The organism is Zhihengliuella sp. (assembly GCF_031178195.1).
GTDB lineage: Bacteria > Actinomycetota > Actinomycetes > Actinomycetales > Micrococcaceae > Zhihengliuella.
Window position 1 is genome coordinate 1 of record NZ_JAPSJL010000010.1, and the last position, 57,671, is coordinate 57,671.

Genomic DNA, 57,671 nt, shown 5'->3' on the forward strand with positions numbered 1-57,671 from the left:
ATAGCGCCCCTAAGCTTCTCATGATCCCGCCCGCAGCGTTTCTGTCCCGGTCCGCCGCATCCGGCGGCGACTGTGCAGGCGCGGAACCCGCTCCAACGGAAGGCACTGAATGACGGCCCATTCATCCCAGGCACCCTGGCAGCGCGCCGCAGACGCAGCGGGTCTGCTGGGCCGCAGCGGCGCAGTCGCCCCCACGGTTTTCGAGGAGCTGACGGCTCTGGCGAACCGCTATGACGCCATCAATCTGGGGCAGGGCTTCCCGGATTCGGACGGCCCTGCCGAGCTGCGCTCCGCCGCGCAGGAAGCCATCGCGCTCGGCATCGATCAGGGAGGGCTGAACCAGTACGCCCCCGGCATCGGACTGCCGGAGCTCCGTACCGCCGTGGCCGAACACCAGCGGCGGTTCTACGGCCGCGAACTGGATCCACAGACCGAGGTCCTCGCCACCACCGGCGCCACCGAGGGGATCGCCGCGACGATTCTCGCCCTCGTCTCGGCCGGTGACCGGGTGGTCACGCTGTCGCCGTTCTACGATTCGTACGCGGCGATGATCGGGCTGGCCGGCGGAACCCATGCCACCATTCCCCTGCGCTGGCCCGACTTCCAGCCGCGCATCGAGGACATCGAGCAGGCCATCACACCCGGCACGCGTCTCGTCGTCGTCAACACCCCGCACAACCCGACCGGCACGATCGTCGCGACCGAGGCCCTGGAAGCGATCGTTCAACGCTGCCTCGAGGTCGGCGCCTGGATCCTGAGTGACGAGGTCTACGAGCATCTGGTGTTCGAGGGAGCCCACGTGCCCGTGGCGACCCTGCCCGACGCGGCCGACATCACCCTGACGGCGGGCTCGGCCGGCAAGTCGTTCTCGCTCACCGGATGGAAGGTCGGCTGGTTGACGGGCCCTCGAGAACTCGTGACCGCCGCGCGGGCCGTCAAGCAGTTCCTGACGTATTCCTCCGGCGGCCCCTTCCAGCGAGCCGTCGCCCGGGGCCTGGGGTTCGACAAGGCCTTCTTCCTCGCCAGAGCAACCCAGCTGCAGGAGCAGTCGCGTCTCCTCGGTGACGCGCTGACCTCGATCGGCCTCGACGTCAACTGCCCCGCGGCCGGCTACTTCCTCATCGCCGATACGCGCCCGCTCGGCGTCGTCGACGCGCGGGAGCTCGCCTATCGGCTGCCGGAGGCGCTCGGCGTCGCCGCCATCCCCGTCACTGCGTTCGTCCATCCGCAGGGGCGCGAGACCTACGCGCCCCTGCTGCGCTTCGCGTTCTGCAAGCGCCCGGAGGTGCTCGCCGAGGCGGCGGAGCGGCTGCAGCGCCTGCCGGAGATCCTGTGAGCACCCGGCGGACCAACCGCAGCCTGTCCATGGCCTCCGGGGCGGTCGCCCGGATCATTGCAGATCCACTGCAGGACGAGGCGGTCATCCTGCTGGTCGGCGAGGCGGAGCAGTCCCACGTCCACCTCGCGGACCAGCGGATCATCTTCTACGAATACCTCCAGCGCATCTCCCATGCGCTCGACGCCAGATTCCCGGCCGACGCCGGCGGAGATCTCCCGGCGCTGCGGGTCCTCCACCTCGGCGCCGGTGCCCTGACGCTGCCTCGGTCGATCGGACTCCGCCGCCCGGGCAGCCGCCAGACGGTCGTCGACATCGAGCGCGAGCTCGTCGACTTCGTCACCGGGCTCGTGCCGCTGCCGACGGAGCTGCAGCGGGGACGGGACATCGTCTCGGTGGTGGACGACGCGCGGGCGTATGTGGAGCACCTGACCGTCTCCGCCCGCGACGCTGAAGCAGGCCACGGGTTCGACGCCGTCGTGCTGGACATCTTCACGGGCCGGGACTCCCCCGGGCACCTCGCCGACCCCGATTTCTACCGGCTCCTGCGGAAGCAGCTGACGCCACGAGGCCTGCTGATCGTCAACGTAGGCGACGACGAGGGGATGCACTTCGCCCGCGAGCAGATCCGGGCGCTGCGCGGGGCGTTCGCCGATGTCCTGGCCACCGGGGCGACGGAGCTCTTCACCGGCCGGTATGCCGGGAACATCGTGGCGGTGGCCTCCGAGTCTCCGTTCGAGGCCCAGGAGCTGGAGCGGCTCTCCGCGGCCGGCCCGTTCCCGGGGACCACGCTCCACGGCGTCGAGCTGGACGGGTTCAGCCGCGGTTAGCCGGCTCTGCATACCAGATCCGGGTCTCCCCGTACTTCTTGCCGTCGATCATCTCGAGACCCGCCGGCCAGGCCGGCTCCGGCGACCGGCTGGACCGCTCGACGACCACGACGGCGGACTCCGACAGGCGCGGGAGCAGACTCTCCAGGACCTCGGCCAGCTCCTCCTCGGTCACCGGGTATGGAGGATCGAGGAAGACCAGGTCCCACACGTCGCCCAGCGTCCCGATGATGCCGGGGGCGCGCCCCTTGACCGCGCGGGCACCCGTGGTCCCCCGTTCCGTCTGCGCCGGACCCGCGCTGCCGCGGCCGCCCCGTTGCCCCGCCCCGACGGCCTTGTTCACTCGTTCCGCGTTGGCGCGGGCGGTCCTGACGGCCGCGTCCGCAGAGTCGACGAGTACCGCGCGTCGGGCGCCCCGGCTCACGGCCTCGAGACCCAGCGCGCCGCTGCCCGCGAAGAGATCGAGCACCCTCGCGTCCTGGATCGCCTCCCAGTGCTCGAGGCGTGAGAAGACGGACTCCTTCACCCGGTCGGTCGTGGGGCGCGTCCCCGTGCCCGGCACGCTGGTCAGCGCGAGGCCACCAGCGATCCCTGCGATGATGCGGCTCATTCAGTCCTCCAGTCTCCGGCGCCCCCAGGCGCGGTCAGGCCCGCTCGAGGAAGGCTTTGCTGTCCTCGTCCATGGTCGAGATGATATGGCGGAGCGTCGGGTATCCCTCCAGGCCGGGGTCGCGCCGGATGACGTCGAAAGCAGCGTCCCGCGCCCGGGCGATGACCTTCTGGTCCCGTGTCACGCGGAGGAGCTTCAGGCTCGACGCTCCACCGCTCTGGGAGGCCCCGAGGATATCCCCCTCCTTGCGCGTATCGACGTCGTACTCGCTCAGCTCGAGCCCGTCGGTGGTGCTAGCGACCTTGAACAGGCGGCCGGTCGAGGGGTGGTCCTCCGCGAGCCGGGTGACCAGGATGCACGTGCCCCCGTGCGCCCCGCGCCCCACTCGCCCGCGCAGCTGATGGAGCTGGGCGACCCCGAAGCGGTCGGCGTCCATGATGATCATGAGGGTGGCGTTCGGGACGTCGACGCCGACTTCGACGACGGTGGTCGAGACCAGCAGGTCGATCTCGCCGCGGGCGAACGCCGTCATCGTCTGGTCCTTGACGTCGCTGGGCAGCCCGCCGTGCAGGATCGAGATCACCGCCTCCCGGAGGGAGGGCTCGTTGACCAGCTGCTCCGTCAGCGCCTCGGCGGATGTCGGCTGCGGTCCCTCGTCGGCGCCAGCGGACGAGCCCGCCCGGGCTTTCCCGCCGCCGTTGCGGTCCGCGGCCCCGCCGATGAGAGGGCAGACGACGAAGACCTGCCGGCCGGCGGCGATCTCTTCCCGGGCGCGTTCCCAGAGCCGGGTCTCCCACGCCGGGTGCGCCTCGAGGGAGGAGACATGGGTGCGGATCGGCTGGCGTCCGCGCGGCAACTCCGTGAGCGTGGAGACGGCCAGATCGCCGAAACTGGTCATCGCGATGGTCCGCGGAATGGGCGTCGCCGTCATGATCAGGGTGTGGGGCGTGGTCGCGGCCCGCTGGCGGAGGACGTCGCGCTGCTCGACGCCGAAGCGATGCTGCTCGTCGACCACGACCATCCCGAGCTCGACGAAACCGACGTTCTCGGAGAGCAGCGCGTGCGTGCCCACCACGAGATCCACCTCACCGCTGGCGAGCCCGAGGAGGGTGCGCTTCTTGGAGGCCTGCGGGGTCGATCCGGTGAGCAGGTCCACGCGGATGGCGTGCTCCGCGGCGGTGAGCGTGCCGCCCTCCCCCAACGGGCCGAGCGCGGCGCGGATCGAGCGGAAGTGCTGCTCGGCGAGGACCTCGGTCGGGGCGAGGAACGCCGCCTGCGCCCCGGCGTCGACGGTCTGAAGAATCGCCCGGAGCGCGACGACGGTCTTGCCGGAGCCGACCTCGCCCTGCAGCAGGCGGTTCATCGGCGACGTGGAGGCCAGGTCCGCCGAGATCTCAGCACCCGCCGCCAGCTGACCGGCCGTGAGCGTGAAGGGCAGGGCGGCATCGAACGCCGACAGCACGCCGTCGGACCGCGGCGGCCGGGGAACCGCCGGCAGGGCCTCGTGGGCCGCCCGGCGGGTCGCCAGCACCGTCTGCAGGAGGAAGGCTTCCTGGTACTTGAACCGGTGCTGGGCCCGGTAGGCCTCCTGGAGCGTGTCCGGTCGGTGGATGGAGCGATACGCCTGGCGCAGGGGCAGGAGCCGTTCCGCCGCCTGTGACTCGGGGGGCAGGGGGTCGGCGAGGCCCTCCAGGACGCCGTCGTCGAGGAGCCGGCCGATCTGCTTGCGGATCCAGTCGCTCGCCATGGTCTTGGTGGCGCCGTAGATCGGTGTCGGCCTCAGGTCGACGCCGGGGTCATCGCTCTCGGGGGCGAGGATCTCGTAGTCGGGGTGGCTCAGCGTGAGGCCGTCCTGCCGTACGGTCGGCACACCCGAGAGCAGCAGGCGGGTGCCCGTCACGAGTCGCTCGACGGCACGGTTGTTGAAGAAGACCACGCTTACGCGCGCACCGGCAGCATCGGGGTCATCCGCGACCTTGAGCTCGTACAGCGTGCCGCGCCGCTGGTGCATGCGGCGCTTACGGAAGTCGACCACGGTGCCGATGACGCTTGCATCGACGCCGGGCACGAGCTCGGCGATGGGCGCCAAGGCGCCGCGCTCGATGTAGCGTCGGGGGTAGTAGTCGAGGAGATCGCCGAGAGTCGTGATGCCGAGCTCGCGCTCGATCCGAGTGGCGTCGGCGGCCGCCAGCAGCGCGCTCAGGGGCTGCTCGCGGACGGGTACGGCCGTCATGCGCAGTCTTGGGCGGTGCTGAGACTGGTCACCGTCACATTCTCCGGTTCGCAGAAGGTGCGGAACATCTCCAGAACTGGCGCGGCCTCGGGAACGTGGACGTGGACCCGCCAGCGAGTCGCCTCCCCGGAGCCGTCGGGCAAGGGGCTCATGATCACGGACTCGCCCATGTCGTCGAGCTGGCCGCGGAGCAGCGCGGCGTCGAGCGGGGACAGGGACATGCTGCACATGACCTCGACGCCTTCCTCCGCCTCGGCGGTTGCGTGGATGTGGGGATCCTGGATCGCGTACCCCGGGAACCCCTCGAGAACGAACTCATCGACGGGCTCTCCGACAACGGCTGCCTTGAGCGCCTCGAGGACGAGGAGGAAGCCCATGGCTCCCGCGTCGACGACCTGCGCTCTCGTCAGGAGGTCCAGTTCGCCCTCGGATGCGACCACGGCCAGTCGGGTCCCCTCGACGGCCGCGTCCAAGCCCGTGAGCAGCGCGGCCCGCGAGTGCAGGTCGACGTCGCGCAGGGAGTCCTCGAGCGCACGATTGACCGCTTCGTTGGCGGCGCTCATCGCGCTGGGCATGGTGCCTGGAACCGGGTCGGTGAGCGCGGACCAGGCGCGCAGCTGCCCCCGGTCGAGCCCTTCGGAGAGATGCTGGAGGACCAGACGGCGCTGTCCCACCAGGGGCTCGGCGAAGCCGAGGAGGAAGACCGAGAGCAGCGTCCCGGAGTTCCCCCGTGCGTTCTCCAGGGCTGCCTGGGCGGCCTCGCGCAGGAGCACGCCGATATCCTCGGTGTCCTGGAGTTCCTGCGCCCGTTCGGAGGCGATGCGTACCGTCTGGTAGAGGTTCGTGCCCGTGTCCCCGTCCGGGACGGGGAAGACATTGATCGCATCCAGCCGGTCGCTGTGGTTGCCGAGCACGGTCTCTGCCTGCTTCAACCACGCTCTGGCGCCCTGCGCTCCGGTCGCGAGTTTCTGCTGCACGTCTCTGCCCATCGGTTTCGCCTAGAACGGCTGGATAGCCGCATTTGTCCGCCTCACAGCGTATCCCATGCGTTTCCGTACCCGCCGCCGTCGGCCAGTGAACCGCCGAAATGCCGGAAGCTCCGAGCTATGGTGCGTATGATCGGGCAGGACTTTTCTCGACATGGAGGCTGGAGATGACTCGCCGCACCAGGACGGCGGCCCGCCACGCGGCCGCCGGTGCGCGCCACGCGCGGCAGGACCCCGGGGCAGCCGTGCCCGCGGGTCTGGCGGATCCTTTCCACGCCGATCCAGACCGCGTGCCCTGGCTCGGCACGCGCCGGGAGCCGGACGACGACCTGCACCCCGCCACGACGGGAATAACGCTGCTGACTTCCTTCGTGACAAGCGAGGCAAAGCTCCGACGCAAGCGGCTGATCGTCAAGACATTGCTCGTCGCGGGCGTCGTTTCCGTCCCCCTAGTAGCTTTCGCCCTTTATCTGGTCAGCTGACACACTCCGGCGTCGGCCCGGCGATCCGGACCACTAACGGGACGGCGACGTCGTCCGGACGGCGAAGGGCGGGCTCGGCATCGATTCGCTTCGATGCCGAGCCCGCCCTTTGTATTCCACCTCCCGGCAATCAGCCGAGCACTACTCGCTCGAGCTCCCCCAGGACCAGATCGGCGTGGAATCTCTGGCAGTACTCCCGGGCTCTGCGGGTGGCCTCCGTGTAGGCTGCCTCGTCACCGGTGGTCTCGAGGATCGTTTCCGCCATGGACCCGACGGTCAGGTGCAGCCAGTCTCCGGGGTAGATGTGCTCGGCGCCCGGCCACGCCAGGGACACGGGAAGCGCACCCGAGGCACCGCCGTCGGCCAGCGTGAGATGGAAGGACTCGAAGTCGCTCACGGACAGGACGACGCCGATCTTGCCGTACCATTCGGCCATGTCGTTCCCATGACCGTCGAAGTGAACGGCGCCCTTCAGCAGCGGGTCCTCCGCGATGCGGGCGTGCTGGGCGTTGTAGTACGCCATCTCGTCATCGCGTTTGAGCATCCACGGGTAGTCCTCCGGCGTCTTGCCCTTGATGAAGAGCTGGTAGCGCTGATCAGTCAGACGGAGCTGCCGGAGCACGTCGAGGGCGCGGTCGAGGTGCTTCTGCCGCGGCACGATCCCCACGAGGCCCAGATTGAACCGGCTCCCGTCCTGCTTGTCCTGGTCGAACAGTGCTGGGTCGACGGCGTTGGGGATGATGCGGGCCGAGCCCTCGGGGTATCCCAGCCGGCTGACCGCCATGTCGCGGACGAGTCGGCCGACGTAGACGGTCGCATCGAAACGCTTCGCCTCGGTCCGTTCGGGGTACGGGGTGAACAGTTCCTGGGAATGGAACCTGACGACGAGTCGTTGATCCGCCCGTACGTGACGCGAGTACCACTCGGCATTGCCCAATGACCACTCGCAGAAGACCACGTCCGCTTCCGCCAGCAGTCGGCGGCTCTGCTCCGGGTCGTGCTGGGCATGGTCCTGCCACTCGTCGATCAGCAGCGTGTGCCCGGACGATTGCAGGCGTTCGATCAACGTTCGCGCAAACTTCAGGTCGTGGCCGGCCACGAGGACCGTCTGCGGGCGGACCGCATCGGCGATCTCCTCCGGCGCTTTGCTCGGCGTGTCGGCGACGACAGCCCTCCGGACCGCGACCACCGGTTCGACTCCGGCGGAATCGCGACCAAACCACGGTGACCCAGCGACGGAGGCGCGCCGGACCAGCAGCGTCTTGCCCCGCTCGTCAACGTCCCGGGGCTGCACCTCTGCACGCTCCAGCGCCTGCTCGCCCGAGACCCGGCGCTCGAGCCAGAGCGAGCGCGCGAGGTCCTCGGCGATCTCGGGGTCGTTCAGTGCTTCACCGAACCAAGCCCGCGACAAGTCCGGGAAGTCGCCGTCCTCGGTCGAGATCTCGATCCCTGCCGCACCGAGGACATCGGCGGTCGCGGAGGAGGCGGTCTCGCGGCTCCGGACGGCGACCGGCCGGTGCGTCTGGTCGAGAATGCTGGACGCGACGGTCGGGGTGAGCGACTCGACCTCGAGAACATAGTCGGGAAGTGCCTCCACGGCGATGGCCAGCCCGGCCGTCCGGAGCATATAGGCCAGTCTGTGCGTCGCCAGGTGGGCACGGTAGACGTGCCGATGGAGGCACCATCCGTCCGCGTTTCGTCCGGCCTCGTCGTTCAGCCAATAGTCGGCCAGCAAATCTGCGGTCCCCGCCTTCGCCGCCAGCGGTAGCAGCTCCGCGAAAAGCGTGGTGACGCCCCTCCCTCGACCGGAGATGACCGGCGTACCGCAGCCCGAGAGTTCCATCACTCGCCGGGAGAACATCGTGGGAGACTTGTCCACGGAGTTGACGTTCACGTGGACCGGATGCGACTTGTAGGCAGCCACCATCTCCGAGTAATCGAGTCCCCCTCGCACGTGCGGTGCCAACTGCTCAGGGAACCGATAGGGGCTGTTCTCGTGATTGACCTGACGGTCGTAGATCGTCAGGCCATGCGGTTCCACCTCGCCGAGAATGCGCAATAGTTCTGCAGAACGGTCTGGATACCGGTCACCGTAGTACGAGCCGCCGTAGGCGACGGTGTGCTCATAAGCTCGGTCAACCGGGAACGGGTGATGCAGCGTTGCCTGCGCGAAAAAGGGAAGCGACGCTACGGTACGCACTGTGCCCGCGCCTTCGGTCGCGTAGCGGCGAATGCAGTCGGCGTCGGTGGTGAACACGTGGTCGAAGAGCACGGCGGTACGGATGAACCGCTCCGTGTGGACGGGGTCCTCCTTGTTCCAGAAGATCGTTGGGATCCCGCGGGCACGGCATGCTTCCACAAGGGCTTTGAGTGGGGCGATCTCCTCATCGCTGTAGTAACCAACTCCACGAGTCCAAGCTCCACCGTTGCCGGCCCAAGCCGATTCGACGAGCAATACGTCGAGGCCCCCCGTCTCGAGCACTTCATGCCATGTCTCAGGGTAAAGAGCAGTTGTTCGGCACTCCGGTCCGAAGGTGGCGAACGTGAATTCGTCGGCGATAAGACCCAGACGGACGCCGGCGAGCATTCGGATAGCCGGCGACCCTTGATTGGCCGAAACATGCCCAGCAGCCATTAGTTCTTTGTGAGTTGCGGTTGCACGCCGTGCGACTGCAGCCCATGACCGGTATTTGACCGCCCAGCTACGGGCCGCTCGCCCAAGATCAGCTCGCCGTTCGGGCGCTTGTCCCAGCTCGATCAGGACATCGGCGAGGGCATCGGCGTCACCCGCCGCAAACAGGTAGCCTCGCCGCTGTTCCTCACCAATCAAGTGCTTGATCGGCGCTACGTCGGACCCTACGACAGGTATCCCGGCTGCCATCGCCTCGAGCGGTTTGAGTGGAGAGACCATCTCCGTCACGACGTTGGAGCGCCGCGGACAGGGAGCGACATCGAAGAGCGAAAGGTATTTGCGAACCATGGTGGGTTTCACGCGCCCTGTAAAGGTAACAGCCTCGGCCAAATCAAGCTCATCGACGAGGCTCTCCAGTACCTTCCGCTCCTTGCCGTCCCCGACGAGAACAAGTCGGGCGTTCGGCAGCACTTCATGCACCTTTTCGAACGCTCGCACGAGAAGGTCGAGCCCTTCATATGCAACCATGCTGCCCGCGTAACCGATAACGAAGTCATCGGAGGTGATCCGCAGCGCCTTGGCCAAACCTCTGTCCCTCGGACCCGGAACAAACGTTGCCGGATCTGCGGCATTTGGTAGCGAACCGATCCGGTCGGGCTCGACTCCACGCGCCACCAACTCGGCGCGCACCTCATCCGTTATGGCCAGCACACGATCTGCATTGGCGGCCACATAGCTCTCTAGTCGCGCCGCAAGCTGGAACCGCTCCGTGTTCACCCAACCATCCCCCCTAGCGGCTACTTCAGTGACCTCCCACAGGCCGCGAACCTCATACACGAAAGGCAACCCGAGGCGACGCGCCGCAATGAGCGCGGGGAGCGCCGTGAAATAGTTGGAAGCGCTATGAATAACCGCCGGGCGGTGAAGCAACGCCTCCCGCACATAGGTGTCGGCTGCCTGTTGCACGTATACATCGAGTGGTGTGCGCGACCAATCCAGTCCAGGGTTGTAGAAGTAGTCCAGACCGCCATAGGGCCGCCTGACCCTCCGCTCGACTGGAGGTCGCTTATCGGTCGTGGTGTCCCAAGGGTAGCCAGGACGCGCAACGACTAGCACATCCTCGCCGGCAGCACCGAGCGCCGACACAAGATGACTCGTCCGGGTCGAGTAACCGTTCGATTGGTATTCAGCAGTGCTATGGGCGCAATACATGACGCGCCCATGGACAGGCTGCAACCCCGGAGTCAGACCGCGCGGCGCGAGCATTGGGAGCTGCTCAAAAAGCGTTATCTGACCGTTGAGCTTGTTTCTCCAGAACGTTTCTGCAGCGGATTCGTCCTCTCCCGGGGCGCCGAGCGCCTCCAGCGCTCCGCGAAGCCACCCCGCGTCGAACTGCTCCCGCATGGCCTCAATCGGCTTCTGACCCGGATTAAGCGGTGGCAAAGCATCTGGTACGGACCGTTCCGTCAGGTTGGCGGAAGCAATCTCCGCGGCTCCTGCATCGGCGGAAATTGCCCTCGGAGCCGCTGTCACGACTCGAGTATTGTCCGTGACCGGCCTCGTAAATCTCCGCACGATTCGTGAAGGATCGCTCAGTAGACCTGCGACTCTGACCGAACGCCTCGCGCGTAGAGAATTGTAGGCGTCTTTGAACTTGTCTACCCGTATCGTCTGCTTCTCGAGTTGACGCGCCAAATGATCACGCTTTGCTCGAGTTGCAGCAAGCTCTTCGCGCAGTCTGCCTTGTTCGCGAGAGACTGACTTGAGCTGCTCCTCCGCCCGTTTTCGAAGCTGTTTCTCCTTTGCCAGCTCGTCGACCAGACGCAGCGGATCCAAGGTGCCTCGGGCCATTTCAGTCTCAATGCGGCGTGCTCGGGCACGGGACAACGGGTTTTCGAGACCTGAGAGTGGACGATTAATTTTCGTGCCCATGACTGCCTTTCGATCCTCCACGGTTATTTGACGACCCGAATGGCCGCGGGTCCGAACTGCGCTCGGATTCGACGCAGGATTTGCCCAGCCTTGGCCTTTTCTTTGGAGCGCTCGGCTTTCGTCAACTGATTGTACCAAATTGGAATCTGTCTCGCCGGGGCGTCCATCAAGATTTCGGACTTGCGAAACCAGGCGATCCGGTCACTCGTGCGAGCCAAGAAATTCACATCACGCGATAAGAGTACAATCGATCCGCCCCGCCTGCGGAATCCATGGAGTTTGGACTCTACGCGTTCGTCGCGAAAGGCTTCAGAGATGCTTTCCGCGTCCTCGATGATCAGGAGCCGAATCCCGGTCGCCAATGCCATGAAAATTTGGCACCGTGCCACGGTCAACGAATCAATATCGTCGACTATCTCGTCAATGACTCCCCCCGCGTGTGCCTCATCAACCACTACGTCGATCAGCCCACGCAAGGATGCCCCGTTGACTTGGCGCGCTCTCGCAACCCTCTGAAGATTGACTCGAAGACTTTCATCAGCTAGGAACTCGGTGGATGGGGATAGATTAATGACCTGACCGGACTCATAGATATGACCACTCGAGGGTGACAGCGACCCGCACATGATGTCGGCCACTGTGTTAATACCATCCCTCTTCGCGCCGAGGATCCCCAGGGTCTCCCCCGACCAGACGACGAGATCGAGCCCGTCAATTTCAATCGCATACTCATTTTTGCCCCGACCATAGGTCTGCGAATGACGGATCCCTTGGAGGACCATATTCGCACGCATCTCACCGGCGACGGAACCGCCTTCATTCATCACCAACGCTCCTATGACTGCTTTCGCCGCGCCAGATCAGAACCGTGCCAGCGAGAAGAGGGACTACAGCCCACAAGATCATTATTAGCCACCCCTCGATGGACGGCAATTCGTTGTACACGAAGACTTCACGGATATGATTGAGAACCCAAGCCATTGGATTCCAATGGATAATGAAGGCGAATACCGGCCCTAGTTCCGCGAATTTGGCCACCGGGAACATGACGCCGGAGCCAAACATCCACGCCCTGGTTGATACCCTCAGAATATTGTTGAGGTCGGGGACCCGCGCGATAAAATGTGCTGCGATGAGCGAGATTCCTAGGTTGATACCGATTTGTAAGACGATGACCGGAACGACCAGAAACGCGATCGGACTAAGATTCTCGAGAGGCGGCAAAGCAAGGATCATGACAACGAGTACAAGGTAGCTCGGGAGCCCGGCGATCCACGTCCGGAGATTTTCGTTAATAGGCGCCGCGATAGCAGGGAGCGAGCTTGTGGACGAGGAGGTCCGCCACCGGTAAATCGACATCGAGGAGCCGTTGACGCAGCGGGTTGTCATCTGGAAACAGAAAACGCCCACCAATAGGAAGGCAATAAAGTTCGGAATGCCTTTATCCATCTGAAGAATGAGTCCGAACACAATATAGAATACTGCGCCATCCATGATGGGATTGATGATCAGCCAAAGATTTCCGAGCGCTTGATGCTCTCCGCGACTTGAAACATGCGTTCTGGCCTCGTGAAACATGAAGCTACGCACATCCCACACACGAAGAATATAGTCTATGAGCGAATCTTTTTCGCCTCGAAGACTTAGATGCCCTACATCGACTTCCACGGCACGCTCGCTCACTGGCATACAACCGACCGTTCCATTAATGCAAGGATATGAAAGCCTACCTTAGTCATGGGCGAACTTCCCCAATTCCATATACTTCTCTATGCACATTCGCGCGTTCCTCTCCCATGTTCGAGACCGAAGTACCATCGAACGTCCAGCGAATCCCATACGCGATCGCGCCTCTCCGTCTTCAAGCAACCTGTCTATCGCTGCAGCCAGAGCAGACGGGTTCCCGGGAGGTACGAGGGAGCCTGTGACTCCTTCACTGACCATCTCCCGGAGCGCGGGCAAGTCCGAGGCGACCACGGGTCGACACGATGCCATGGCTTCGACCGGCTTCAGCGGCGTGACTGACCTAGTGACGGCGAAGTCCTTGCGGGGCACCACGAAAACGTCGAGCGCCTGATGACGGAGGGGTGCCTGGTGAGCCGGAACGCGTCCAGTGAAGATTTCCTCCGGGTCCAGCCCGAGCTCGGCCGCGTGGAGGCGCAGACTCGGCATGGCTATGCCGTCGCCCACGATCATCAGTTCGACGTCGTCGCGTTCCCGCCGCAGCTCGGCGTACGCACTGATGAGATCATCGAGCCCCTCGTAGGCGACCAGGGAAGAGACCGTGCCGATATAGAACTTGTCTGGGTCGAGGTGCAGCGCCGTCTTGGCGGCACGGGAGGGTTTCGGGGTCTCGAGGTACGCGGTGCCGACCGCATTCGGTGATAGCAGCACGCGTGCGGGATCGACCCCGGCCGCGACGATCTTGTTCCTCATGGCGTGTCCCAATGTAAGAACGAGGTCGGCTGCCGCCATCACCTCCGCTTCGCGGGCATTGAAGTGTCGATAGCGCTCAGATTCCGTCGCCTCCGGTCCTCGCTTCGAAGCCCAAGTGTCGGATAGTTGTCCGCGGACCTCGTACACCCACGGGATGCCGACCGCCTCGGCGACCGCCCTCGCGACCAGTCCGTTCACGAAGTGGGTCGTCGTGTGGAGCGCTGTCGGCCTAAGGTCGAGCACGAGCTTGAGGAGCTTTTCCGTCTCCTCCTGCAGGCGGTCCCGAATGTTGGGTATCGGACCGTCGGAACGGAGGCGGTGGTACGTGACGTGTTCGAGTGTCTGTTTGCTGTGGTGTGGCAGGATGCCTAGCGACTCCGGATAGCCGAGCCTGGTGGCTGCGTGGACATGCCAACCGGCAGCCGCTTGGGCCTTGAGGAGAGAGTGCGAACGCTGCGTATACCCAGTAGTTGTGTAGGGCAGCGAATTCGTCAACAAGTGAAGCACCGTCTGGGCGCGCGGCTCGTAAGCGTCGACCGTTGGAACTACGGGCACCCAGTCGCCGAACACTTCCTGCTCGGCGAGGTACCGTTCGCGGAGACGAGCGAGACGGCTGTTCCCAGGATCGAGCCGCGAGATCGCCTGGGTGGTGTTCCCGTTGTAGAAGTCGAGTTTGGCGAGGGTTTGCTCTGTTCCGATCGCGTCGTCCATCCGCTCAGCGAATACCTTCGCGAGCTCGGGCTCATGTGCCACGAGCGCGAGGTCAGCGAAGTACTTTGCCTGAGTTCCCCGAGGGCCCTTGGCGAGCGCAGCTTTGAGGCGTTCGCGCACCGAGTCGGGGTTCTCTCGAAGCAGTGCCGCGGTGGCGGCCATTCGAGTACCAGGTGCGGCCCCCAGAAGCGTGTCAACGGCCGTGAGGACGCGACGGTGAGAGTTGGTGGCATTCCGACGCCAGAGCCGCAGGATGAATGAAGCCGGATCCTCCTGCCAATGCCGCTTGAGCGTGTGACGGTGCACTAGAACATTCATCGTCTACGGCTTCGCCTTCGTGGTGGGGCGGCGGAAGACTTTCAGGTAGTACAGCACCGCGCCGCCGCCGACAATGATGGCCACGCCCGCGTTAGCGACCGACTGGAGGGCAGCATCGTTTCCTGTGCGCACCGCGGAGGCGGCTGCCGAGGATTCACTGTCATCCTGCGGTGCGGTAGGGGGCGCCGCCAAGGCATGCTCGGTCTGGTCCGCAGAACTCATGTGGTCGGCCGATGCTGCCTCCGACGGTGTCTCAGCGGCGCGCGGAGACGCTGGCCCGGACGATGAAGGCGATCCCGCCTCAGGGGTTGCGTAGAGGACGCGGCCGGAAAGGAAGCTGTACCTGTAACCGGTGTCCGCCAGCGTACCGGGGGTCAGCATCTGTCCGGTCTCGGGCACCACCAAATAACCGGTGCGCGGGTGAATGTAGTAGCCCGTGCCTGGATCGACGGCGAGGCGGGTGGTCCCCGCGCGCTGCTGCTCCGATTGGTTCCCGCCGGCGGATTCCAGCTGGGATCCGGTAGTCGTGCCCGAATTCGTCGCTCCCCGGGTGCTCTGACCAGTCCTCCCGCGCTCTGACGTAACGCCCGTCTGGGGCTGCGGTTTCGGAGAGCTCGTCGGCGACGGTTCGGCCGAAGCGGCCGATGTCGCGTCCCCGACGGGGTCCGACGACGGCGCGCTGGTCGGGAAGGGGGGTTCTGGAACAGCGTCGGCCGGGTTCGCGTCCACCTCTACGGCAGGGGTCGGCGGCGTCGGGAGCGGACTAGCCGCGGCGGAGTCCGCTGCCTGCCCCGCCGCGATGATCCCACCGACCAACAGCACCGACGCGGAGACACGTGCCGGCCACGCCAAGGGCGCCGGGCTCGGCGTGTTCAACCCACGGTCCTTCCCCGACCGTGAATGCGGTGCCGTCTTCATGTCAGTTCTGAAGATTGTTCTCGGCGACATACTGGGACAGGGTGTCGTTCTTGATGGCGTCGGCAACCTCGGCCGTCGCCGCGGGGTCGTAGATCACGATCGACTGCCCGTCGGCCGAGCGGCCGACTCCTCTGTTGGGAAGCGTGAACGTCGTGATGTCCGAGCTGCGGACGTCACGCATACTCACACCCATCTTGGCCAGCGTCATCGAGTCGAGGCTCTGATCCACGGTGACGTACGGGGAGAACTCGCTCACGACGTCGGAGATCTTGCCCGGATTGGTCAAGGTGTCGGCGTTGAGGAACTCTGACATCACCGCCCTCATGTAGAGCTGCTGATTGGCGACGCGCGTGTAGTCGCCATCCTTGAACTGTTTCCGTTCGCGGACGAACTTCAAGGCGCTGTCGCCGTCCAGTTCGATGACTCCAGCCGGAAAGTGCTCTCCTGCGGACCCGCCGGACGTGAAGGCCCGCGGATTGTTCACCTCGACGCCGCCCAGCGCGTCCGTCAGCGCCTTGAAGCCTTCGAAGTCGATAATGGCGACGTGATCGATGGGCGCCTCCACGAGTCCTTCGATCGTCTGCACCAGCAACGGCACTCCGCCGAACGCGAGTGCCGCGTTGATCTTGTGCTCGCCGCGCCCGGGGATCTCGACCCACGTGTCACGCATGATGGACATCACGTTCACGGACGAGCGATCGCCGGGGATGTTGACGAGCATCATCGTGTCGGAGCGCCCGCCATTCGGCACATCTGCCAGGTTCTCGGTCTCGCCGCTGCCCCCGCGGACGTCGGAACCGATGACGAGGAAGTTCACCGCGTCCGAGCTCGCGTCCGGACGCTCCGGCCGTGGCTCATCCGTCGGGAAGACCGATTCGATGGTCTGTGCCTTCGACTGGAAGCTGTTCATGAGGCTGTAGAGGTAACCGAAGGCGATTCCGCCAGCGATCAGCACGACAGTGAGCAGAGACAGCACGACGATGAGTACTGGCCGCTTCTTGCGGCCGGGCCGCCCCTCGTCGAATTCCGACGTCGTGTCCGCCTGGCTCATACAACCCCAATCCTCTTCACGGCTCAACCGAGCGGCTGGACCAAATAGCAATTATGCCATGCCGATATTTCGGAATGTCTGCCAGCGGCGTGGGACTGCTCATGCGTGAGCCTCTGGCCGGCCGGCTGCCATTAGGCTCGAGGGGTGAGAAGGACACGAAGGGGAAACCGCGACCGTACTGACCGAGTGGAAGGGCGCGCCGGAATCCGTCGCCATCTATTCATGGCCGCCGCATCTGCCGTGACCCTGCTGGCCGCAGGATGCGCTCCAGTAGTGGACGTGGAGCCCGCGCCCAAGGCGAACGACCCCCGCTGTGCGGACGTCATGGTCTATCTGCCGGAAACCCTGTCGGGACTGGCGCGGCGGGAGACGAACAGCCAGGCCACCGCCGCTTGGGGGGAGCCATCAGCGGTCGTCGTGCGGTGCGGCGTCGACACCCCGAGTACTCTCGCGACGCAGCCGTGCGTCACGGCCAATGGTGTCGATTGGCTGGCCGTCGAGGGCGGGGACCACTGGACACTCACGTCCTATGGGCGCACGCCCGCTGTCGAGGTGCTCTTCGATCCGAACACCGTGCCGTCCAGCAATGTCCTTCCGGAATTGGCGGCTTCGGTGGAGCGAGTTCCCGCGCAGGAGGAGTGCCTCTCCACAGAGCGCGAGACCGACTTCCGCTAGCGCAGTCCCCGTCGGCGCTCCAGTGCCAAGCTGATCAGCTCGTCGATCAGCTCGGGGTAGGCCAACCCCGTCTTCGCCCACATCTGTGGGTACATGCTCGTCGGTGTGAAACCCGGCATGGTGTTGATCTCGTTGATGACCCATCGGCCGTCAGGCGTGTAGAAGAAGTCCACTCGGGCCAGCCCTTCGGCCCCGACAGCGTCGAAGGCTGCGGCCGACAGGGTCCTGATCTCTTCCACAGCCACCGCCGGGAGTTCGGCCGGGCAGCTGAGGTTCGCCGCCGAACCGTCGACATACTTGGCGTCGAAGTCGTAGAAGGCGTGAGATCCGTCGGCAACCACGATCTCCCCCGGATAGGAGGAGCGAGGTGCTCCGGCTCCGCGGCCTTCGAGCACTCCGCACTCGATCTCACGTCCCACCACCCCGGCCTCGATCACGACTTTGGGGTCGTGCAAGCGGGCCTCCTCGATGGCCGCCATGAGCTGGGACGGCTCGGTCACACGCGTGATACCCATCGAGGAACCCGCTCTGGCCGGCTTGACGAAGAGGGGGTAGTCCAGCGACTCCACGGAGCGCAGGGCGGCCTCACGATCCCGACGCCACACCTTGTCCGTGATGACGGTGTATGGCCCCACTTCGAAGCCCGCCGCAGCGAAGGCGACCTTCATGAAATGCTTGTCCATGCCGATGGCGCTCGCAGCGACGCCCGAGCCCACGTAGGAGATGTCAGCCATCTCCAGCAGCCCCTGCAGGGTGCCGTCCTCACCGAAGGGACCATGCAGCAGCGGGAAAACGACGTCGACGGTGCCGAGATTCTCGACTTCCGCGCCGCCCGCCTCTGCGACGAGCTGGCGACCTGCCGCCGTGATGCCCGCATCGTTCGAAGTTCGCGCGAGGCCGTCCGCCTCCGCCAGTCGGACGGTGCTCCTGCCGCGCGTCACCTCGGGGCGCACGCCGGACACGAGCGTCCAGTCAGCGGGGTCGGACTCCACGCGGGTCCACACGCCGTCGCGCGTGATGCCCACGGGCACCACGTCGTACTTCTCCCGGTCTATGGCGCCCATGACGCCGGCGGCGGTGACGCACGAGACCGCATGCTCCGAGGAGCGGCCGCCGAAGAGCAGCAGGACTCGGGGCTTGCGGGAGGAGCTCATTCGTCATCGCTTTCGTTGCGGTGGTCTTGTTCGGATTTGAGGTCGCGTCCCAGCAGCTGACGCGCCATATTCGTCGTGGACAGACGTCCGTCGAGCACAGCGACGACGGCTTCGGTGATCGGCATCTCCACGCCGTTGCGCCGGGCGAGGTGCAGGACGGCGTGCGCCGACTTCATACCCTCTGCCGTCTGGGTCATGCTGGACACGACCTCGTCCGGCGTCAGGTCCTCGCCGAGGAGCCGGCCCGCCGTGCGGTTCCGGGACAGCGGCGAGGAGCACGTGGCCACCAGGTCGCCGAGACCGGCGAGCCCGGCCATCGTCTCGATGCGTCCGCCGAGCGCGGACGCGAGCCGCGTCGTCTCGGCGAGGCCGCGCGTGATGACCGAGGCCTTGGTGTTGTCGCCCATCCCCATGCCGTCGCACATGCCGACGGCCAGAGCGATGACATTCTTGACGATGCCGCCCATTTCCACGCCGACGACGTCGGAGTTGGTATACGGCCGAAAGTACGGCGCGCTGGCGGCTGCCGCGATCCAGGCGGCGACCTCCTCGTCCTCGCAGGCGACGACCGAGGCCGTGGGCTCCTCCCGGGCGATCTCCATCGCCAGGTTCGGGCCGGAGACCACCGCGACGCGGGACGGGTCCAGCTCGAGCTCGCTGCAGATCACCTCGCTCATGCGGGCATCGCTTTCCCGCTCGAGTCCCTTCATGAGCGAGACGACGACGGCCGAACGCGGCAGGAACTCGGCGACCTGGCGGAGCTGGGCACGCAGCGTCTGCGCCGGCACCGCGAGCACCACGATGTCCGCCTCGGACAGTGCCTCTCGCGCGTCCGAGGTGGCGTGCACATTCTCGGGCAGCTCGATGCCGTCGAGATAGTCGGCATTGCGATGGCGTTCCTCGATCTCGGCGGCCACGGCGGGCCGACGCGCCCACACGACGACTCGGGCCGGACCGCCGTCGTCGGCGTTCGCCTGCGCAGCGTCGGCTAGGACCTTGGCGAACGTCGTGCCCCAGCTTCCCGCGCCGAGCACCGTGATCTTCCGGGGCGCACTCACTGAGAACTTCCCTGCCCGCCGGCCGGTGCGGGCCCCCCGAAGTCGCGCCCCTGCAGCGCCTGGCCGTGCTCCCGCGGATCCCACAACTGCGTCGGGGCCCGTTCGCTGCGCAGCTCCCCCACCCCGGCTGCGAGTGCGTGCATAATGCGGTCCGTGGCTTCCTCGAGGACGGTCTTCGTGATCGGTTTGCCGTAGAGGTCGGTCAAGTCGACGGGATCCCCGACCCGGACGCGGACGGTCTTGCGCGGAAGCACGTGAAGTCTCTTGCCATAGCGCGGAAGCACTTCCTGAGCGCCCCAGTGCGCAATCGGCACCACCGGCGCATGGGTCTGCAGGGCGAGACGGGCGGCGCCGGTGCGACCGCGCATAGGCCACAGGTCGGGGTCCCGGGTCAGGGTCCCCTCCGGATAGACCACCGCGACGGAGCCGGCGTCGAGCAGTGCTCTCGCCTGCTGCAGCGAGCGGTTCGCGCTGGCCGACGACCGGGTGACCGGGATCTGCTCCGTGGCCTTGAGGACCCACCCCACGAGCGGGAGATCAAAGAGGGATTCCTTGGCCAAATAGCGTGGGAGCCTGCCGTTGCTGTAGAGCGCGTGACCCACGACGACCGGATCGATCTCGGTGACGTGATTCGGACAGGCGATGAACCCACTCGTCGGCAGCTGGTCGAAACGTTCCCAGCGTTTGGCCATCAGCAAGTTCATGAGTGGACGGGCGACGCCCGCGATCAAGCCGAAGGTGACGCGCGCGCGGCGGCTCTCTTGCACGGGCATCCCCTTAGCTGTGCTCTTCGCTCAGTTCGACACGGGCGCCGAGGCCCTGCAGCTTGTCCAGGAAGTGCTCGTAGCCGCGGTTGATCAGCTCGATCCCCGTCACCCGGGAGCTGCCCTCGGCTGCAAGCGCTGCAATGAGATGGGAGAAGCCGCCGCGGAGATCCGGGATGTCGATGTCCTGCCCCATGAGCTTCGACGGGCCGGTGATGACGGCGGAGTGGAGGAAGTTCCGCTGTCCGAAGCGGCACGGAACCGAGCCGAGGCATTCTCGGTGGAGCTGGATGGTGGCCCCCATGCGGACCAGTGCCTCGGTGAATCCGAACCTGTTCTCGTACACGGTCTCGTGGACGATCGAGACGCCACGCGCCTGGGTGAGCGCCACGACGAGCGGCTGCTGCCAGTCGGTCATGAAGCCCGGGTGGACGTTGGTCTCCAGGACCAGCGGCTTCAGCTCGCCACCCGGGTGGTAGAACCTGATTCCGTTGTCGTGGACGTCGAACGCGCCGCCGACCTTGCGGAAGGTGTTCAGGAAGGCGGTGAGATTGGGCTGCTGGGCCCCCTCGACGAAGATGTCACCCTTGGTCACCAGTGCGGCCGAGGCCCACGAGGCGGCCTCGTTGCGATCCCCGACCGCGAAGTGGTTGTAGCCCGACAGTGTCGGAACGCCCTCGACCCGGATCACCCGGTCGGTCTGGACCTGGATGATCGCGCCCATCTTCTGCAGGATCGCGATGAGATCCATGATCTCCGGCTCGACGGCCGCGTTCTTCAGTTCCGTGATGCCCTCCGCGCGAACGGCGGAGAGGAGCACCTGCTCGGTCGCGCCCACCGACGGGTAGGGCAGCTCAAGCTTCGCTCCGGTGAGCCCGTGCGGGGCGCGGATGGCGATGCCGTCCGTCCGCTTGTCGACCACGGCACCGAAGGCGCGCAGGACGTTCAGGTGGAAGTCGATCGGACGGTCGCCGATCCGGCAGCCGCCCAGATCGGGGATGAAGGCCTCGCCGATGCTGTGGATGAGCGGCCCACAGAAGAGGATCGGGATCCGGGAGTCGCCGGCGTGAGCGTCGATCTCCTTGGACGAGGCTCGAACGGCCCCGCGCGGGTCAAGCGTGAGATCGCCGGATTCCGGGTCCTTCGACACGGTGACGCCGTGGATCTGCAGCAGTCCGGTGACGATTTCCACGTCGCGGATCTCCGGCACGTTGCGCAGCACGGATGGGCTGTCGCCCAGTAGCGCGGCGACCATGGCCTTCGGCACCAGGTTCTTGGCCCCCCTGACGTTGACAGTTCCGCGCAGAGGCGCACCGCCATGAATGGTCAGGACTTTGCCCATGGATCAAACCTCACGTTCGTCGATTACCGGCTCGCGCCGGAAGCACCACGTAAGCATACAACCGGGGCCTGGGGATTCCGGGGACCGGAATGCGGCTCACGAGTGTCCTTGCGCACGCGTCCCGACGCGTCGGCGATTGTTCCCTCTCGCACGAAGCGAGCAGCCGCCCTCGGAGCTTTCCGAGCGCGGCTACGGCTGATATTGAGTCAGGTGCGGGCGGGAAGGGTCTTCGGCTTGAAGCCCTGTCGGGTCCGCTCGTAGGCCTCGATGTCGCTTTCCTGCTGGAGGGTCAGCCCGATATCGTCGAGGCCCTCCATGAGGCGCCACCGCGTGTAGTCGTCGATCTCGAAGGGGACGCTGATGGCACCGCAGGAGACGAGGCGGTTCTCCAGATCGACGGTGATCTCCGTCCCGGGGTGGTTCTCGAGCTCCTTCCAGAGAAGCTCGACGTCGGGCTGGGCGACCTGTGCTGCCACGAGTCCCTGCTTGCCGGCGTTGCCACGGAAGATATCGGCGAAGCGCGAGGAGATCACTGCTTTGAAGCCGTAGTCCTTGAGCGCCCAGACTGCATGCTCGCGTGATGATCCGGTGCCGAAGTCGGGACCTGCCACCAGCACGGAGCCATTGCGGTAGGGCTCCTGGTTGAGGACGAAGTTCTCATCGCGGCGCCACGCAGCGAACAGTGCGTCCTCGAAGCCAGTGCGGGTCACCCGTTTCAGGTAGACGGCAGGGATGATCTGATCGGTGTCGATGTTGTTCTGGGGCAGCGGCACGCCGATGCCGCTGTGAGCGATGATCTTTTCCACGGGGACTCCTTAGGCTGCCTGGGCCGCAGTGGCGATGGGGGGAAGGTCGGACGGCGAACTGAGGGTGCCTCTGATCGCCGTGGCGGCCGCGACGAGCGGAGAGACGAGGTGGGTGCGCCCGCCCTTGCCCTGGCGACCCTCGAAGTTGCGGTTGGAGGTCGACGCGCACCGCTCCCCCGGCGCGAGTTGGTCCGGGTTCATACCCAGGCACATGGAGCATCCGGCGAAGCGCCACTCGGCGCCGAACTCCTTGAACACCCTGTCGAGCCCCTCGGCCTCGGCTTCGAGGCGGACCCGCGCGGAGCCGGGCACGACGATCATCCGGACGCTGTCGGCCTTCTTCCGGCCGTGGATGATCTCAGCGGCCGCCCGGAGGTCCTCCATGCGGCTGTTCGTGCAGGAGCCGAGGAAGACCGTGTCGACGGGGATCTCCTTCATCGGAGTGCCTGCCACGAGGTTCATGTACTTGAGCGCCCGCTCGCACGACTGCTGGTCGCCCTCGTCCTCGAAGTCCTCCGGCGCGGGCACACGTCCGGACAGCGAGACTCCCTGGCCCGGATTGGTGCCCCAGGTGACGAACGGCTCCAACTCGTCGGCGTCGATGTGAACTTCGGCGTCGAACGAGGCCTCGTCATCCGTCTTCAACGATTCCCAGTACTCGACCGCAGCGTCCCACTCTGCACCGGTCGGCGCATGGGGGCGGCCCTCGATGTAGTCGTAAGTCGTCTGATCGGGGGCGATCATCCCGGCGCGGGCCCCGGCCTCGATCGACATGTTGCAGATGGTCATGCGGGCATCCATGGACAGCGCACGGATAGCGGAGCCGCGGTACTCGAGGACATAGCCCTGGCCCCCGCCGGTTCCGATCTTCGCGATAACCGCAAGGATGATGTCCTTTGAGGTCACACCCGGCTTGAGGGTTCCCTCGACGTTGATCGCCATGGTCTTGAACGGCTTCAGCGACAGCGTCTGCGTCGCCATCACATGCTCCACCTCGGACGTCCCGATGCCCATTGCGAGGGCCCCGAAAGCACCATGGGTGGAGGTGTGCGAGTCACCGCACACGACGGTCATACCAGGCTGGGTCAGTCCCAGTTGCGGACCGACCACGTGAACGATGCCCTGCTCCTTGTCACCCAGAGAGTGGAGTCGGACTCCGAACTCAGCGCAGTTCCGCCGGAGCGTCTCGATCTGGGTGCGGCTGGTCGGGTCGGCAATCGGCTTATCGATCTCCAGCGTGGGAGTGTTATGGTCCTCGGTGGCAATCGTCAGGTCGGGTCGACGGAGCTTCCGATCCGCGAGACGCAGTCCCTCGAATGCCTGTGGCGACGTGACCTCGTGGAGCAGGTGAAGGTCGATGTAGAGCAGGTCGGGCTCCTGCGTCCCCCCTGTCCGCTCACCACGGCGGACGATATGATCCGCCCACACCTTCTCAGCCAGCGTCTGCGGCTTCTGCCGATCAATCATCGCGTCCTCCATGACAATAAATTTGCCGATGATTCAAGGAAAGCACCACCGCTCACCGGTGGCCAGCAGCCTAGCTCGCGTCTCACATAACGAGACGCTAATATCAACGTATGGACAATTCGAGTGGCGTAGGCGTGCTGGACAAGGCGGCGATGGTGCTGGACGCTCTGGAGGCGGGCCCAACGACACTCGCCCAGTTGGTATCGGCAACAGGGCTGTCCCGGCCGACGGTCCACCGCTTGGCTCAGGCGCTGGTCCACCACCGACTTCTCGGCAAGGACATCCACGGGCGCTTCATCCTGGGAAGCCGTCTGGTCGAACTCGCGTCGGCCGCAGGAGAGGACCGGCTCATCGCGGCCGCAGGGCCACTGCTCATCCAGCTTCGCGACCAAACCGGTGAGAGTGCCCAGGTCTTCCGGCGACAGGGCGACAGCAGGGTCTGCGTGGCCTCCGCGGAACGTCCGGTAGGTCTACGCGATACCATCCCCGTCGGCACGCAGCTCTCCATGAAGGCCGGGTCAGCGGCGCAGGTCCTCCTTGCCTGGGAGGACCATCAGAGGCTCCTCGATGGACTCGATGGGGCACGCTTCACGCCCACCATACTTTCGGGCGTGCGCAGGCGCGGCTGGGCCCAGAGCCTCGGAGAACGCGAGCCTGGCGTCTCATCCGTATCAGCCCCAGTCCGAGGCCCCAATGGTCGCGTCATTGCAGCTGTATCGATATCCGGTCCGATCGAGAGACTCACCCGCCAGCCCGGCAAAATTCACGCCGAAGCAGTCGTGCACACGGCGGTCCAGCTCAGCTCCGCCTTGCGTACTCAGGACACGACGACGCGAGAGACCTGACCAGACGACGCGAAGGGCTCGCATTCGACGAACGTCGAATGCGAGCCCTTCGCGGTTCATTCTTGTCAACCGACGCCCTGCGACGCCACGTCGCCAGCGCTGGCAATGAGCGACTCTGCCCGGGCTCGCTGCACATGCTTTGTACCAATAATTTCGAGTGAGACATTGGTTGCTCGGTCCCAAGACTTGGCCCGGAAGGCTGCAGCCTCGGCGACTACGCGGAATTTCACCTGAACAGGCTTCTGGCCATTCGTCGTGAAATTCAGTTGAACCGGTTCCGAGCTTGCCGCCAAGTCATGCCGGAACAAGTAGTCCCCGATCTCGAGTTCTATGAAGAGCTTGCCGAGCGCCCGTGGATTGGAGTACTCACTGTGCAAAACGAACTCGATCTGAGTGGGTTTCTGCTCTGTCAAAGCCAGGACGCCGACGTGCTCGACCTTCATTCCCGGTGCCGGCGACGTCATGAGCATTCCGAGGTCGAGCCGGTGGAGTCCGCTTCGTACAGGACCATCGCTCCGCACGGTTTGACCCGGAATGCCTTCGACTGTTGCACCCATCTTCGCGAAATGCGCCGCGGACTGCCGTGTGGCCACGGACTTCTTCTTGGTCGGCGCCTCTCCATCAGCGGGGACCTCGTAGACAGCAGGGACCGCTGGGGTCTTCGCGATAGCGCGCACAGAGTGGCCCAGCGAATTCGCGGCCTCGATTTCGAGCGTACGCACCTTTTGCGTGGCCGCATCTGACAGGCCCTCAGAGATAGCGACCGATACACGATCCGCGATTTCCGAGGGAGTGGCCGTCAGCTCGAGCCCGTCGATGGTCCGCCCTACCTCGTCGAAGTGCCGATACACCTTAGGGTCATAGCAGAGACCGACTGCCGGGACACCCACTCGGTGAGAGATGAGCGCTGCGTGCAATCGCATAGAGACGAGGACGGAACAACTCTCGAGCGCACCGATGTAAGCGTCGAGCGACAGTTCCCCTGCCTCGTCGATGAAGACCGAGGGTATATAACTGGGCAGGCGTCTTGTGACTTCCCCGATGGCCTTCCGATCCATGCTCTGTCCAGCTTGCATTGGAAGAGCCACCACCGCGAGCTTCTTGTCCTGCTCCCGGAGGCGACCCGCTACTTCAACTATGGCGTCCCGAACATTGAACGCCACGGCCATCATATCTTCCTTCGCCCACGGTCGCAGATTGAGCCCGACGATCGTATAACCCTGATCCTTCAAGTCCTGAAGTGCAGGCGGGACGACGGCTTGAACGTCCGTCAAGTCGACCGCGTAGACACTGTCCGGTCCTACGTGAACGAGCTCTTCCCGAACGGGCAGATTACGCAGAATCTCTCCTGATTCGGGGTCGCGCACGTATATCGAATCGGCGTGGCTGGCCAAGTATTTGACGGTCTTCCGAGCCGTTTCGTCCGTCAGTGGGCCTACGCCCAAACCGACGACATGGAAGGGCACATCAAGGACCTTGCCCATCAGGGGCAGGATCCCGAACCCAGCCATGGACACTGTTCCCCCGGTGAACATGGCGGCGAGCCCACCACCGCGCGCAAAAGTGTAGTCGTGCCAGAGCCCACCGCCACCGAGAACCACTGCGGACGCCGTCTTCACCTGGTAGGCACTGACAGTGTGATTCTTACGTTCAAAAGCCTGCAGACCATGTGCGGCCTCTACCTGCGTGGGACTCTCTGACGCCACGTACACCTGAACAGCATCGTCCGCACGCATCAGACTCGAGCTGATAGACCTGAGGATCATCTCATCGCCGAGGTTCCGCGCCCCATAGAAGCCAGAAACAATTACCTTCTTGGAACGCGGAAGGGACTGCGAAAGCGTCGTCTCGATCTGGTCTCGGCGCTCAGCACTAAGCCACGAGGCTCCCTCGGTGCCCAAACGCCGGAGGGTGTCGAAGAGGCCCATCCACCGGTGCTCGTAGAGGTGTTCGGTGATGACCTTGCGAAAGCCGTTGAGTGCAATTCGCTCGTATTCGGACGGGTCAGCCAGTATCTCGCCGATTTGACGAGCGAGATCTTCCTCATCGTCGTAGCCGATAATGTCTTCGCCGTAGGTAAAGAACCTAGACATCTCGTCAAATCGCCCCGTGGCGACGAGACGAGCCTGTCCAGCAGATTCGAAGACGCCGCATTTGATGTTAATGTAACCGGCGCGCGTCAACGGGAAGTTGACGTGAATCTTTCCCCCCTGAAGTGCCTGCACCATCTCGGTTCCCGCGACAGTCTGCGAATCTGGGATATCCCAGCCCCGACCATACGTCTTGACATCGAATTTTTTGGCCAGCGCAGACATCATTGAATTTCTGTCAGGCCTATTCGTCGCATGCCCGAGACAGATCACGTCGGCATCGAATTTATCCGTGTTGGCGATCTCCTGCGTGACGAATCCACGGTCGATGCCGAACGGGAAGTAGACCGTGTTCTCCACACCTGCCTCACGATACATTTCCAACGCGATCTCGGCATTGGTGGTATGCAGATCGAAGACGAGCTGGTGGTCGCGAATTGTGGGAAAGACGTCTGGATCACTCAGTGTGATGCCAACAAGGACGATACCGCGGTCTTTGAGTTTCTGGGCGTCTTCCTCGGTGAACGTCATGCCGCCGGCGCAGCACACGATAACCTGCGGCTGAAACCGATCTACCGTTCGTTCGATCTTGTCATACTGCACGTACACCGGTCCCATACCACCCTGCCGGCGCTGCGGATTATGCAGGATGCGATGACGCCTTGTATCAAGGTCTAGAACGTGATGCCCAAGATTTCGGAGCGACCGAGAAAGCGAAGAAACGATGTCCGTTGTTCCATTGACGGAAGTCCCAATGAAGAGAATGCGCCAATGAAATCCTTGGTCGAATATCTTACTCCGCAACTCATCTTTTAATTGCTCAATTTTCTCGTCCACTAGTGTCCTAAATTCGCGCGGGGGCAACTCCGGTGAGACTATACCAGCCAGCCCCGGAGCGGCTTCTGCCAACACGCCACTACGCAGGCACCAGGCTGGCACGACCCTTTGGGGCCCGCGTCAATTCACAAACTCCTCCAGCAGGAGTTGGATCCGCTCTTCGGCCGCGAACTCGGTGCATGCGTGTCGCACGCCGGCGGCTCGAACCGCTTCGAGCGCTTCGGGGGTTCGGGACAGCCTCGTGATCTTGCGATGGGCTTCGTCGGGCGAACCAGCCACGAGGCAGTTGACCCCCGACCTGAGGGCAGAAGGAACGGAATCATTTCGCGGCAGCACTACGAGTCCACCGCCGAACAGGGCGTGGCCCAGCAAGCGGTTCGGCATCCGGCCGGGCCTGGAAGGATCCGACAGTGCGAAGACAATCAGGCCGTTCACGGCCCGAGCCACCCGCCCGAGCCCGTGTGACTGGGTCCGCTCCTCGTCGATGATGAAGCGGTCGACCTCACCTGGAACCCACGACGCGATACCGCCCCATACTGTGATATGCGGCGCGCGTTGGGCGAGTACCGCCACTCGCTGCGGCCGATTGGACTGCATGAGGAAGAGCTTGCAGAAGTCACGGTCCATCAGGTCCGGAACATGTCGCACCGATGAGAAACCACGGGCGCGCCACTCGTCGGCCGCGGGCTCACTCGTCATGGTCGCCGCATCCGCAGCACTGATCAGACGGCCGAGCCGGTTATCGTAGCCGCCCGAGTTGATCCCATGGACGATGACGGGAAGCCGGGCCGACCCGACCGTCGGGCCTCCCTTTCGCACCGGGAGGAAGCGGTCCCCGGTGCAAATCACCACATCCACAGGGGAACCGTTCTGAGCGGTTATGCTGTCGACGTCCACCAATCCCGCGAATTCGGAAAAGGGGTCCGGTCGGAACAACTCCGGCTGAATCCGGGGACTGACCTCGAGGACGTCGTGTCCGAGGCGACCGAGCGCACGCGTCACGATCCGCGCCGTCGAAACGTGATCCCCCCAGCCGTCCCCGATGACGGCGACCGTACATCCGCGGGCCGCACGGACCTCGGACTCCAGATGTAGACGTTGCAGCTCCTCAGCCGTTCGGCCGATGCCTCGAATGGAAACCCTCGGCGCCAGCGAACCCGAACGAGCCTCGGCGACGACGGCAGCGTCCACCTGTGTTCCATCGAACGACGCGAACCATTCCGCACGCTCCCCTGCATCCAGCCTCCGCCATTCCTCGGATTCAAGGATGTTCTCGAGCGCGAGCGCCCGCGCCCCTGCCGAGTAGTCGCGAAGAAACCGCTCCCGGATGGCGAGTGATAGATCCACGGCAGATTCGGACTCAATAATTTGACGAACCCTCTCTTCTAATTGGTTCCTATCAGCCGCCTTCAGAACTTCCGGAATGCCCCCCGCGTCACACCCGGGTTCCAAGCTGACCACCGGCAGGCCCATGGCAGCATATTGGACAACCCGGCTCGGCACCTGAAAATGGCCGAGATCGCCAAGGCCATCAAACCACGTATTCTGCCCCAGATGATCGGTGAAGTACTGCGGAATATTGATTGCCACGCGGGCCCGCGATCCGGCATCCACGATCTCTTCCGTCGTATCAAGATAACCTCCGAAGAGGCGATGATAGTCGTCACCGATCTTCCCGTGTATCCGCAGACTCAGATTCAGTTGGCCGAGTTCAAAGTAGCGTTGACGGCGAATTCGGTCACTGACGTTACCGAGAAAAACGGCATCCGTCTCCGCAGGGTATCTCCCGTAGACATATGGAAAAGCAACAGAGTCGGTCCAGAAGGGGAAGTTCACGCCGGTCGGGCGACCGTGCTTCTCCTCGTAGAACTCCAAAAGCTTTCGACCCCCGCAATGAAGGATCACGTCGTAGAAGTCGAGCACCGGACCGTAGGAGAGTTTCCAGAGAACGGGATCATCGGACAACCACGCCACGAGCCGCCCAGCCGTCACCTGGGTCGCCTCACGAAGCTGTCTCAGGAGGTCAAACGGCAGGCTCGCTGGACGAAACACCAGCACAGCGTCGGGCCCGAAGTCACGGACCCGCTCAATCGCGGTGGTGACCCGTGAACGGTCGGCTTCGTCCTCGATGAACGTGTACCCGCCAGCTAGCTTGCCGGTGACACTGACCACATGGCCCCTCTGACGCAAGGCCCGTGCCAATGAAAAGACGACGTGCATCTCCATGATGCCGTCGAAGAGAACGATCCTCATGGACCCTTCCTCTCGGTCGGGACTCCCGGTGTCTCGGACCTCATCGGTCGGGACTTCAGATGGGTGCAGATTGCCTCGATATCTCGACGCGAAGCAGCTGCCACCGCTTCACCGTTCACGTAGGAAGGCCCGAGGAAGACGACTCTGGGATCGCTTCGAAGCGATGAGAGATCGTCCTCCGCACGGGATACGAAGATCAAGTCCGACGCCATCAGCACCTGTTCGACCCGAGAACGGCCGCCACAGGCACCGGTCCACAGGCAGATCAGCGGAATGCTGAGCCCGGTTGCGACGCTGTGCAGTTCTTCAAAGTAGCCGGACAAAGACGCAGGATTGATCAATTTCCCCGTCCACCCGGGATGGGCTGTCCGGGAAACAGGCTCACAAATCAGGGCGTTTGGCTTGATCTGTTCCAACGCTATTCGGATGTCTTGGGTACCGAGGCATAGCGGCCGTGTCTGTTCCGAGAGAAGACGAATCAGCTCTGTCGAGCCGACGACCGCGACCTTGTCCGCTCGCCGCTCGCTCGCCGTCCCGAACTCGGCAGGTGGCGCTCCTGAGTCGAGTAACGCGTTCAAGGACTCCTGGAAGGTCACTCTATAGTTCCTATCATTCTGCAATACGGACAGCCGCTCCTCAGAGACGGAGCGACAGGTGACCTGACCTCTCCGTCAGGCCGATCCCAATCTACCGCTGGGCACCAGGATCCGGCTGACGCCCGCTAGACGTCCCGCCGGTCCGAGCCGCGAACGGGTCCCATCCGGTTGGAGCGCTGTCCGATATCCTGGCCAACCACACGGCGGCCAGAGTCCCGTCGACTTCTACGGAAGGCGCCCCGCGCGCCACGCGTCCCACTTGATGCCATCCCTGGGGCATTTCGCTCGCCGCGTCGAACGCGGTCAACAGGGCGAACGCCTCTCCACCACCGAAGATCCAGCGACTCGGCTGGATCGCCGCGAGCCGTGCCGGTTCTTCGAGCTGCGCTGCCTCGGCTAGGCAAGCCGCCGCGTCGAGTTGTATGATAACGTTGGACGCTTCTGCAATTCGCCCTGCGTCCTGGATCAGACCATCAGAGATGTCCAACATCGCGTGACCCCCAGCTGCTCGCGCTTCTGCACCTGCCCCGAGGCGCGGCCGGGGGCGCAGTTGCGCCATCACGGCACGCCTCAGGGACGCCGACCAGGAATCTGGGAATCCGTCATCGGAGAACGCAGTGGGATCGTCCGTCGGATGCTCCAGAACCGCCAACCCTGCGGCAGCAAAGCCGAGCGGGCCACACACGGCCAAGACATCGCCAGGTTTCGCTCCGGACCTAAGCATCGGCTCTCCCCCGTCGAGAGTGCCGAAGGCCGTGGTCGTGACTGAGATCTCACGTCCCCGTCCGACGTCGCCGCCGACGATGGCACAGCCATGCGCGCCGAGCTGTTCGAGAGAATCCGACACACCCCCGGCGAATGATTCGACCCACTCGAGGTCGATATCCGCGGGAAGACTGAGACTCGTCACGATCCCTGTGGGGCGCGCCCCCATCGCATTGATATCAGACAGATTCTGGGCCACCGACTTCCAGCCGACGTCGTATCCCCTGGTCCGGTAGCCGCAGGGCCAGATCCTGCGGAAATCCTGATCCTCGGTAATCGTATCTACAGTGGTGACCAATTGTCCGTCCGGCACGGCGAGAATTCCCGCGTCGTCACCAGGACCTAGGATCGGGGCTACCGAGCGGTAGCCGCGGAGCAGGGTCCCGATGAGATCCTGCTCGGTGAATCCGTCACTCAATGGGGCCCCCTGCTCCAACGACCGCGGAACGATACCTGTTGCAGCGCTCGATCTCGGCTCGGACGGGCCCGACCACCGCGCAATCGGCGACCTCCGTTACGGAGGCAACGAGTCGTCGTCGTACCTTCCGGCCCTTTATGGCAGCGCCGAGGCGAGCGATCGCCGTCGAAGCCAGCGCCAGAACCACGCCGCCGAGCAATCCGGCCACGACCATCAGCGTCGGGACAGAGAATCCTAAGCTCCTGGGCGCCGGAGGCAGGTCGAACTGCAGGTACGAGGCTACGGCCAGGCCCAGGAGCCAAAGCGCACCGGCGAGAGCGGTGGCCAGGGCCACCCATTGGACAACGGCGACGACGTACCACCACCACGATTTAGCGTTGGCGCCGAGCTCGGTTCCGGCGACTGCCCGGTCCAGCTTCTGCGGAAGATCCCTGCGACTCTGGATACCGGCGTCTCGGATGGCCGTCTTCCAGACTGCTGGAGCGCCTGTGCCAGCATCGTCGGTGAACCTCCTGACCGCACCGTCCGCCATCGCGCGCTGGGCAGCTCCCTGTGCTGGCAGGGACGTGCGATTAATGTCGGGGTTGACCTCCGATGCCTTGAGATTGAGGCGCCGCAGCGGGTCCGGGCGGAGCTTGGCCATCCACTTCGTGAGTGGCCAACCCGTGTACGCCGTGGCGTCTAGTCGGTGCGACCGTTGGACTGCCCTGACGACGGTCTCCACGCCTACGGCTTCGGCGAGGCCGGTTGCAAGACTGTCCCGCTGCCGCGAGCCCGGCGTGGCGAGATCGCTTTCGGAGGCATCCTCGCCCAGCAGAGCGGCGCTCTGCCCGATATCCGCGAGCAATCGCTCCTGCGCCGCCGTGCGTTGAGCGACGATGGCCCTGACGTCCGCGCGCAGAGCGTCGATGCCCTGCCCGGTGGCGGCCGATACCGCCCGGAGTCTCTGGTGCCGGATTCCGTCGACGGCGAGCAGAGTCGAGAGCGAGGCGAGGACCGGTTCGACCTCGGCTTCGTCGAGGCGGTCGACCTGATTGAGCACGACGAGAGTCACGGCCTCGTGCGTGGCCAACCTGCGCAGGAAGTCCCGGTGGACCACCGCATCGGCGTACTTCTGCGGATCGAGGACGAAGACTAGAACATCGACCTGACCGGCCATGCGCTCGACGATCTCCCGGTGCTCGCGAGTCGTCGAGTCGAAGTCGGGCAGGTCCAAGAGAATGAGTCCACCGGAGGGCCCGGCGGAATCGCCGCGCCACCACCGTCCCAGCGCGCTACGCCGGGAGGCGCTGGGCTCTGCTGCATCGGAGACGACGTGCCGCTCGGCGACCTGTAGCCAATCCAGTAGCTCGCCCGCGCCGGCCGCGGTAGCGCCCTCGTGCTCGTACACCGCGGCCAGCGCGTGACTCGTGGTCGGCCGGGTCGCCGCCGTCCGCGCGAGTTCCACGCCGACGATTGCGTTGAAGAGCGAGCTCTTGCCGGAACCTGTGGCTCCGAAGAATCCCACGACGGTGTGGTCGGCAGAGAGCCGGCGTCGCCACTGGGCGCTTTCCACGACACTTTCGGCACGCGTGACCACTTCATCCGAGATTCTCCCCCGGCCGGCTTCCACGGCTTCCTGGAGGCAGGCCAGTCTGGCGTCGAGTTCGTTGATCGCCGCGTGCACAGCTCTCTCGCGCCTAGCCACGGTTATGGCCTTCTGCCTGCTGCGCGTTACCCCGACGCGTCTCTACCAACGTCCTCGTCTCGTCGACGGCGACGCGAAGCCGGTCCACGTCTGCCGGACTTCGCACGGGTCCCAGGAGCACCGTGAAGCGCTCGGCTTCGGAGGCCATAAGCTGCGCCACGCGTTCCTCAAGGACCTCGCGAGCCTTCTTGGCCAGCCGGCGGACTGCCTCCTCCCCGAAAATGGCTTCAAGGAGTTTCTGTCCGACGACGGCGGAAGTGCCGGCAATGCCGACCTCGAGTCCGGACAGGCCGGCCGTCGAGGCGAAGACGACCACCATGAGCGCCACGGCCACGCCATTAACTCCGAAGGACACCATGCGTGCCGTGAAGCGTTTGCCTTCGCCTTCGGTGCGGATCAGCTCCATCAGGTCTGTCTGCCAGGCCCGGACCTCCTCAGCGGCGCGTTCGGAGAACCCATCCGAGAGACGCCCAGCGTCGCCACCGGGCATCAGCTCCCGGCCGGCGGGCGTCGAGCGCCACGAGCGATGCACCTGCTCAACGGCGCGCGCAGCGGAGTCCACGATGACGGCGTGCAGTCCGGTCTCGATAGCCTCCTCGACGACATTCACGGGTACGGGGCGCCCGGTGAAGAACGCACCGATCCGATCACGGGCGCGGCCGACCCTGGACTCGAGCGAGCGGAAGAACTCGCCCGTGCCAACGAAGTCCTGCCAGCGCGCCAGCACTTCACCGCGCAGCAGCGTGCCGTCCTGCGTCGCCTCGCTGACCTCGGAACACGCGTGGTCGAACATGCCCGAGACGGTGCCGGCGAGGTGGTCGGCCTCCTCGAGCTGCTCCTCCTCAGCGACGAGCACTTTCTCCGCTAGTCCAGCGATCTGTCCCACGGCGCCCGCCAGCGTCCTACTCGCTACCAGCGCACGCTCAGCGGCATCGGAGGCAAGGCCCTCAAGCCATGAAGCGATGTCCCTGACGGATGCATGCGGGAGCATGCCCTTCTCGTTGAGACGCGTCTCCTCGACGACAAAGAGCCGCGCCTGGTCGAGCCCACGCTTGGCGAGCATGGACTGCAGATGAGGGCGGATCTCGGCCGCCGCGCCTTCGGGGACCCGGTCGAGGACCACACCCACAGTGATGTCCCGGCTCCCGGCCTCATCGAGTAGTTCCCAGGGGACAGCGTCCGCATACCGGTTGGCGGTCGTGACGAAGAGCCAGAGGTCAGCGGCAGCGAGCAGCTGTCCCGCAAGGCGCCGGTTCTCGTCGGCGATGGAGTCAATGTCCGGCGCGTCGAGCAGGGCGATTCCCCGGGGAACGGACGCGTCGGCCAGGAGGACCAGCGAGTTGGAGCGTACGGCGTAGGGCTCGTTGCCGGATGACTGCAGCGAGGTAGAGGCGCTGCTGGTTGCCGGTGCATCTCGGCGTCGGCCGACGATCCTCTCGAGTTCGGGGAGGATCCGTGTCGAGTGGAACCAACCGGCTTCGTCAGGATGGTGCAGAAGGATGGGCTGACGCGTGGTCGGGCGGATCGCTCCAGCCTTGGTCACGGAACGGCCGACGAGGGCGTTGACCAGAGTCGACTTGCCAGCACCGGTGGAACCACCGACGACGGCGAGCAAGGGCGCGTCCAGACTCTGGTACCGGGGCAACACGTGGTCACGCAGCTGACCGACGGCACGCTCCCGGGCGAGCTCGCCTGCGACCCTCCCGCCGGTAGCCAGAGGGAAACGGGCCTCGTTCAGTTCGCGTTGCGCTGCCGTCAAGGTGCCGACGGCGACGGCAACGTGCGCTGAGTCCAATGCATTCACTCTCCCATCTTCCCTCAGTTGGGACCCAGTTGGCACCAACCAGCCCTACCGCGTTCTCCCTAAGACAGACGCGTCGGGTCTTGGTATTGTGCTTTTACTATGAATACCACCCCTGACGGCATTTCTCGCTTCCGCGCTTTCCATACGGACGAGCGTGCCATCGTCGCGAGCCCGATCACTACTGCCCAAAGAAACGCATGGAAGGCCCTCCCGGAGAATACGCCCCGGAATGCCGACGTGGTGATCGCAGGCGGCGGCCTGTCTGGGGTATCCGCTGCGGTGGCGGCCAGCCGTCGCGGCTGCCAGGTGGTTCTGGTCGAAGCCACCCATATGGTCGGCGGACAGGCAACCGCGGCCGGAGTCTCGGCTTTCGACATTACACACTTTTATGAGCAGTTGATCAACGGGTACGGCCTTTGGTCTGAAATCTTGGATCGAATTCAAGACATCTACGATATCGAACTGAACCGTCCCGTGAACGTAGGACATTACCGGGACCAGTCATTCACTCCGAACGTCGTCGTCGTCGAGCGAGTTCTGGGCGAAATCCTTGGCGCCGAAGGGGTCGAAGTCCTTCGAAATACTGACGTTACCGCTGTCTACCGCGAAGGCGCCAGAATCACCGGGTTAGAGACCAGTGCCGGCCGCATCGACGCGCGAATCGTCGTCGACGCGACAGAGGACGGGATGATCCTGGATCTGGGAGGTGTTCCGCATCGGCTGGCCACGTCCCGCTCGAACGGCATGACGTCAAAGCCTGAGAGGTCTAAACGGTCAGCGATTCAGGACATTACGTATACGGCCATCATTCAGGCCTATCCGCGCGGCATCCCGGACGAGTTGGTGGTCCGAGAAGCTCCAGCTGAGTACGAGTCCTACCTCGATAAGTTCAGAGCCAAGTTTCCTCCAACTAGCGAGGGTGCCCGGGCCAAACTCCACATGGGGCCTCTGGGATTCGCTGGATACCGTGCAGCCCCCGACCTCAGCTCTGCAGCAATCCATACTGGTTCGCAGTGGCAGAACGTAACCCGTACCTGCCTCAACTACACCAATGATTATCCTGTAAATGCCGACTTCCTCACCGACCCGATGGCGCGCCTGCGATATGAAGCCGGAGCCAAATTAAAGACGATTTCCTTGATCTACTACCTACAAAATGAGCTGGGCCTTCCGTGGTCGGTCAGCACGGATGAGGGCTTTGCAGATGGTGTTCGCAACTATCATAATCACCTGGTTCCCGACAGCTACCGCGAGCTAGAACGGCACATGCCGCTGATCCCCTATATACGCGAGTCACGGCGCGTCATCGGGGAGGAGACGCTCATCTACAGAAGCATTAGGCGGCCCAAGAACCGCAGTGAAGCTGCCTGGAGAACCGACAGTATTGCTGTCGGCACCTATCCCCCGGACCTCCACGGCGGTCGTGAGGAAGAAGACTACGAAAGCTATCTCGGCGAGACGCACCTCGACAAGCCGCGGAGATGGAAGGAAGGTCCATTTCCCATTCCGCTTGCGTGCCTTATCCCAGAGTGGACAGAGGGCCTTCTGGCGGCCGAGAAGAACATTTCAGTCAGCCGACTAGTAGTTGGGGCCGTACGACTTCATCCGACCGTCACGGCCATCGGGGAAGCCGCTGGCGTCGCAGCAGCACTAGCGGTGCGGTTCAATGTGCAGCCCAGAGAGCTTCTCGTCGCGGAGGTCCAATACGAACTGGCGCGAGGGGGCGCGAGCATCTGCCCGCTCGCCATTGAGGGGCTCTCACGCGATCACCCCGACTTCGCCGAGGTCAGCCTGGCGGTAGCTCGAAAGCGGGTCCCCTTCGAAATCGTTCGCCCCGGTGGAGGTAACGAGCCTCGGATACGCACCGATCTCGGAGTGGCAGCTCTCAAAGGTCGTGCCAGCGGCGATTACTTGCATCGGCTTCAGGCGCAGCGTCTGAGCCAATCGACGCGATGACCGTCAGCCGCTCCAGCCCTGAGCGCCGTCCCGCCCTAAGACGGGGCCGGACTTCGAGAGGAGGCGTCGTCGAGACGGAAGGCTCCTCCTGGTTCGAGACAGCGGCGACTAACGGGATGCCCGCAGTGGTCCCGCCAAGGCCCCCATCAGGCTGCTGCACCCGACCTGCGGTCCTCCAACTGGTCGTTGGCCGGGAGTCGCGGCATCGTTGACCTTCACTTGGGACCGAGGAGACTGGACGAGGCCCAAAAGCAGCACCCATCAATGCCCGGGCCGCCGCGGACCGAGGGCGAGCGGGCCGCGCCGCTCGACGTGCCGCAGGACGCTCCCGGGCTTCGCCTAGCCTCGGCGGTCGGTTCAGCGCCGCAGGCGACAGCCAGAGGCAGTGTCAACGGCGTTGAATACATGGCGCCTCCCGCCCGACCGGGCGGGCCGACTCACATGCGTTCCGTCGGCCACACCTACCAGCACGAGTGACCCCACAAAAAAGTCCTGAGCCGCAACACCGTCTAAACGGTATCGCGACTCAGGACAGATCGTGACCCCAGCGGGATTCGAACCCGCGTTGCCGCCGTGAGAGGGCGGAGTACTAGGCCGCTATACGATGGGGCCCTAGTTGCGCGCAACGCTACTAGAGGCGGACATGCCGTCACTGATATTGCATTGCGCTCGTGACCCCAGCGGGATTCGAACCCGCGTTGCCGCCGTGAGAGGGCGGAGTACTAGGCCGCTATACGATGGGGCCGAACGCATGCGATTCACTCGTCACCCGGGGTGACGCATGGACCGCGATTTGAAGAGAACGCCGAGGCGATCTCATCGCTGGGATACCAGGACTCGAACCTAGAATAACGGAACCAGAAACCGTCGTGTTGCCAATTACACCATATCCCAAGGTGACCACACGGGCCGGATCAGAGGTTCCATGATCCTCTTTTCCTGCCCCTCGGCACGGATAAATACTCTACCCGAGCCTCGCAGAAAATCCAAAACCGGATCCGGCCCTGCAGCGTGTGATCCGCACTACAGACTAGTCAGACGCGGCCGAGCTGGTCCGAAAGGCCCGAAGCCGGGCGAGCGACGAATCCCTCCCGAGGATCTCCATGGACTCGAACAGGGGCGGCGAGATCCGGCGCCCGGATACGGCCGTCCGGACCGGGCCGAAGGCCTTCCGCGGCTTGAGGCCAAGATCGTCGACGAGGGCGCCGCGCAGGGCGGCTTCGATGCTCTCAGCGTCCCAACCAGGGGTTACCTCGAGTGCGTCGATCGACTTCTCGAGGACCTCTTTCAGGTTCTCCGGCATCCCTTTGAGCGCATCATCGGCGACGGTGACTTCGTCGTCGGCGAGGAAGAGGAAGGCCATCATGTCCGGCGCCTCGCCCAGCAGTCCAATGCGCTCCTGAACCAGAGGGGCGGCCTCGGTGAGGACCTCGAACTGCCGCTCCGTGAGGTGCTCCCCCACCAGACCGGCGGCGCGGAGGTACGGAACCAGCCGGTCGCGGAAGTCCTCGGGGTCCAGCCGTCGAACGTGGGTACCGTTGATCGCCTCAGCCTTCTTCAGATCGAACCGAGCCGGGTTGGACAGGACATCGGTGACATCGAACGCCTCGACCAGCTGCTCGCGGGTGAAGATGTCCTCGTCGGCGGAGAGGCTCCAACCCAGGAGTGCCAGGTAGTTCAGCAGCCCCTCCGGGATGAACCCGCGTTCGCGGTGCAGGAAGAGGCTCGACTCGGGGTCGCGCTTGGACAGCTTCTTGTTGCCCTGGCCCATGACGTACGGCAGGTGGCCGAAGAGCGGCATGTACTCTGCGACGCCGATCTCGATCAGTGCGCGGTAGAGCGCGATCTGCCGCGGAGTGGACGACAGCAGGTCCTCGCCGCGGAGGACGTGGGTGATCCCCATCAGCGCGTCATCGACGGGGTTGACCAGCGTGTAGAGCGGCTTGCCGTTGGCACGGACGACGACGAAGTCCGGGACGGAGCCGGCCTTGAAGGTGATCTCGCCGCGGACGAGGTCCGTGAACGTGATGTCGTCGTCGGGCATCCTCACCCGAAGGACGGGTTCGCGGCCCTCGGCGCGGAAGGCGGCGATCTCGTCAGCGGTGAACGCGCGGTCGTAGTTGTCGTAGCCGAGCTTCGGGTCCCTGCCGGCGGCCCGGTGGCGTGCCTCGATCTCGTCCGGCGTCGAGAAGGACTCGTAGACGTGACCGCCGGCCTTCAGCTTCTCGATGACATCCTGGTAGATGTCGTCGCGCTGCGACTGGCGGTACGGGGCGTGCGGTCCGCCGACGTTCACGCCCTCGTCCCAGTCGATACCCAGCCACTGCAGTGCGTCGAGGAGCTGCTCGTAGCTCTCCTCGGAGTCACGGGCGGCGTCCGTGTCCTCGATACGGAAGATCATCTTCCCGCCGGTGTGGCGGGCGTAGGCCCAGTTGAAGAGGGCCGTGCGGATGAGTCCTACGTGGGGCGTCCCGGTCGGCGACGGGCAGAAGCGCACGCGGACGGGGGTTTCATCGGTCACTGTGGGCAGTGTGCTGGGGCTAGTCATGATGCCTCGATTGTAGCCATTGCCTGACTAGCGTCGCCTTCTGGCCGCAACGGTGATCCGTCGGATCAGCAGGACGACGGCGGTCCCGACTGCTGCAATGATCAGCAGTCCCGTCACCCCTGCGGGCCCATCGAAGTGGTGGTTGACGCGCGCGGCCGCGCCCAGAAGGACGGCGACCGCCCAGCCGTATCGGCTCGCTAACGCTCGGCGGCGGATTCTTGCAGCAACGCCTGCACCGGGACGTCCCACCGATCGCACTGAAGTCCGAGCCTTACGGGCGGGGGTCGAACGGCCCGTCACCTGATGTCGCACCACGGCGTCGTCACGGCCTGCGCCTCCGCACCTGCCCTCCGGTAGTAAACGCGTGCCCGATAGCGGCCAGGGGGCTGCTCCTTCCAGGAGAACTCAGAGGTCGCACTGTAACTACTACCGTCGACAGCTTCAGAGCCACGAAACAGCTTGACCGAAATTTGATGCTCAGCCGCGCCCGAGACCCTTAGACGGAGCGTCGATCCCTCGGCCCAGATGAAGGGGTGGATATCACCTGCCCGAGGCCGAGGTGTTGCGGCCCGCCGAGCCCCGCTGCCACCTGCGTCGTCGGTTCGGCGGCTGCGCTCGATAGCGAAGGCATCGACGAAGTCGCGAAGATAGTCCCTGTAAACCGGTCCAATCGCCGAGTGCGGAGTCCCCGGGAGCACCGTCAAGTCGACGCTGTGCCCGAACGAGCGAACGTGATCGACCCATGGAAGCGCATGGGACTTGTAGTGGTGATCGCCTTCGCCAACGAGGAACTTGATGCGCGGCAGACGCGTCTGATCGGTGAGAACGTCGAAAAGCATCCGATCTAGCGTCTGTACGTCTTCAGGTGATGTGCCCCCGGTCATGAACTCAAGAATATTCGGGTGCGGCTTGCTGACGAACGAGCCGATTCGAGTCTGCGGTGCGCCGACTACTACTGCGCCGGATCCGTAAGTGATCCCGTGGTACAGGGCAGCCGCTCCACCCTTGGACGAGCCGGCGAAGACGACGTCCTCTCGGTCGGTCCCACACTCGGACGCAATTTCGTCGACGAGCTCCTGCACCGCACTGCTGACCGCGGGATTGCCATGATCGAGCAGATAGTAGCATCCCTGATCGCCGAAATCATCGAGAATATAGAGGGCATTGACAGGAATCCCCGAAAGCGAATGGCGATAATTATATGTGAAGAACCCCGGCGTGCCGATCGCGGACAAAACGACCACCAGGGGGGCGCCCGGAGCCTCAACCCGGTCAAGCAAGTAGTTCAGCTGCGGCTCCGTCTCGGACCGTTTCCACAGGTTTCGCCCGTCCACCACCGCCAATTCCGCGTAGTTGTAGCTGCCACGTACAGCGAAGCGAGTCGAGAGCCGCGCGGCCGCTCCCTCGAATGCGACCCTCACGACATCACTCGGCTCCGCCGATCCAAATTCTGGGAAGCTCCACCCGAGGTGTCGAGGACCCGTCTCGCCTCGGTGAACCGACACCTGAGTCGGAACATCCGCTTGGATCAGGGCGTCTAGAAGCTTGTCATTGCCTCGATACACCTCGAATCCCTGCCCGTGCGGCACAACCTGGAGATCGGGTGCGATATTCCAGAACATCTCCCACGAACGCGACTCGGCCGTGCTGGACATGAGTTCGTCCTCGACGACCACTTCATCGTGATCACTCTCTGTCGCAACCGTGACACTACGCCGATGCACGGCGTTGGGGAGTCGACCGGTCTCCGCAGTAGCCATGAAGCCTGCGGCGGTCTGGATCGCTTCAGTCATACGGACCGTCTCAGCCTTGCCATCCGTCCTGCTAATGCTCCGCCCGTCCACGACCACGTTATTGTGGGCAAACTGACTGAATCCGAACTGCGTCATCGGATCCTTGTAGTTATACCCGTACGGGCCAGCTTCCGACAGCAATGGCCTTCCGAGGGAATGGATGACGACCGAGAGATCGTCCGAATGCTTATGGTAGTCCGCGTTGTACGCCGCAGTGAACATGACCCATGTTGCGCGCGGATTACCCCAGCCGGAACGATGGATTGCGTAGCCGGACGCTGGCAGGAGCAGAGTCGTCCCCTCGGGCTCCTCCCCCTTCTTGCCCTGCGTCACAGCGAAATCGTACTGCGGACTCCCAAATACGCGTCCCGCATGGCTCCGCAAAGGCTTGTTGACCGAGTCGCTCAACAACGGATAGTTCCCCGCCGGCGTCACCGCGTGCGTGGCATACTCGGCGGCTCGATGAAGGAGTTTTGCCAGTGGGATACTTCGCGGATCTCCAAGGCGCTCCAGATACTCGACATGTTCCGTCAAATGATAACAAATCATCTGATGATAGGACGGCGAATTCTCCACATGCACGCCCTCGGACGTGAAACAGGTGGTGAAATATCTTTGCAGTCTGTCTAAGGCTACTTCGCGGCAGGTGTCGCGGAACTGGCGGGCGGTCCACGAGGCCAGACTTGAGTAATGGCGGAGGGCGAGGTCTTGAAACATTCCATGGTTGTTGTTCCCGGCATGGAAATCTTCCTGCAGAAGGATACCTGCCGTCGCGTCGATAGCCTGGCGGAATCGAACTCCCTGCTCGGGAGCGAGATAGTCCGACACGAAGGGCTCGACCAACAACCAGTTCTTCAAGCGTTGAGCCGTGGTCTCGTCATGATAAGCCATCGGGTGATGCGGTGAACTCGTATCCCAGCCCATCTCCCGCACCCAGTCGTCCACGAGTCGGAATACAACGGGAACGGTCTGCTCTGGTTGGGTTTCGAGGCCGGTCACCCAGTCAGCGAGGAAGAGAAAGCCATGGAGATACCGGTCGCGAGTGCGGTCGCCCACGGACGTCCAGAGGTCGCCATCAGAGTATGGGAGGTCACCGAATCGCGGCGCCCGGATCATTTCGGCCTCGAGGAAGAGCTCGACCGCCGCCTCGCTCGCCGCCCCTTTCCGTCGCGGAAGCTTGGCGTACGCATATTCTTTCAGGGCACCATCGTTGAGAGCGTCCTGACGACTAATCGATGTCATCTCATTCTTTCTCGCCTGAGTGAGGCACTTTCCTCTCAGACGAAATCAGCTACCACCCTATCGGCGGAACGTGTTGGCCAGCGTACCGATTCCCTCGATCTCCACCTCGAAGCGCTGCCCCTCGCGGAGCAGTCCGACCCCCGCCGGCGTGCCGGTCAGAATAACGTCGCCCGGCAGAAGGGTGAACGCCTGCGAGGCGAGTGCCACCAGCTCGGGCACGGACCAGATCATGTCGGCCGTCGTACCGTCCTGCTGGATCTGCCCGTCGAGCCGCCCGGTGACGCGCACGTCGTCGGTGTCCAGATCGGTCTCGATCCAGGGACCGAGCGGGCAGGAGCCGTCCCAGCCCTTGGCCCGGCCCCACTGCGGATCGGTCTTCTGGGCATCACGAGCCGTCAAATCGTTCGCGCACGTGTATCCGAACACGACGTCGGGCACCTTCTCCAGCGGGACGTCCTTGCAGATGCGGCCAATGACCACGGCCAGCTCCGCCTCGAAGGAAACCTCCTCGGAAAAGCTCGGAAGCGTGACGGGGTCGTTCGGACCGGTCACCGCCGTGTTGGGCTTCAGGAACATCAGCGGTGAAGCCGGGACATCGTTGCCGAGCTCCTTCGCGTGTTCAGGGTACGTCCTGCCGAAGGCAACAATCTTCGAGCGCGGGATGATCGGCGCGACCAACCGGACGTCGTCCAGCGGATGCTGCTGTCCTGTCGGTTGGATTCCTTGGTAGAACGGGTCGCCGGCGATCGCGGAGACGGTGTCTCCGTCGACCACGCCGTACAGGGGGTCGCCATCAACTACGAAACGAGCAATACGCATGCGCTCTACAATACGTGCGAAGCCGACGCAGTGCCGACCGGCAACGCTCAGGCCAGGCGGGTGAGCCAGCCGTGCTGGTCCTCGGCGGTGCCCGTCTGGATGCCCAAGAGCTGCTCGCGGATGCTCATGGTGACAGAGTCCGCCGGCAGCGCCGGCGTCGTGATGGATTCCTCTGTCGTCTTGAGCTCCCCGATCGGGGTGATCACGGCGGCAGTGCCGCACGCGAAGACCTCCCGCAGATGACCGTTCTCAGCGGTGCGGCGCCACTCGTCGAGCGTGATCTTGCGTTCCTCCACCGTCAGTCCGCGGTCCTTGGCCAGCTGGATGACGGAGCTGCGGGTCACGCCGCGCAGGATGTTGCCGTTGAGCTCCGGCGTAACGATCCTCCCGTCGTCGAAGACGAAGAACACGTTCATACCACCGAGCTCTTCCACGGCGTTGTCGTTGAATGGGTCCAGGAACAGCACCTGCTTGCAGCCATTGGACTCGGCCTCCATCTGTGCGGCCAACGAGGCGGCGTAGTTTCCGCCGCATTTCGCCTCCCCGGTGCCGCCACGGCCAGCACGGGCGTAGCGCGTGGACAGCCAGATCGAGACCGGCTTGAGCTCGCCGCCGAAGTAATTGCCGGCAGGCGAGGCGATGACGCGGTAGGAGACTTCGCGGGCGGGCCTGACGCCGAGGAACGCCTCTGTAGCGATCATGAAGGGACGCAGGTACAGCGCTTCCCCGTCGCCGCTGGGAACCCAGGACCGGTCCGTCTGGACCAGCTGGCGCAGGGAGTCGATGAAGACTTCGGTCGGCAGTTCCGGCAGAGCAAGACGCGCCGCGGACTTGTTGAAGCGCTCCGCATTCGCCTCTGCGCGGAAAGTCCAGACAGTGCCGTCAGCGTGGCTGTAGGCCTTCAATCCTTCGAAGATCTCCTGGCCGTAGTGCAGCACCGAGGCTGCCGGGTCCAGAGCGATGGGTCCGTAGGGCTCGATCCGGGCGTTGGACCAGCGGCCGCCGTCCTCGGACCAGTTCCAGTCGACGACGGCGGTGTGATCGGTGAAGTGGTCGCCGAACCCTGGGTTGGCCAGGACGGCGGCGCGCTCCGCGTCGCTCTTGGGAGTGGTTGAGAGCTTCTGAGCGAATTCCATGGGGATGCGCGGTTCCTTCTCTTCACGAATGGGCGTTCCGTGCCGCCGTGTGAGGTCGGCGGCACGGGTTCAGCCTAAGCCACGAGCGCGGCGATCGCATCGCCGACCTCGGCCGTTTCCCGGACGTCGCTCATCTCCGCCCGCGAGGTGATGTCCTTCTCCACCGCCGCCTCGACGCGGCGGGCTGCCTCCGGGAGGCCGACATGGTCCAGGAGCAGCGCTGCCGAGAGGATCGCGGCCGTCGGATCCGCTTTCTGCTGGCCCGCGATGTCCGGAGCCGAGCCGTGGACCGGCTCGAACATGCTCGGTGCCGTCCGGTCCATGTTGATGTTGCCGGAGGCAGCCAGACCGATGCCTCCGGTCACCGCTCCGGCCAGATCGGTGAGAATGTCGCCGAAGAGGTTGTCCGTGACGATCACGTCGAACCGGGCGGGGTCCGTGACCATGAAGATCGTCGCAGCGTCGATGTGCATGTAGTCGAGCTCGATATCCGGGTAGTCGGCCGCGATCGTCTCGACGGTGCGCTTCCACAGATGTCCGGCGTGGACGAGGACGTTGTGCTTGTGGACCAGGGTGACCTTCTTCCGCGGGCGACGCGAGGCCCGCTCGAACGCGTCGCGCACGACGCGCTGGACGCCGTAGGCCGTGTTGACCGAGACCTCGGTGGCGATCTCATGGTCGGTCCCGGTGCGGACTGCTCCCCCGTTGCCGACGTAGGGGCCCTCGGTACCCTCGCGGACGACGACGAAATCTACCTCGCCGGGGGTGGCCAGCGGGCTCGGAACTCCGTCGTAGAGCTTCGCGGGGCGGAGGTTCACGAAATGGTCCAGACTGAAGCGCAGCTTGAGCAGGAGCTCCCGCTCGATCAGGCCGGAGGGGATGCGTGTGTCGCCCGGAGCGGCGCCTACTGCTCCGAACAGGATGGCGTCGTGACGGCGGAGGCTCGCCAGCGTGTCGTCGGTGAGAGTCTCACCGGTCTCGAGCCAGTGCTGAGCTCCGAGCTGGTACTCGGTGAAGGAGACCCGCGCCTGCTCGCCCTCGAGCGCGCGCTTCATCACCTTGATGGCCTCGGCAATGACCTCGGGGCCGATGCCGTCGCCCGGGATTACGGCAAGATCGATGTTGCGTGTAGTCATGCCTCCAGATTAGAACGTCCGTCCGCAGTGTGGACACTGAGGTTCGCATCGTGAGACATCGGTTCGGAGCGGCTCTAAAATGCCATTATCATTGTCGAAGCAACCGAGCTAGGAAAGGCCTCCTCGAAATGAGTGTTCCCGACTTTGGGCGACGGATTCGCTTCCTCAGCCCGCAGGAGGCGCGTCAAATACCGGAAGTTCATGCCCATGCGCGTGCGCTTTATTCCCGCTTCGGAAAAATAACGCGGCAATCGGTTCACGATGCAAATCGACAGAAGAATGCCTTTTTTGATTATCTTTCATGGTTGCGCGTCACGCAAGGGCAAAGCGCTGCATTCGCTCATCTCGATGCATATAGCCAGGCGGGATTCGCTGTATCCGGGGCTGTCGTCGCAATTAACATTCTGACTCAGAATGACTCGGATTTCGAGGTCCGGTTTGCTCGACTATCCAACCTAGCTGATCTTCATCCGGAGAATCCCTACGTGATCCGCGTCTTGGCGGCCACCGCTCTTGCAACAGGTCGGCTCGGCGAGCTCGAAAAGACCTTGGACGGATTCGTTGCGGGGAAGGCGGCCCTCACTAGCGAGGACGCCGTCCACAACGCGGACACGGCCGCACTGGCTGGCTTCTGGGACCTAGCAGCGGCGCTTGTGGCCGACCTCGACGGAGAGTCAGTCCCGGTGGCCCTTCGTCAGAGAATCGAGATGGGACGGCGCTTTCGCAACCATGGGGATGCGAATTTCTCGGCTCACATCATCAATATGCCCCAGGACCAACGACGGCTCGATCTATCGACAAAACTCTTCGCAAAGATGGATATCAGCCTTAAGCGCTTCGAAGCAGTCGATGGACGCCGGCTTCCCGCGTTCGCCCGGAACTCAGTGATAAGCACCCGCGCCCTACCGGACCTCGGAGCCGGGCTCATCGGATGCGCCCTGAGTCACATCGGCGTCTGGGAAGAAGTTTCCAAGGGCACCGAGGACTACGCACTGATCCTCGAAGACGACGCGATTCCCTTTGGGTGGGCTCCGATAGCTGACATTGTTGGGCAGGCACCCGGCAAAGAGCTATATTTCGTGAACGAGAGAATGTCGTCCTACTCCACGACTGGCACCCTGGCCGGAGTAAGTCCTGTCTGGGATGTCCTGGGTCGATGGCCGGGAACGTCGAACGGCTGGGGCCTGGATGGGTACATTTTGAGCCGATCCGGCGCCAGCAAACTCCTCGCGGCAATCGAGAAGGATGCGATCATCGGTCATATGGACGGACAAGTCGGTTCGTACTGCGTTCCGAGTGTGGACACGCGAGTAACGGGAGCACAGGCGACCAGTCAGTCCGTTCGGCGCCGGATGAACTCAGGACTCGTACTCGATGCCGTGGCACTCAACTTCCCGCTCGTCAAACAGCAGAACTTTGGTACGTCGACCCTAGCGGCAGTCTCGGCCAGCAGAAACTAGGGCCAGATGTCTGGCAGCGCAAGTTCCGTCACGAACCGCCCGGCCCGGATGGCGTAAATCCGCCCGGTCGGACCGACCACGGGGTACTCGAAGTGGCCTCGAGCCAGGATCGCTTTGACGGAGCGATCTCTCTTGATCGCCGTGATCTGTCCACCGCTGCCGTGCACAAGCGTGTCCCTGGATCCATGGTAGGCGAGCCTGTTCGTCCGATATCCCCGGGACGTCCGCGTGCCGAAGAGGTCGATCCGGCCCCTGACTCGCCCCGTCCCGATGTCGAGGATCACGATGCCGTCTGCCACGGCGACATAGAGCTCGCGGCCGACCACGATGGGGGAATTAATTTCGCCTTCCCCCTCCAAGACCGTCTGCCAGTGATTGCGGCCCCGGGCAGGGTCAAACAACAGCACGGAGGCGCTTGACCGAGAATCTGGCGCTCCGTAGGCACCACGCTTCGAGGTGGTGATGACGACGCCGCTCTCGGCCATTGTGAGCCCAACGATCGAGTGGTCTCCGGCTACCTCACCCCAGTCGTTCAGAACGGTCTTCGTCCGGAGGTCGAGCCGTAGCAGGCTTCCGCCGCTCTTTCCCTGCGAGGGGACGGAGCCGACGAAAGCTTGAGAGCCCGAGACTGCGAGGCCGAAAGGACGGGATTGCGCGTATTGCTGCTGGAGACTGCCGAAAGGCTCGACTCGCAGAGTTTCCAGATCGATGGTGGCGATCTGGCAGGCGGGATACGAAGCGACGACCAGCCGGTCGTCGACTTCTACCATCGACTCAACTTGCTCGAAGTGTCCCTCGCCTCGAATCGACGCGATACGCTCTAGCCCGGGCCCGAGGACAGCCAGTGAACTGGCCTGGTACCCACCCGCGTAGACCTGCCCGCTGGCCCCTGCATTCAAACTGTGGACTTTTTGCGCCGACTCTTCAATCTCGAGAGAACACCAATATCGAAAACTTGGACTGTCGAGCAGGACGCGTCCAACGAGATATTCGGAGTTCTCGCGGCTTCTGGCAACGTATCGAAGCCAGGGAAAGTTGCTGCCCGGGTTCTCGATCTCGGCATAAAGCGGCCACTGGCGGAGGTTCTCCATATCGAGCAGGCGAACCGTCTTCCCGGACGGGAGATCGCGTGCGCACAGCCCGTGTGAGTCGAAGTAGAAGAGTCTGTTGCGGACCCGTCCGGCGAACGCCGACAGCGCAGGGGGGTCGATAGCCTCGAATGTTTCCTTTCGAATGTCGTATATCGCTGTGCGAGTCCGGCCGTCCAGGCCTCTGTAGCCCGCTACGACGATGTCGTCCCAGGCCTCAATCCATTGCACATTGCCACTGGCCGCGGCGTCCGGCAGCGGAATCGTCCGCTGGCTCTGCTTCGTTGCCTTGTCGAGCACGACGAGCCGTGGTCGAGAACTCCCGGTGCCGCCCCACACCTTTTCCCTCGTCACCGAGACGCAGCTGACGTAGTCGGTGTCGCTGGCGATCAGGGGCATCAGGGGCATCAGGGCCACGGTGCGCTCACGGGGATCGGCTCGCAGGAATCGACCTCCCCCCGTCGGTCCGTACACTCCCGCCCAGACAATGCCATCGTCGTCGCACCGCGGATCGTAGGCGTCCTGGAAAGCCGCTTCGGTCCGCGGCCAGGGGGTGACCGTGCCGCCAGGCGTCAGAGAATAGACCCCGCCCGCGGAGACGATGACGAGTTCCCCGGACGGCAGCGCGGCCATTTCCTGGACTCCGCGCTGGGCAGACGTCACCTGATCGACGGCAGCCAGTTGTTGCCCGTTCATCGTGTCGACGAACTGGACCTGCCGGCTGAGCCCAGTGCAACCGACTACTAGGATCTCCGGGCCTTCGTCTCTCACGAGGAAACGGAATACCGTGGCCGCACGGGACGCAACGGGGTCCGCATGAGATCTGACAACCAAGTCGGGGCCAGAGTAGATCGTGCGCGGGTTGACCGATTCTGCGGCTGGTTTCGAAGGTCCGGTAACTCTCGTCGGCAGCTGAGAAGGTGCAACATTTTCGGCAGCCGGCAGGATTCCGAGAACCGCTGCTGCGCGTAGGAACTGCCGACGCCCTACTCCTGGAAATGGGAGGTGGCGTCTCATGTCGACCCTCTGCGTCACGCGGCTCCGCTGGCGTCTATCGCCGATCGGAAGGCTTGCAGGATCTCGTGTTGGCGGGCGCGGAGCCGGGCTCCCGAGATCTGGAATACGGCGTCGTCGATGCTTCGCCAGGTCATCGAATCGTCGACGGTCAGTGCGTCCTCGAACGGGCGACCGACTGACGAGAAGTAGTCATAGAACTTGAATGAGCCGCCCGGATGGAGGCTCCCCAGATCAAGCCAAGCATTCGGAATCCTCAGCGCGTCCGACAAGATCAGGCCGTGAAGGGATTGGCTAAGGATGACCTCGCACTGCGACATTTGGCTGAGGATCTCTTGGAGGTTGTCCGTGCGGAAGTCGATCACGGTGTGCTCGGGAAGCCCGGCGGTGAGTTCCGCGAAACGGCTTCGACCGATCCACCCGACGTGAGGAATGACTCCGAGACGGTGACGGACGCCGCGTTGCTCATGTACCACTCGGGACACGAGCAAACCAGGGTCTCCAACGGTGGTCTGTTCGGTCATTGACTCGGGAAGCAGCGCCTTGGACAGGTAGCCGCGGACTGAGTGCAGCTTCAGCCCATCGAGGTGGACGTTGGGAGGCTCGGGCTTCATCAGCCCGGAGCCGACCACGTGGATCTCCCGCACCATCGTGTTGTCAGCGGCGCCGGGCAAACTCCAGGCCCAACCAAGTACAGATCCAGCCCCGACGATGTCGGCGGATGCCATAGGACTGAGCTCGGCGTCTATCTCGAAGAGCTCTTTGAGGAGGATGGGAGTCAGTTCGTCGCCCAGGTTGTGGCCACCATTCCGGGACCTCCACCAGTAGAGTTTGACGGACATTTCTCTCCTCACCTGTTCCAGATATTCGCCGCCCTCACTCTACCGGTGTGAATCGGAGCCATCGGGACGGGTCCCCTAGGATCGGACCCATGAACTGGCACCGCAGGGTCGATCGTTGGGTCCGTGAGCACCCACGCAGCGTGGACCTCGTGGGTGCACTGGTGCTGTGGTTCGTCACGACCGTGGCCAGCGCCGGAGTGGCGGGCGGTCTCGGTGCCGGGTCCCAGACAGTCCTTGCCACCCTCCTATCCAGCGCTGAAACCCTGCCTCTGATCTGGCGCCGGTCCCATCGGCGAATCAGTGCGGCTGTGATCGTCATGGCCTGCCTGATGCATCTCGCCTTCCTCCAGGGCTTCCTCCCCTCCCTCGTCGCTGTGCCGATGGTCGTCTACACGCTGGCGAAGTACGGTACCCGCTGGGAGTCGCTGAGCGGACTCGGCCTGTCCCTCGTCGGCGCTGCGTTCTCCGCTGCTGCATTCGGTGGCGTGACTGCCGACCGGACTTTCGCGTCGATCGTGGCGTCGACGGTCATCATCGGGCTCAGCATGCTCGTGGTCTGGACGTACGGAGACCTAGCTCGCACTCGGTTGGTAGCGCTTCAAGCGCTCCACGACCGGGCCGAGCGTCTGGAACGAGAGCAGGTCGCGGAGCGGGCAGCTGCAGCCGCCGACGAACGCGCCCGGATCGCCCGCGAGATGCACGACATCGTGGCCCACTCGCTCTCGATCATGATCACCCAGGCCGATGGTGCCCGGTACGCAAGCCGGTCGAATCCGGCCGTAGCCGTCGAGGCGCTCGAGACGATCTCAATGCAAGGGCGTGAATCCTTAAAGGACATGCGCCGGCTGTTGGGAGTTCTGCGCGGTGAGGACGAGGCTCAGTACCGGCCCCTGCCGGGCATCGCCGATCTGGAGCAGCTCGCCAAGCAGGTCCGGCTCGCCGGCCAGCAGGTGGATCTATACATGGTCGGCTCGCCGAGCCGCGCATTGCCGAACGGGGCGGAACTGGCGGTCTATCGGTGCGTCCAGGAGTCCCTCACCAATGTGGTCAAGCACGCTGGCACCGCCGCACGGGCTACTGTGACGATCGACTGGACCCGAAACGGCGTCACCGTCAGTGTGACCGATAATGGACGCGGTGCGCTCGCCGACGCGTCCACCGCCGGCTCCGGCCGGGGTCTCGACGGCATGCGTGAGCGCGTCGAACTGTACGGCGGACAAGTATCGGCAGGCCCGCTAGCCCGCGGCGGATTCGTCGTTCGCGCCTTCATTCCATATCTGGAGACAGCATGACCACCAGTGATCCCACAGCCGCCATCCGCGTCGGCCTCGTCGACGACCAGAAGCTGGTCCGCAGCGGTTTTCGCATGCTCATCGACTCACAACCGGACCTCGAGGTCGTGGCGGAGGCCGACAATGGGCGCGAGGCACTGGGCTCCCCTGCGCTGGCGAAGGCGGACGTGATACTGATGGATATCCGCATGCCGGAGCTCGACGGCATACAGACGACGGAGCGACTTCTGGACGGCGTCGACGGCGGCGGTCCCAGAATCATCGTCCTGACGACTTTCGATCTGGACGAGTACGCACTGGCTGCCATCCAGGCGGGTGCGAGCGGTTTCCTCCTGAAGGACGCCCCTCCGGAGGAACTGCTGGAAGCGATTCGGACCGTCCACCGAGGCGACGCCGTGATCGCACCATCCACGACGCGGCGACTGATGGACCATATGGCACCCATGCTTCGCTCCAATTCGAAGACCAATCAAGCCGACGTAGTCGCCGTCGAGTCGCTGACAGCTCGTGAACTCGAGGTATTCAAACTCATCGCCCTCGGCCGTACCAATCCAGAGATTGCTCGCGAGCTCTTCCTCTCCGAGGCGACGGTGAAAACCCACGTGCGTCATGTGCTGGCCAAACTGCAGGCTCGCGATCGTGTCCAGGCCGTCGTCATCGCCTACAGGGCCGGCGTGGTTGCGAACTGATGCGCGGTGTGGGTACGCGCCTCGTCGCATAGCGATCAGGTTGTGGCCTTAGCCCCGAAACGGTCGGCCAGATCGCCGGCCAGCGAGCGCTGTGACTGCCGGCCTGTCTGGAGCAGGACAATGAGCTCGGAGAGCAATTCGGCGTCGGGCGGAAGGTGTCCTTCGGCGAAATCCGCCACCGCCACTGCGTGACTCTCGTCGCGGCTGAAGACCCGGGCATGGCCCGGGCCATCCTGCCGATCCCACTCCGCGCCCTCGAGCCACGGCTCGAGATGGTTCTCGCGATGCCAATCGCTCCAGTTCTGGAGGTAGAGCAGTCCCGCACTGGCTCCGACGGCCGCGGCGCCGTCGAGCCGCGTCTGGATCCGGCCATTGATCCGCGCCTCGACGCTCTGAATCCAGTCCGGGCCGGTGTAGACGGAGGAAGCGAGTCCGAGGACCTTGCTGAGGTACGTCCGCACAGGACCGGGGTGGTACCGCAAGGCATCGGTCTGGGCATTCCAGACCAGCCCGGAGGCGCGTTCGGCGAGCTCCTCCATGAGCGCCAGCGAGGCGAACCCGGCCCCTGAACCACCGACCAGCAGGAGGGGCCGTCCGGCTCTCTCCGCCAGCCCTCCGAGGACCGACGCCAATTCGGCCTGGAATCCGTCCTGCAGGCGGCCCGTGTACCACGCGAGATTGACGGCAGCGTCGACGTCCACACCCGGATCGGCGACAGCTACAACCGGCATATCGAGCCCACCGGCGATCCCGAGGCCACTGAAGAAGGGCCCCGCCTTGGACCCTCTCCCCGTGACGGCGCCGGCCAGGAAAGTCAGCACATGGGCGTGGGAGCTATCCGTCAGCGGGTTCCCGCGAAGGAAGAGATCCAGAACGAGTCCGCTCTCCAACCGGATCGCGTGCACCCCGTCCGGCAATGACCCCGCCGCCCGGAACTCTGTCGGTGACCCCCACTCGTGGACCGGGACCCGCCATGCCGCATAATCCTTGACCAGCTTCTCAGCCTCCACTGCCATACTCCCCCTCCGTACCGGACGTCACACGATCCCGGCTACTTTAGTGCACCGTCCGCGAAGTCGTCGAAGACCGCCTGGACACCGTCGTCGTAGACGAGGATCGACTGGCCGTCGGCGCTGCGGCCGTAGGGTGCCTCCGGAACGTCGTGGCCGATCTTCTGAAGATCCAGTCGGTAGGTCCACGCGGCGAACGTCAGCGCCTCCTCGGCGGTGAGGTTCGTCTGGACGTGCGGATCGACCAGCGTCAGGGACTCGGCCAGTGCCGCGGGACCGGTGCCCAGGACGTGGACCGCGAAGCCGAGCAGCGCGACGCCCTGGTGGAAGCTGCGGTCGAAGTCCCCGCCCGGAAGCGTCTTCCGCTCGCGCACGAACATGAGCGCGTCGTCCGGGTCGAGGGTCGATGTTCCCTCCGGGACAGTTTTGACGGGCACCGGGGCCTCCAGCGTGAGGCCGCCGAGGTCGGCGACGATCGACTTGAATCCCTCGAACCCGGTGAGGATGTAGCCCTGGGGCTGGATCCCGGTCGCGTCGGCCACCGCCTGCACCTGGGCCTCGGGGCCACCCTGCAGCAGGGCCGAATTGATCTTGGCGGTTCCGCCTCCGGGGATCGGCACCCAGAGGTCGCGCGGTATGCCCACGATGCCGGCGCCGCCCGCCCCGTTGACCCCGAGCAGCTGCAGCGCGTCGCCGCGTGCCCGGTCGATCTTCTGGCCTTCCTTCTCGCGAGCGTCGGAGCCGATCAGCAGGACGTGCCGCTGATCGCCGAGGACCGGTTCCTCAATCCCGAGACTGGGCCACCAGCCCCCGACGATGCTCCACCCGTCCGGTCCGGCGACGGCCAGCGTGACGTCGTCCCCGGCTGTGAGGACCGCGAGCTTCTGCTCGTTCCAGGCGCCGACGGTCGCCTCGACCGCCACTCCGCCAGGCGCCGGTTCGCGCTGTGCGGCGGCCTCCACGGCGAGCGCCCCGCTGGCGACGTCTCCCCCGCTGTACCAGTTGACGGCCAGGTCCGCGAGGGCCGCCGGCATGTCCCCCGTGTCGACGACAGGCGCGGGAGTCGACGACGATTTCGACGTGGTCGTCGACGTGGTCGTCGGCGCGGGCCGGGGTTCGGGCTCGGGCGACGAGCAGCCGGCGAGCGCCAGCGAACCGGCCAGCGCCACGACGAGGACGGCGAGCGGCGGGCCAGCGGCGTCTCGTCCGGTCAGCCGGCGTGGCAGAACTCTCATGGCACCATCCTGCCATCGTCCACGTGGCTCACTGTCCCTCGACGCAGGGCTCTGCCCCGCTCCCCGGCGGGACCCCGCCCCGGGCCGCCTACCAGGAACCACGACGCGACCCCTCGGCCCGTCCGCCGGTCCGTCCCTCAGCCCAGCAACCCGCTCGTCTCATCCCGGGGGGTGAGCCGGCGGCGGCGAGTTCGCGCCGGTGGGACGATGTGCGGGGCCAGGGCCGGAAAATAACGTGGTCATCATGAGCACACACATGCCCTCGACACTCGAGAACTCGACCCGGCCCGCGCCGGCCATCGCCGTCGGCGCGCGCGGCCTGACCAAGGTCTACGGAACAGGCGCCACGCAGGTGGAGGCCCTCGCCGGAGTGGACATCGACTTCCCCGTGGGTCGGTTCACCGCCATCATGGGTCCGTCCGGCTCCGGCAAGTCCACCCTCATGCACTGCCTGGCCGGACTCGACTCGGCGACGAGCGGGCAGATCGTCATCGGCGACGTGGACATCACCGGGCTGCAGGACACCGAGCTGACGCGTCTGCGGCGGGACAAGGTCGGCTTCATCTTCCAGGCATTCAACCTCGTCCCGACGCTCACCACGGAGCAGAACATCCTCCTGCCCCTGCAGCTCGCGGGACGGAAGCATGACAAGGCGTGGTTCGCGACCGTGATCGACACCCTCGGCCTGCGCCCGCGGCTGGGGCACAAGCCCCACGAACTCTCCGGTGGCCAGCAGCAGCGCGTCGCGGTGGCCCGCGCTCTGCTGACGCGTCCCGACGTCGTCTTCGGCGACGAGCCCACCGGCAACCTCGACTCGCAGACCGGCGCGGAGGTCCTCTCGCTGCTGCGCGCCTCGGTCCGCGACTTCGGCCAGACCATCATCATGGTGACCCACGACCCCGTCGCCGCGAGCTACGCGGACGACATCGTGCTGGTCCGCGACGGACGGCTCGAGGGCCGCGTGCCGGCGACCACCCCGCAGGAGATCGCCGCCGCGCTCGCGCGGCTGACCACCCAGCACGACGACGCCGCTGCCGCGCGCTCGGCGGACGCCCGGGGGGCTGGCGCATGATGACCCTCGCCTGGGCGAACGTGCGCAGCTACGCGCGCCGCTACATCGCCGTCGTGCTGGCCGTCATGATCGGTACGGCGTTCCTCGCCGCGACCCTCATGGTGGGCTCGAGTGCCACGGCGTCCCTCCAGCAGTCGATCGGCGCCGGTTACAAGCACGCCGACCTGATCGCCTCCGTGGACTTCGACGCCTACACCGGCGAGGTCCCTGACGCGCCCTACAACCCCGGCATCCTCGCCGAGGTGGAGGGACTGGACTCCGTCCGCGACGTCCAATCGGACCTCAGCGCGGGTGCCCGGCTCGGCTCGGGCAACTCGACCTTCCAGTCCAGGCTGCACAGCGTGCCGGACACCCCCGACTTCCGCAGCACCGAGCTCGCGGAAGGAGAGTTCCCGGACTCGCCCCACGAGCTGACGGTGGACACCGCGACGGCGGAGCGCGCCGGGATCGACGTCGGGGACACCGTCTCCCTCGCGATTCCGACCGGGGAGCAGGAGCCGGCCCCGGTCGCTTACCGGGTGACAGGTCTGACCGAGGTCAGCGCCAACCCGGCCATGGGCGCCTTCACGGAGGTGGTCGTGACGCCGGCGAGCCTCCAGGAGGCGCTCGGCGGGGCGACCGGCGCCAACTCATTCCAGCTCAAACTGGCCGAGGGCGTCGACGCCGGTGCAACGGCCGACGAGGTAGCCGGCGTGCTCCGCGCCGCCGGCGTGGAGCACCCGCAGGTCCTCACCGCAGCCGAGCAGACCGTCCAGGACGTCGCGTCGCTCTCCGGCGGCTCCGACCAGCTGACTGTGGTGCTCCTGGTCTTCGCCCTAGTGGCGCTCGTGGTCACCGGCCTGGTGGTCACCAACACGTTCTCCGTCCTGGTCACCCAGCGCACCCGCGAGCTGGCGCTGCTGCGCACCCTGGGCGCGGCCCGCCGCCAGATCCGCGGTGCGGTGGTGCTCGAGTCCGTCATCATCGGCGTCGTCGCCTCGGCGCTCGGCGTGCTGCTGGCCATCGGCGTGATGTCCGGTCTCATCGCCTACGTGGCGACCCTGCCCGGCACGGCGTTCGCGGTGCTCTCCGTCCCCGCCTCGAGCGTTCTCATCGGCCTTGGCGTCGGCACCGCCATGACGATCCTGGCCGCCTGGATTCCGGCCCGCCAGGCCACCCGCGTGGCTCCACTGGCTGCGCTCCGCCCGGCCGACGGCGCCTCCGTGCGCAACCGTGCCGGCAGGGCCCGGCTCGTCCTCGGCGGGCTCGGCGTGCTCCTCGGCGCCGCGCTCCTGGCCTTCGGCGCGGTCAACGCGAACCTCCTGGTCTCCTTCGCGGGCGGATTCGTCTCCTTCATCGGCATCCTGATGATCGGCTCGCTGTTCCTGCCGCCCGCCGTCTCGGCGGTGGGCCGCCTGGTCTCCGGTACGGGTGTGCCGGCCAAGCTCGCCGCCCTGAACTCCGTGCGGAACCCGGGCCGGACCACGGCCACGGCCACGGCGCTGCTGATCGGCGTCACCCTGGTCTCGATGATCCTCGTCGGGGCACAGTCCGCGAAGGCGACGTTCGACCAGGGCCTGGCCGGAGAGTACCCCGTGGACGTCACGGTCCAGCACGACGGCGTCGCGGCCCCCTTCGGTGCCGACGCCGCGGACCGCCTGACGGCCGTCGACGGCGTCGAGCACGCCGTCCGGCTCGTTCCCGTGGCCGACTCCGAGTACGGCACTGTCTACGCCGCCGATCCCGAGGCCCTAGGCGCGGTTCTGAACGATCCGTCGCTGGTCCCGGCCGAGGGCGAGATCCTGCTGCCGGACACCGCCTTCGACGAGACGGTCGTGAAGGAGGCCACCGTCGCCGGCGACTCCTTGACCGTGCGCCCCACCGACGTCGATGCCTTCGTCCCGCTCGTCACCGCGAACACGGCCGCGAGCTGGGATACGGCGGTCACCGTCGCTGGGCAGCCCTCCCCGGCTGACCTGCCGGCGATCCTCTGGGCGGATGCGAGCGACTCGCTCGATGTCGCCGGGGCCCAGGAGCTGCAGAGCATCATCGCCGCGGCACTCGGTGTGGAGGACTACTCCGTGGGCGGCGGGCTCATCGAGCGGCAGATGTTCACCACGGTGATCGACATGCTGCTCATGGTGGTCACCGGCCTCCTGGCCGTCGCCGTGCTGATCGCGCTGATCGGCGTGGCGAACACGCTGAGCCTGTCCATTCTGGAGCGCACCCGGGAGAACTCCCTGCTGCGCGCCCTCGGTCTAACCACCCGTCAGCTGCGCGGCATGCTGGCACTGGAGGCGGTCCTGATCGCTGGCGTGGCCGCC

41 protein-coding genes and 3 tRNA genes (1 of these 44 running past the window's edge) are annotated in these 57,671 nt (G+C 64.9%); 11 read left to right on the top strand and 33 right to left on the bottom strand.

Annotation, left to right across the window (positions count from 1 at the left end; translation table 11 throughout):
• The first annotated feature begins 109 nt into the window (after positions 1-109).
• Complete coding sequence (locus RIN46_RS12825; protein WP_309081908.1) at positions 110-1,336, top strand: aminotransferase class I/II-fold pyridoxal phosphate-dependent enzyme; 1,227 nt, start codon at positions 110-112, stop codon at positions 1,334-1,336.
• Entirely contained in the window at positions 1,333-2,166 is an 834-nt protein-coding gene (locus RIN46_RS12830) for a fused MFS/spermidine synthase (RefSeq protein WP_309081909.1), read from the top strand. Before RIN46_RS12825 ends, RIN46_RS12830 begins: the two co-directional genes overlap by 4 nt.
• Here RIN46_RS12830 and rsmD read toward each other — a convergent pair.
• The 3 genes from rsmD to RIN46_RS12845 are packed head-to-tail and all read right to left on the bottom strand — an operon-like array spanning position 2,153 to position 5,998.
• A complete protein-coding gene (rsmD, locus tag RIN46_RS12835; RefSeq protein WP_309081910.1) occupies positions 2,153-2,776 on the bottom strand; it encodes a 16S rRNA (guanine(966)-N(2))-methyltransferase RsmD in 624 nt (207 codons plus the stop codon). The genes RIN46_RS12830 and rsmD overlap by 14 nt on opposite strands.
• A gap of 34 nt (positions 2,777-2,810) precedes the next feature.
• Positions 2,811-5,009, bottom strand: a complete 2,199-nt coding sequence (locus RIN46_RS12840) for an ATP-dependent DNA helicase RecG (RefSeq protein ID WP_309081911.1) — start codon at positions 5,007-5,009, stop codon at positions 2,811-2,813.
• Positions 5,006-5,998 (bottom strand): DAK2 domain-containing protein, encoded by a 993-nt coding sequence (locus RIN46_RS12845; protein WP_309081912.1) that lies wholly within the window; start codon positions 5,996-5,998, stop codon positions 5,006-5,008. Before RIN46_RS12845 ends, RIN46_RS12840 begins: the two co-directional genes overlap by 4 nt.
• 164 nt (positions 5,999-6,162) lie before the next feature.
• Between RIN46_RS12845 and RIN46_RS12850 the strand changes: the two genes are divergently transcribed.
• Positions 6,163-6,477, top strand: coding sequence for a hypothetical protein (locus RIN46_RS12850; RefSeq protein ID WP_309081913.1), 315 nt, complete (start codon positions 6,163-6,165; stop codon positions 6,475-6,477).
• Between the two features lie 130 nt (positions 6,478-6,607).
• On the opposite strand, the gene RIN46_RS12855 is transcribed toward RIN46_RS12850, so the two are convergent.
• From RIN46_RS12855 to RIN46_RS12880, 6 genes are all read right to left on the bottom strand, one after another.
• Positions 6,608-11,041, bottom strand: coding sequence for a glycosyltransferase (locus RIN46_RS12855; RefSeq protein WP_309081914.1), 4,434 nt, complete (start codon positions 11,039-11,041; stop codon positions 6,608-6,610).
• A gap of 23 nt (positions 11,042-11,064) precedes the next feature.
• Complete coding sequence (locus tag RIN46_RS12860) at positions 11,065-11,868, bottom strand: hypothetical protein (RefSeq protein ID WP_309081915.1); 804 nt, start codon at positions 11,866-11,868, stop codon at positions 11,065-11,067.
• Positions 11,858-12,724, bottom strand: a complete 867-nt coding sequence (locus tag RIN46_RS12865; protein ID WP_309081916.1) for an ABC transporter permease — start codon at positions 12,722-12,724, stop codon at positions 11,858-11,860. The genes RIN46_RS12860 and RIN46_RS12865 overlap by 11 nt, the downstream gene beginning before the upstream one ends.
• Positions 12,725-12,772: 48 nt before the next feature.
• Positions 12,773-14,350, bottom strand: coding sequence for a glycosyltransferase family 4 protein (locus tag RIN46_RS12870; RefSeq protein WP_309081917.1), 1,578 nt, complete (start codon positions 14,348-14,350; stop codon positions 12,773-12,775).
• A 159-nt stretch (positions 14,351-14,509) separates the two neighbouring features.
• Positions 14,510-14,728, bottom strand: a complete 219-nt coding sequence (locus RIN46_RS12875; protein ID WP_309081918.1) for a hypothetical protein — start codon at positions 14,726-14,728, stop codon at positions 14,510-14,512.
• A 697-nt stretch (positions 14,729-15,425) separates the two neighbouring features.
• Positions 15,426-16,475 carry an LCP family protein gene (locus tag RIN46_RS12880; protein ID WP_309081919.1) on the bottom strand — a complete coding sequence of 350 codons (1,050 nt, stop codon included), beginning with the start codon at positions 16,473-16,475 and terminating at the stop codon, positions 15,426-15,428.
• A 273-nt stretch (positions 16,476-16,748) separates the two neighbouring features.
• Here RIN46_RS12880 and RIN46_RS12885 point away from each other — a divergent pair, with 273 nt between their 5' ends.
• The gene (locus RIN46_RS12885) at positions 16,749-17,150 is read left to right on the top strand and encodes a DUF3515 domain-containing protein (protein ID WP_309081920.1); all 402 of its coding nucleotides are present in this window, start codon (positions 16,749-16,751) and stop codon (positions 17,148-17,150) included.
• Here RIN46_RS12885 and RIN46_RS12890 read toward each other — a convergent pair.
• The 6 genes from RIN46_RS12890 to leuC form a co-directional block, all read right to left on the bottom strand.
• Positions 17,147-18,304, bottom strand: a complete 1,158-nt coding sequence (locus tag RIN46_RS12890; protein WP_309081921.1) for a D-alanine--D-alanine ligase family protein — start codon at positions 18,302-18,304, stop codon at positions 17,147-17,149. The genes RIN46_RS12885 and RIN46_RS12890 overlap by 4 nt on opposite strands.
• Positions 18,301-19,362, bottom strand: coding sequence for an NAD(P)H-dependent glycerol-3-phosphate dehydrogenase (locus RIN46_RS12895; RefSeq protein ID WP_309081922.1), 1,062 nt, complete (start codon positions 19,360-19,362; stop codon positions 18,301-18,303). Before RIN46_RS12895 ends, RIN46_RS12890 begins: the two co-directional genes overlap by 4 nt.
• Complete coding sequence (locus tag RIN46_RS12900; protein WP_309081923.1) at positions 19,359-20,129, bottom strand: lysophospholipid acyltransferase family protein; 771 nt, start codon at positions 20,127-20,129, stop codon at positions 19,359-19,361. Before RIN46_RS12900 ends, RIN46_RS12895 begins: the two co-directional genes overlap by 4 nt.
• A 10-nt stretch (positions 20,130-20,139) precedes the next feature.
• Positions 20,140-21,468 carry a UDP-N-acetylglucosamine 1-carboxyvinyltransferase gene (gene murA / locus RIN46_RS12905; protein ID WP_309081924.1) on the bottom strand — a complete coding sequence of 443 codons (1,329 nt, stop codon included), beginning with the start codon at positions 21,466-21,468 and terminating at the stop codon, positions 20,140-20,142.
• Between the two features lie 206 nt (positions 21,469-21,674).
• Entirely contained in the window at positions 21,675-22,274 is a 600-nt protein-coding gene (leuD, locus tag RIN46_RS12910; RefSeq protein WP_309081925.1) for a 3-isopropylmalate dehydratase small subunit, read from the bottom strand.
• A 9-nt stretch (positions 22,275-22,283) separates the two neighbouring features.
• Positions 22,284-23,753 (bottom strand): 3-isopropylmalate dehydratase large subunit, encoded by a 1,470-nt coding sequence (gene leuC, locus RIN46_RS12915; protein ID WP_309081926.1) that lies wholly within the window; start codon positions 23,751-23,753, stop codon positions 22,284-22,286.
• A 98-nt stretch (positions 23,754-23,851) separates the two neighbouring features.
• On the opposite strand from leuC, the gene RIN46_RS12920 reads away from it, so the two are divergent.
• Complete coding sequence (locus RIN46_RS12920; RefSeq protein ID WP_309081927.1) at positions 23,852-24,586, top strand: IclR family transcriptional regulator; 735 nt, start codon at positions 23,852-23,854, stop codon at positions 24,584-24,586.
• A 65-nt stretch (positions 24,587-24,651) separates the two neighbouring features.
• On the opposite strand, the gene RIN46_RS12925 is transcribed toward RIN46_RS12920, so the two are convergent.
• The 6 genes from RIN46_RS12925 to RIN46_RS12950 all read right to left on the bottom strand — a co-directional run bounded on the left by RIN46_RS12925 (position 24,652) and on the right by RIN46_RS12950 (position 35,036).
• Positions 24,652-27,513: a polysaccharide pyruvyl transferase family protein gene (locus RIN46_RS12925; RefSeq protein ID WP_309081928.1), complete on the bottom strand. Its 2,862-nt coding sequence runs from the start codon at positions 27,511-27,513 to the stop codon at positions 24,652-24,654.
• Between the two features lie 120 nt (positions 27,514-27,633).
• Positions 27,634-29,766: a glycosyltransferase gene (locus RIN46_RS12930; RefSeq protein ID WP_309081929.1), complete on the bottom strand. Its 2,133-nt coding sequence runs from the start codon at positions 29,764-29,766 to the stop codon at positions 27,634-27,636.
• Positions 29,763-30,362 (bottom strand): hypothetical protein, encoded by a 600-nt coding sequence (locus RIN46_RS12935; protein WP_309081930.1) that lies wholly within the window; start codon positions 30,360-30,362, stop codon positions 29,763-29,765. The genes RIN46_RS12930 and RIN46_RS12935 overlap by 4 nt, the downstream gene beginning before the upstream one ends.
• A 91-nt stretch (positions 30,363-30,453) precedes the next feature.
• Positions 30,454-31,545 carry a thiamine-phosphate kinase gene (thiL, locus tag RIN46_RS12940; RefSeq protein WP_309081931.1) on the bottom strand — a complete coding sequence of 364 codons (1,092 nt, stop codon included), beginning with the start codon at positions 31,543-31,545 and terminating at the stop codon, positions 30,454-30,456.
• Entirely contained in the window at positions 31,538-33,232 is a 1,695-nt protein-coding gene (locus tag RIN46_RS12945) for a dynamin family protein (protein WP_309081932.1), read from the bottom strand. Before RIN46_RS12945 ends, thiL begins: the two co-directional genes overlap by 8 nt.
• The gene (locus RIN46_RS12950; protein WP_309081933.1) at positions 33,225-35,036 is read right to left on the bottom strand and encodes a dynamin family protein; all 1,812 of its coding nucleotides are present in this window, start codon (positions 35,034-35,036) and stop codon (positions 33,225-33,227) included. Before RIN46_RS12950 ends, RIN46_RS12945 begins: the two co-directional genes overlap by 8 nt.
• 99 nt (positions 35,037-35,135) lie before the next feature.
• Between RIN46_RS12950 and RIN46_RS12955 the strand changes: the two genes are divergently transcribed.
• A complete protein-coding gene (locus RIN46_RS12955) occupies positions 35,136-36,992 on the top strand; it encodes an FAD-dependent oxidoreductase (RefSeq protein ID WP_309081934.1) in 1,857 nt (618 codons plus the stop codon).
• 539 nt (positions 36,993-37,531) lie between these two features.
• Here RIN46_RS12955 and RIN46_RS12960 read toward each other — a convergent pair.
• The 8 genes from RIN46_RS12960 to RIN46_RS12995 form a co-directional block, all read right to left on the bottom strand.
• Positions 37,532-37,604 (bottom strand) — tRNA-Glu (locus RIN46_RS12960).
• Between the two features lie 60 nt (positions 37,605-37,664).
• Positions 37,665-37,737, bottom strand: a tRNA-Glu gene (locus RIN46_RS12965).
• Between the two features lie 77 nt (positions 37,738-37,814).
• Positions 37,815-37,886, bottom strand: a tRNA-Gln gene (locus RIN46_RS12970).
• A gap of 136 nt (positions 37,887-38,022) precedes the next feature.
• Complete coding sequence (gltX, locus tag RIN46_RS12975; RefSeq protein WP_309081935.1) at positions 38,023-39,540, bottom strand: glutamate--tRNA ligase; 1,518 nt, start codon at positions 39,538-39,540, stop codon at positions 38,023-38,025.
• 296 nt (positions 39,541-39,836) lie between these two features.
• Positions 39,837-42,575, bottom strand: coding sequence for a heparinase II/III family protein (locus RIN46_RS12980; RefSeq protein WP_309081936.1), 2,739 nt, complete (start codon positions 42,573-42,575; stop codon positions 39,837-39,839).
• Positions 42,576-42,632: 57 nt separating this feature from the next.
• Complete coding sequence (locus tag RIN46_RS12985; RefSeq protein ID WP_309081937.1) at positions 42,633-43,394, bottom strand: fumarylacetoacetate hydrolase family protein; 762 nt, start codon at positions 43,392-43,394, stop codon at positions 42,633-42,635.
• A 47-nt stretch (positions 43,395-43,441) separates the two neighbouring features.
• Positions 43,442-44,530 carry a branched-chain amino acid aminotransferase gene (locus RIN46_RS12990; protein WP_309081938.1) on the bottom strand — a complete coding sequence of 363 codons (1,089 nt, stop codon included), beginning with the start codon at positions 44,528-44,530 and terminating at the stop codon, positions 43,442-43,444.
• A gap of 74 nt (positions 44,531-44,604) precedes the next feature.
• Positions 44,605-45,666, bottom strand: a complete 1,062-nt coding sequence (locus tag RIN46_RS12995) for a 3-isopropylmalate dehydrogenase (RefSeq protein WP_309081939.1) — start codon at positions 45,664-45,666, stop codon at positions 44,605-44,607.
• Positions 45,667-45,794: 128 nt separating this feature from the next.
• Here RIN46_RS12995 and RIN46_RS13000 point away from each other — a divergent pair, with 128 nt between their 5' ends.
• Positions 45,795-47,126: a glycosyltransferase family 25 protein gene (locus RIN46_RS13000; protein WP_309081940.1), complete on the top strand. Its 1,332-nt coding sequence runs from the start codon at positions 45,795-45,797 to the stop codon at positions 47,124-47,126.
• Here the strand turns inward: RIN46_RS13000 and RIN46_RS13005 are convergent.
• Together RIN46_RS13005 and RIN46_RS13010 are read right to left on the bottom strand one after the other, a co-directional pair.
• Positions 47,123-48,985, bottom strand: coding sequence for a hypothetical protein (locus RIN46_RS13005; protein ID WP_309081941.1), 1,863 nt, complete (start codon positions 48,983-48,985; stop codon positions 47,123-47,125). The two genes, RIN46_RS13000 and RIN46_RS13005, sit on opposite strands and share 4 nt — an antisense overlap.
• 260 nt (positions 48,986-49,245) lie before the next feature.
• Positions 49,246-50,070, bottom strand: a complete 825-nt coding sequence (locus RIN46_RS13010) for a polysaccharide pyruvyl transferase family protein (RefSeq protein WP_309081942.1) — start codon at positions 50,068-50,070, stop codon at positions 49,246-49,248.
• Positions 50,071-50,159: 89 nt separating this feature from the next.
• On the opposite strand from RIN46_RS13010, the gene RIN46_RS13015 reads away from it, so the two are divergent.
• Positions 50,160-51,362: a histidine kinase gene (locus RIN46_RS13015; protein WP_309081943.1), complete on the top strand. Its 1,203-nt coding sequence runs from the start codon at positions 50,160-50,162 to the stop codon at positions 51,360-51,362.
• A complete protein-coding gene (locus RIN46_RS13020) occupies positions 51,359-52,051 on the top strand; it encodes a response regulator transcription factor (RefSeq protein WP_309081944.1) in 693 nt (230 codons plus the stop codon). The genes RIN46_RS13015 and RIN46_RS13020 overlap by 4 nt, the downstream gene beginning before the upstream one ends.
• A 35-nt stretch (positions 52,052-52,086) precedes the next feature.
• On the opposite strand, the gene RIN46_RS13025 is transcribed toward RIN46_RS13020, so the two are convergent.
• Positions 52,087-53,061, bottom strand: coding sequence for a hypothetical protein (locus RIN46_RS13025; protein WP_309081945.1), 975 nt, complete (start codon positions 53,059-53,061; stop codon positions 52,087-52,089).
• A gap of 41 nt (positions 53,062-53,102) precedes the next feature.
• The gene (locus RIN46_RS13030) at positions 53,103-54,296 is read right to left on the bottom strand and encodes an LCP family protein (protein WP_309081946.1); all 1,194 of its coding nucleotides are present in this window, start codon (positions 54,294-54,296) and stop codon (positions 53,103-53,105) included.
• A 244-nt stretch (positions 54,297-54,540) separates the two neighbouring features.
• Between RIN46_RS13030 and RIN46_RS13035 the strand changes: the two genes are divergently transcribed.
• Both RIN46_RS13035 and RIN46_RS13040 read left to right on the top strand, forming a co-directional pair.
• Positions 54,541-55,368, top strand: coding sequence for an ABC transporter ATP-binding protein (locus RIN46_RS13035; protein ID WP_309081947.1), 828 nt, complete (start codon positions 54,541-54,543; stop codon positions 55,366-55,368).
• Positions 55,365-57,671: the 5' portion of an FtsX-like permease family protein gene (locus tag RIN46_RS13040; protein ID WP_309081948.1), read on the top strand. 207 nt of this gene lie beyond the right edge of the window; the window shows 2,307 of its 2,514 coding nt (coding positions 1-2,307); it begins with the start codon at positions 55,365-55,367; its stop codon lies off the right edge, out of view. Before RIN46_RS13035 ends, RIN46_RS13040 begins: the two co-directional genes overlap by 4 nt.

What these genes read in the sequence shown, in the direction of transcription:
- RIN46_RS12825 (WP_309081908.1), top strand. Translation starts at nt 110, where the DNA reads ATGACGGCCCATTCATCCCAGGCACCCTGGCAGCGCGCCGCAGACGCA.
- rsmD (WP_309081910.1), bottom strand. Translation starts at nt 2,776, where the DNA reads ATGAGCCGCATCATCGCAGGGATCGCTGGTGGCCTCGCGCTGACCAGC.
- RIN46_RS12840 (WP_309081911.1), bottom strand. Translation starts at nt 5,009, where the DNA reads ATGACGGCCGTACCCGTCCGCGAGCAGCCCCTGAGCGCGCTGCTGGCG.
- RIN46_RS12845 (WP_309081912.1), bottom strand. Translation starts at nt 5,998, where the DNA reads ATGGGCAGAGACGTGCAGCAGAAACTCGCGACCGGAGCGCAGGGCGCC.
- RIN46_RS12850 (WP_309081913.1), top strand. Translation starts at nt 6,163, where the DNA reads ATGACTCGCCGCACCAGGACGGCGGCCCGCCACGCGGCCGCCGGTGCG.
- RIN46_RS12855 (WP_309081914.1), bottom strand. Translation starts at nt 11,041, where the DNA reads ATGGGCACGAAAATTAATCGTCCACTCTCAGGTCTCGAAAACCCGTTG.
- RIN46_RS12870 (WP_309081917.1), bottom strand. Translation starts at nt 14,350, where the DNA reads ATGGCCGCCACCGCGGCACTGCTTCGAGAGAACCCCGACTCGGTGCGC.
- RIN46_RS12875 (WP_309081918.1), bottom strand. Translation starts at nt 14,728, where the DNA reads ATGAGTTCTGCGGACCAGACCGAGCATGCCTTGGCGGCGCCCCCTACC.
- RIN46_RS12880 (WP_309081919.1), bottom strand. Translation starts at nt 16,475, where the DNA reads ATGAGCCAGGCGGACACGACGTCGGAATTCGACGAGGGGCGGCCCGGC.
- RIN46_RS12890 (WP_309081921.1), bottom strand. Translation starts at nt 18,304, where the DNA reads ATGAGCTCCTCCCGCAAGCCCCGAGTCCTGCTGCTCTTCGGCGGCCGC.
- murA (WP_309081924.1), bottom strand. Translation starts at nt 21,468, where the DNA reads ATGGGCAAAGTCCTGACCATTCATGGCGGTGCGCCTCTGCGCGGAACT.
- leuC (WP_309081926.1), bottom strand. Translation starts at nt 23,753, where the DNA reads ATGGAGGACGCGATGATTGATCGGCAGAAGCCGCAGACGCTGGCTGAG.
- RIN46_RS12920 (WP_309081927.1), top strand. Translation starts at nt 23,852, where the DNA reads ATGGACAATTCGAGTGGCGTAGGCGTGCTGGACAAGGCGGCGATGGTG.
- RIN46_RS12930 (WP_309081929.1), bottom strand. Translation starts at nt 29,766, where the DNA reads ATGAGGATCGTTCTCTTCGACGGCATCATGGAGATGCACGTCGTCTTT.
- RIN46_RS12955 (WP_309081934.1), top strand. Translation starts at nt 35,136, where the DNA reads ATGAATACCACCCCTGACGGCATTTCTCGCTTCCGCGCTTTCCATACG.
- gltX (WP_309081935.1), bottom strand. Translation starts at nt 39,540, where the DNA reads ATGACTAGCCCCAGCACACTGCCCACAGTGACCGATGAAACCCCCGTC.
- RIN46_RS12980 (WP_309081936.1), bottom strand. Translation starts at nt 42,575, where the DNA reads ATGACATCGATTAGTCGTCAGGACGCTCTCAACGATGGTGCCCTGAAA.
- RIN46_RS12985 (WP_309081937.1), bottom strand. Translation starts at nt 43,394, where the DNA reads ATGCGTATTGCTCGTTTCGTAGTTGATGGCGACCCCCTGTACGGCGTG.
- RIN46_RS12990 (WP_309081938.1), bottom strand. Translation starts at nt 44,530, where the DNA reads ATGGAATTCGCTCAGAAGCTCTCAACCACTCCCAAGAGCGACGCGGAG.
- RIN46_RS12995 (WP_309081939.1), bottom strand. Translation starts at nt 45,666, where the DNA reads ATGACTACACGCAACATCGATCTTGCCGTAATCCCGGGCGACGGCATC.
- RIN46_RS13000 (WP_309081940.1), top strand. Translation starts at nt 45,795, where the DNA reads ATGAGTGTTCCCGACTTTGGGCGACGGATTCGCTTCCTCAGCCCGCAG.
- RIN46_RS13010 (WP_309081942.1), bottom strand. Translation starts at nt 50,070, where the DNA reads ATGTCCGTCAAACTCTACTGGTGGAGGTCCCGGAATGGTGGCCACAAC.
- RIN46_RS13015 (WP_309081943.1), top strand. Translation starts at nt 50,160, where the DNA reads ATGAACTGGCACCGCAGGGTCGATCGTTGGGTCCGTGAGCACCCACGC.
- RIN46_RS13020 (WP_309081944.1), top strand. Translation starts at nt 51,359, where the DNA reads ATGACCACCAGTGATCCCACAGCCGCCATCCGCGTCGGCCTCGTCGAC.
- RIN46_RS13030 (WP_309081946.1), bottom strand. Translation starts at nt 54,296, where the DNA reads ATGAGAGTTCTGCCACGCCGGCTGACCGGACGAGACGCCGCTGGCCCG.
- RIN46_RS13035 (WP_309081947.1), top strand. Translation starts at nt 54,541, where the DNA reads ATGAGCACACACATGCCCTCGACACTCGAGAACTCGACCCGGCCCGCG.